67 protein-coding genes and 3 tRNA genes (2 of these 70 cut by a window edge) are annotated in these 52,192 nt (G+C 61.7%); 53 read left to right on the forward strand and 17 right to left on the reverse strand.

The features are described from left to right. Positions 1–163: the final stretch of a malate synthase G gene (locus ACK5JE_RS03715; protein ID WP_416800373.1), read on the forward strand. 2,012 nt of this gene lie to the left of the window's left edge; only the last 163 of its 2,175 coding nucleotides appear in the window; its start codon lies off the left edge, out of view; its stop codon occupies positions 161–163. 149 nt (positions 164–312) lie between these two features. Here ACK5JE_RS03715 and ACK5JE_RS03720 read toward each other — a convergent pair whose 3' ends face one another. Together ACK5JE_RS03720 and ACK5JE_RS03725 are read right to left on the reverse strand one after the other, a co-directional pair. Continuing rightward, the gene (locus tag ACK5JE_RS03720; protein ID WP_416800374.1) at positions 313–1,503 is read right to left on the reverse strand and encodes an acetylornithine transaminase; all 1,191 of its coding nucleotides are present in this window, start codon (positions 1,501–1,503) and stop codon (positions 313–315) included. Positions 1,504–1,568: 65 nt separating this feature from the next. Further along, positions 1,569–2,465, reverse strand: coding sequence for an EamA family transporter (locus ACK5JE_RS03725; RefSeq protein ID WP_416800375.1), 897 nt, complete (start codon positions 2,463–2,465; stop codon positions 1,569–1,571). Positions 2,466–2,636: 171 nt separating this feature from the next. On the opposite strand from ACK5JE_RS03725, the gene ACK5JE_RS03730 reads away from it, so the two are divergent. Further along, entirely contained in the window at positions 2,637–3,509 is an 873-nt protein-coding gene (locus ACK5JE_RS03730; protein ID WP_416800376.1) for an MOSC domain-containing protein, read from the forward strand. A 4-nt stretch (positions 3,510–3,513) separates the two neighbouring features. On the opposite strand, the gene dinB is transcribed toward ACK5JE_RS03730, so the two are convergent. Beyond that, positions 3,514–4,647: a DNA polymerase IV gene (dinB, locus tag ACK5JE_RS03735; RefSeq protein ID WP_416800377.1), complete on the reverse strand. Its 1,134-nt coding sequence runs from the start codon at positions 4,645–4,647 to the stop codon at positions 3,514–3,516. Between the two features lie 108 nt (positions 4,648–4,755). Here dinB and ACK5JE_RS03740 point away from each other — a divergent pair, with 108 nt between their 5' ends. Continuing rightward, complete coding sequence (locus tag ACK5JE_RS03740; protein ID WP_416800378.1) at positions 4,756–5,040, forward strand: heavy-metal-associated domain-containing protein; 285 nt, start codon at positions 4,756–4,758, stop codon at positions 5,038–5,040. 90 nt (positions 5,041–5,130) lie between these two features. Here ACK5JE_RS03740 and ACK5JE_RS03745 read toward each other — a convergent pair whose 3' ends face one another. The 4 genes from ACK5JE_RS03745 to ACK5JE_RS03760 all read right to left on the reverse strand — a co-directional run bounded on the left by ACK5JE_RS03745 (position 5,131) and on the right by ACK5JE_RS03760 (position 8,910). Continuing rightward, positions 5,131–6,396, reverse strand: coding sequence for an MFS transporter (locus ACK5JE_RS03745; protein WP_416800379.1), 1,266 nt, complete (start codon positions 6,394–6,396; stop codon positions 5,131–5,133). Between the two features lie 147 nt (positions 6,397–6,543). Then, positions 6,544–7,848: an MFS transporter gene (locus ACK5JE_RS03750; RefSeq protein WP_416800380.1), complete on the reverse strand. Its 1,305-nt coding sequence runs from the start codon at positions 7,846–7,848 to the stop codon at positions 6,544–6,546. 64 nt (positions 7,849–7,912) lie between these two features. Beyond that, a complete protein-coding gene (locus tag ACK5JE_RS03755; RefSeq protein WP_416800381.1) occupies positions 7,913–8,338 on the reverse strand; it encodes an organic hydroperoxide resistance protein in 426 nt (141 codons plus the stop codon). A gap of 74 nt (positions 8,339–8,412) precedes the next feature. Further along, on the reverse strand, positions 8,413–8,910 hold the full coding sequence (locus ACK5JE_RS03760) for a MarR family winged helix-turn-helix transcriptional regulator (RefSeq protein ID WP_416800382.1): 498 nt from the start codon (positions 8,908–8,910) through the stop codon (positions 8,413–8,415). Between the two features lie 218 nt (positions 8,911–9,128). On the opposite strand from ACK5JE_RS03760, the gene ACK5JE_RS03765 reads away from it, so the two are divergent. The 4 genes from ACK5JE_RS03765 to ACK5JE_RS03780 all read left to right on the forward strand — a co-directional run bounded on the left by ACK5JE_RS03765 (position 9,129) and on the right by ACK5JE_RS03780 (position 13,416). Beyond that, positions 9,129–10,244, forward strand: coding sequence for an NAD(P)/FAD-dependent oxidoreductase (locus tag ACK5JE_RS03765; protein WP_416800383.1), 1,116 nt, complete (start codon positions 9,129–9,131; stop codon positions 10,242–10,244). A gap of 52 nt (positions 10,245–10,296) precedes the next feature. Continuing rightward, positions 10,297–10,590 (forward strand): antibiotic biosynthesis monooxygenase family protein, encoded by a 294-nt coding sequence (locus tag ACK5JE_RS03770; RefSeq protein ID WP_416800384.1) that lies wholly within the window; start codon positions 10,297–10,299, stop codon positions 10,588–10,590. Between the two features lie 594 nt (positions 10,591–11,184). Continuing rightward, positions 11,185–12,234 carry a Fic family protein gene (locus ACK5JE_RS03775; RefSeq protein WP_416800385.1) on the forward strand — a complete coding sequence of 350 codons (1,050 nt, stop codon included), beginning with the start codon at positions 11,185–11,187 and terminating at the stop codon, positions 12,232–12,234. A gap of 33 nt (positions 12,235–12,267) precedes the next feature. Beyond that, positions 12,268–13,416 (forward strand): hypothetical protein, encoded by a 1,149-nt coding sequence (locus ACK5JE_RS03780; RefSeq protein WP_416800386.1) that lies wholly within the window; start codon positions 12,268–12,270, stop codon positions 13,414–13,416. A gap of 344 nt (positions 13,417–13,760) precedes the next feature. Here ACK5JE_RS03780 and mnmE read toward each other — a convergent pair whose 3' ends face one another. From mnmE to rpmH, 5 genes are all read right to left on the reverse strand, one after another. Beyond that, positions 13,761–15,179, reverse strand: a complete 1,419-nt coding sequence (gene mnmE, locus ACK5JE_RS03785; protein ID WP_416800387.1) for a tRNA uridine-5-carboxymethylaminomethyl(34) synthesis GTPase MnmE — start codon at positions 15,177–15,179, stop codon at positions 13,761–13,763. A gap of 191 nt (positions 15,180–15,370) precedes the next feature. Continuing rightward, positions 15,371–17,053, reverse strand: a complete 1,683-nt coding sequence (gene yidC / locus ACK5JE_RS03790) for a membrane protein insertase YidC (protein ID WP_416800388.1) — start codon at positions 17,051–17,053, stop codon at positions 15,371–15,373. 93 nt (positions 17,054–17,146) lie between these two features. Further along, the gene (yidD, locus tag ACK5JE_RS03795; protein WP_416800389.1) at positions 17,147–17,407 is read right to left on the reverse strand and encodes a membrane protein insertion efficiency factor YidD; all 261 of its coding nucleotides are present in this window, start codon (positions 17,405–17,407) and stop codon (positions 17,147–17,149) included. Then, positions 17,404–17,760, reverse strand: coding sequence for a ribonuclease P protein component (locus ACK5JE_RS03800; protein ID WP_416800390.1), 357 nt, complete (start codon positions 17,758–17,760; stop codon positions 17,404–17,406). Before ACK5JE_RS03800 ends, yidD begins: the two co-directional genes overlap by 4 nt. Before the next feature lie 46 nt (positions 17,761–17,806). Then, positions 17,807–17,941: a 50S ribosomal protein L34 gene (rpmH, locus tag ACK5JE_RS03805; protein WP_416800391.1), complete on the reverse strand. Its 135-nt coding sequence runs from the start codon at positions 17,939–17,941 to the stop codon at positions 17,807–17,809. Positions 17,942–18,185: 244 nt separating this feature from the next. Between rpmH and dnaA the strand changes: the two genes are divergently transcribed. The 5 genes from dnaA to ACK5JE_RS03830 all read left to right on the forward strand — a co-directional run bounded on the left by dnaA (position 18,186) and on the right by ACK5JE_RS03830 (position 24,248). Continuing rightward, entirely contained in the window at positions 18,186–19,622 is a 1,437-nt protein-coding gene (gene dnaA, locus ACK5JE_RS03810; RefSeq protein ID WP_416800392.1) for a chromosomal replication initiator protein DnaA, read from the forward strand. 4 nt (positions 19,623–19,626) lie between these two features. After that, entirely contained in the window at positions 19,627–20,739 is a 1,113-nt protein-coding gene (dnaN, locus tag ACK5JE_RS03815) for a DNA polymerase III subunit beta (RefSeq protein ID WP_416800393.1), read from the forward strand. Between the two features lie 48 nt (positions 20,740–20,787). Further along, complete coding sequence (gene gyrB, locus ACK5JE_RS03820) at positions 20,788–23,238, forward strand: DNA topoisomerase (ATP-hydrolyzing) subunit B (protein WP_416800394.1); 2,451 nt, start codon at positions 20,788–20,790, stop codon at positions 23,236–23,238. A 108-nt stretch (positions 23,239–23,346) separates the two neighbouring features. Next, on the forward strand, positions 23,347–23,961 hold the full coding sequence (locus ACK5JE_RS03825) for a PIN domain-containing protein (RefSeq protein ID WP_416800395.1): 615 nt from the start codon (positions 23,347–23,349) through the stop codon (positions 23,959–23,961). A 92-nt stretch (positions 23,962–24,053) separates the two neighbouring features. Continuing rightward, entirely contained in the window at positions 24,054–24,248 is a 195-nt protein-coding gene (locus ACK5JE_RS03830) for a hypothetical protein (protein ID WP_416800396.1), read from the forward strand. Here ACK5JE_RS03830 and ACK5JE_RS03835 read toward each other — a convergent pair whose 3' ends face one another. Next, complete coding sequence (locus tag ACK5JE_RS03835; RefSeq protein ID WP_416800397.1) at positions 24,249–24,869, reverse strand: Fic/DOC family protein; 621 nt, start codon at positions 24,867–24,869, stop codon at positions 24,249–24,251. Positions 24,870–24,949: 80 nt separating this feature from the next. On the opposite strand from ACK5JE_RS03835, the gene ACK5JE_RS03840 reads away from it, so the two are divergent. Beyond that, positions 24,950–26,020, forward strand: a complete 1,071-nt coding sequence (locus ACK5JE_RS03840) for a metallophosphoesterase (protein ID WP_416800398.1) — start codon at positions 24,950–24,952, stop codon at positions 26,018–26,020. Between the two features lie 268 nt (positions 26,021–26,288). Here the strand turns inward: ACK5JE_RS03840 and ACK5JE_RS03845 are convergent, their stop codons facing one another. Next, positions 26,289–27,473 carry a methionine aminotransferase gene (locus tag ACK5JE_RS03845; protein ID WP_416800437.1) on the reverse strand — a complete coding sequence of 395 codons (1,185 nt, stop codon included), beginning with the start codon at positions 27,471–27,473 and terminating at the stop codon, positions 26,289–26,291. Between the two features lie 262 nt (positions 27,474–27,735). On the opposite strand from ACK5JE_RS03845, the gene ACK5JE_RS03850 reads away from it, so the two are divergent. From ACK5JE_RS03850 to rplQ, 38 genes are all read left to right on the forward strand, one after another. Then, entirely contained in the window at positions 27,736–27,942 is a 207-nt protein-coding gene (locus tag ACK5JE_RS03850) for a cold-shock protein (protein WP_043679103.1), read from the forward strand. Between the two features lie 620 nt (positions 27,943–28,562). Continuing rightward, complete coding sequence (mnmG, locus tag ACK5JE_RS03855; RefSeq protein WP_416800399.1) at positions 28,563–30,479, forward strand: tRNA uridine-5-carboxymethylaminomethyl(34) synthesis enzyme MnmG; 1,917 nt, start codon at positions 28,563–28,565, stop codon at positions 30,477–30,479. After that, positions 30,476–31,159 carry a 16S rRNA (guanine(527)-N(7))-methyltransferase RsmG gene (gene rsmG / locus ACK5JE_RS03860; protein WP_416800400.1) on the forward strand — a complete coding sequence of 228 codons (684 nt, stop codon included), beginning with the start codon at positions 30,476–30,478 and terminating at the stop codon, positions 31,157–31,159. Before mnmG ends, rsmG begins: the two co-directional genes overlap by 4 nt. Beyond that, positions 31,156–31,965: a ParA family protein gene (locus ACK5JE_RS03865; RefSeq protein WP_416800401.1), complete on the forward strand. Its 810-nt coding sequence runs from the start codon at positions 31,156–31,158 to the stop codon at positions 31,963–31,965. Before rsmG ends, ACK5JE_RS03865 begins: the two co-directional genes overlap by 4 nt. Positions 31,966–32,001: 36 nt before the next feature. Then, a complete protein-coding gene (locus ACK5JE_RS03870; protein WP_416800402.1) occupies positions 32,002–32,940 on the forward strand; it encodes a ParB/RepB/Spo0J family partition protein in 939 nt (312 codons plus the stop codon). A 39-nt stretch (positions 32,941–32,979) separates the two neighbouring features. After that, positions 32,980–33,066, forward strand: a tRNA-Tyr gene (locus tag ACK5JE_RS03875). Positions 33,067–33,118: 52 nt separating this feature from the next. Continuing rightward, a tRNA-Gly gene (locus ACK5JE_RS03880) sits at positions 33,119–33,192 on the forward strand. Between the two features lie 15 nt (positions 33,193–33,207). Further along, positions 33,208–33,282, forward strand: a tRNA-Thr gene (locus tag ACK5JE_RS03885). Between the two features lie 68 nt (positions 33,283–33,350). Next, the gene (tuf, locus tag ACK5JE_RS03890) at positions 33,351–34,541 is read left to right on the forward strand and encodes an elongation factor Tu (protein WP_323002431.1); all 1,191 of its coding nucleotides are present in this window, start codon (positions 33,351–33,353) and stop codon (positions 34,539–34,541) included. A 55-nt stretch (positions 34,542–34,596) separates the two neighbouring features. After that, a complete protein-coding gene (gene rpsJ / locus ACK5JE_RS03895) occupies positions 34,597–34,908 on the forward strand; it encodes a 30S ribosomal protein S10 (RefSeq protein ID WP_144179113.1) in 312 nt (103 codons plus the stop codon). 109 nt (positions 34,909–35,017) lie between these two features. Continuing rightward, entirely contained in the window at positions 35,018–35,659 is a 642-nt protein-coding gene (rplC, locus tag ACK5JE_RS03900; RefSeq protein ID WP_416800403.1) for a 50S ribosomal protein L3, read from the forward strand. Continuing rightward, the gene (rplD, locus tag ACK5JE_RS03905) at positions 35,659–36,282 is read left to right on the forward strand and encodes a 50S ribosomal protein L4 (protein WP_323002443.1); all 624 of its coding nucleotides are present in this window, start codon (positions 35,659–35,661) and stop codon (positions 36,280–36,282) included. Before rplC ends, rplD begins: the two co-directional genes overlap by 1 nt. Beyond that, positions 36,279–36,584: a 50S ribosomal protein L23 gene (gene rplW / locus ACK5JE_RS03910; RefSeq protein WP_323002444.1), complete on the forward strand. Its 306-nt coding sequence runs from the start codon at positions 36,279–36,281 to the stop codon at positions 36,582–36,584. The genes rplD and rplW overlap by 4 nt, the downstream gene beginning before the upstream one ends. Before the next feature lie 7 nt (positions 36,585–36,591). Next, positions 36,592–37,419 carry a 50S ribosomal protein L2 gene (gene rplB, locus ACK5JE_RS03915; protein WP_416800404.1) on the forward strand — a complete coding sequence of 276 codons (828 nt, stop codon included), beginning with the start codon at positions 36,592–36,594 and terminating at the stop codon, positions 37,417–37,419. 10 nt (positions 37,420–37,429) lie between these two features. Beyond that, positions 37,430–37,705, forward strand: coding sequence for a 30S ribosomal protein S19 (rpsS, locus tag ACK5JE_RS03920; RefSeq protein ID WP_416800405.1), 276 nt, complete (start codon positions 37,430–37,432; stop codon positions 37,703–37,705). Between the two features lie 11 nt (positions 37,706–37,716). Next, on the forward strand, positions 37,717–38,046 hold the full coding sequence (gene rplV, locus ACK5JE_RS03925) for a 50S ribosomal protein L22 (RefSeq protein WP_214360732.1): 330 nt from the start codon (positions 37,717–37,719) through the stop codon (positions 38,044–38,046). 9 nt (positions 38,047–38,055) lie between these two features. Continuing rightward, positions 38,056–38,835 (forward strand): 30S ribosomal protein S3, encoded by a 780-nt coding sequence (gene rpsC, locus ACK5JE_RS03930; protein WP_416800406.1) that lies wholly within the window; start codon positions 38,056–38,058, stop codon positions 38,833–38,835. After that, positions 38,835–39,248 carry a 50S ribosomal protein L16 gene (rplP, locus tag ACK5JE_RS03935; protein ID WP_323002447.1) on the forward strand — a complete coding sequence of 138 codons (414 nt, stop codon included), beginning with the start codon at positions 38,835–38,837 and terminating at the stop codon, positions 39,246–39,248. The genes rpsC and rplP overlap by 1 nt, the downstream gene beginning before the upstream one ends. Positions 39,249–39,250: 2 nt before the next feature. Further along, positions 39,251–39,442, forward strand: a complete 192-nt coding sequence (gene rpmC / locus ACK5JE_RS03940; RefSeq protein WP_323002448.1) for a 50S ribosomal protein L29 — start codon at positions 39,251–39,253, stop codon at positions 39,440–39,442. Continuing rightward, positions 39,442–39,711, forward strand: a complete 270-nt coding sequence (gene rpsQ, locus ACK5JE_RS03945; protein ID WP_323002449.1) for a 30S ribosomal protein S17 — start codon at positions 39,442–39,444, stop codon at positions 39,709–39,711. The genes rpmC and rpsQ overlap by 1 nt, the downstream gene beginning before the upstream one ends. Positions 39,712–39,842: 131 nt before the next feature. Then, positions 39,843–40,211, forward strand: coding sequence for a 50S ribosomal protein L14 (gene rplN / locus ACK5JE_RS03950; protein WP_214360728.1), 369 nt, complete (start codon positions 39,843–39,845; stop codon positions 40,209–40,211). A 9-nt stretch (positions 40,212–40,220) separates the two neighbouring features. Further along, on the forward strand, positions 40,221–40,538 hold the full coding sequence (gene rplX, locus ACK5JE_RS03955) for a 50S ribosomal protein L24 (protein WP_416800407.1): 318 nt from the start codon (positions 40,221–40,223) through the stop codon (positions 40,536–40,538). A 9-nt stretch (positions 40,539–40,547) separates the two neighbouring features. After that, the gene (rplE, locus tag ACK5JE_RS03960) at positions 40,548–41,087 is read left to right on the forward strand and encodes a 50S ribosomal protein L5 (protein WP_416800408.1); all 540 of its coding nucleotides are present in this window, start codon (positions 40,548–40,550) and stop codon (positions 41,085–41,087) included. A gap of 7 nt (positions 41,088–41,094) precedes the next feature. Further along, positions 41,095–41,400: a 30S ribosomal protein S14 gene (gene rpsN / locus ACK5JE_RS03965; protein ID WP_323002452.1), complete on the forward strand. Its 306-nt coding sequence runs from the start codon at positions 41,095–41,097 to the stop codon at positions 41,398–41,400. 12 nt (positions 41,401–41,412) lie between these two features. Continuing rightward, entirely contained in the window at positions 41,413–41,808 is a 396-nt protein-coding gene (rpsH, locus tag ACK5JE_RS03970; RefSeq protein ID WP_416800409.1) for a 30S ribosomal protein S8, read from the forward strand. Between the two features lie 10 nt (positions 41,809–41,818). Then, positions 41,819–42,352, forward strand: a complete 534-nt coding sequence (rplF, locus tag ACK5JE_RS03975; RefSeq protein ID WP_416800410.1) for a 50S ribosomal protein L6 — start codon at positions 41,819–41,821, stop codon at positions 42,350–42,352. A 12-nt stretch (positions 42,353–42,364) separates the two neighbouring features. Then, positions 42,365–42,721: a 50S ribosomal protein L18 gene (gene rplR / locus ACK5JE_RS03980; protein WP_416800411.1), complete on the forward strand. Its 357-nt coding sequence runs from the start codon at positions 42,365–42,367 to the stop codon at positions 42,719–42,721. A 12-nt stretch (positions 42,722–42,733) separates the two neighbouring features. Then, entirely contained in the window at positions 42,734–43,258 is a 525-nt protein-coding gene (gene rpsE, locus ACK5JE_RS03985) for a 30S ribosomal protein S5 (protein WP_323002455.1), read from the forward strand. Positions 43,259–43,262: 4 nt separating this feature from the next. Next, positions 43,263–43,445 (forward strand): 50S ribosomal protein L30, encoded by a 183-nt coding sequence (gene rpmD, locus ACK5JE_RS03990; RefSeq protein ID WP_323002456.1) that lies wholly within the window; start codon positions 43,263–43,265, stop codon positions 43,443–43,445. Then, positions 43,446–43,880 (forward strand): 50S ribosomal protein L15, encoded by a 435-nt coding sequence (gene rplO, locus ACK5JE_RS03995; protein WP_323002457.1) that lies wholly within the window; start codon positions 43,446–43,448, stop codon positions 43,878–43,880. 11 nt (positions 43,881–43,891) lie between these two features. Continuing rightward, positions 43,892–45,217: a preprotein translocase subunit SecY gene (secY, locus tag ACK5JE_RS04000; protein ID WP_416800412.1), complete on the forward strand. Its 1,326-nt coding sequence runs from the start codon at positions 43,892–43,894 to the stop codon at positions 45,215–45,217. Positions 45,218–45,224: 7 nt separating this feature from the next. Then, a complete protein-coding gene (gene infA, locus ACK5JE_RS04005) occupies positions 45,225–45,443 on the forward strand; it encodes a translation initiation factor IF-1 (protein ID WP_214360718.1) in 219 nt (72 codons plus the stop codon). A gap of 21 nt (positions 45,444–45,464) precedes the next feature. Next, complete coding sequence (gene rpmJ / locus ACK5JE_RS04010; RefSeq protein ID WP_004258276.1) at positions 45,465–45,578, forward strand: 50S ribosomal protein L36; 114 nt, start codon at positions 45,465–45,467, stop codon at positions 45,576–45,578. A 53-nt stretch (positions 45,579–45,631) separates the two neighbouring features. Beyond that, a complete protein-coding gene (gene rpsM / locus ACK5JE_RS04015) occupies positions 45,632–45,994 on the forward strand; it encodes a 30S ribosomal protein S13 (protein WP_323002458.1) in 363 nt (120 codons plus the stop codon). A 12-nt stretch (positions 45,995–46,006) separates the two neighbouring features. Continuing rightward, positions 46,007–46,396 (forward strand): 30S ribosomal protein S11, encoded by a 390-nt coding sequence (gene rpsK / locus ACK5JE_RS04020; protein WP_144179136.1) that lies wholly within the window; start codon positions 46,007–46,009, stop codon positions 46,394–46,396. 13 nt (positions 46,397–46,409) lie between these two features. Beyond that, on the forward strand, positions 46,410–47,039 hold the full coding sequence (gene rpsD, locus ACK5JE_RS04025; protein ID WP_323002459.1) for a 30S ribosomal protein S4: 630 nt from the start codon (positions 46,410–46,412) through the stop codon (positions 47,037–47,039). A 39-nt stretch (positions 47,040–47,078) separates the two neighbouring features. Next, positions 47,079–48,059, forward strand: coding sequence for a DNA-directed RNA polymerase subunit alpha (locus ACK5JE_RS04030; protein ID WP_416800413.1), 981 nt, complete (start codon positions 47,079–47,081; stop codon positions 48,057–48,059). Positions 48,060–48,085: 26 nt separating this feature from the next. Next, the gene (gene rplQ / locus ACK5JE_RS04035) at positions 48,086–48,493 is read left to right on the forward strand and encodes a 50S ribosomal protein L17 (RefSeq protein WP_323002461.1); all 408 of its coding nucleotides are present in this window, start codon (positions 48,086–48,088) and stop codon (positions 48,491–48,493) included. Between the two features lie 132 nt (positions 48,494–48,625). Here the strand turns inward: rplQ and ACK5JE_RS04040 are convergent, their stop codons facing one another. From ACK5JE_RS04040 to ACK5JE_RS04050, 3 genes are read right to left on the reverse strand one after another with little or no spacing between them, the layout of a single operon-like run. Then, positions 48,626–49,015 carry an RNA-binding S4 domain-containing protein gene (locus ACK5JE_RS04040; protein WP_416800414.1) on the reverse strand — a complete coding sequence of 130 codons (390 nt, stop codon included), beginning with the start codon at positions 49,013–49,015 and terminating at the stop codon, positions 48,626–48,628. Beyond that, complete coding sequence (locus ACK5JE_RS04045; protein WP_416800415.1) at positions 49,012–49,554, reverse strand: response regulator transcription factor; 543 nt, start codon at positions 49,552–49,554, stop codon at positions 49,012–49,014. The genes ACK5JE_RS04040 and ACK5JE_RS04045 overlap by 4 nt, the downstream gene beginning before the upstream one ends. Then, entirely contained in the window at positions 49,551–50,729 is a 1,179-nt protein-coding gene (locus ACK5JE_RS04050; RefSeq protein WP_416800416.1) for an ATP-binding protein, read from the reverse strand. The genes ACK5JE_RS04045 and ACK5JE_RS04050 overlap by 4 nt, the downstream gene beginning before the upstream one ends. 218 nt (positions 50,730–50,947) lie before the next feature. On the opposite strand from ACK5JE_RS04050, the gene ACK5JE_RS04055 reads away from it, so the two are divergent. Then, a complete protein-coding gene (locus ACK5JE_RS04055; protein WP_416800417.1) occupies positions 50,948–51,412 on the forward strand; it encodes a copper chaperone PCu(A)C in 465 nt (154 codons plus the stop codon). 212 nt (positions 51,413–51,624) lie between these two features. Beyond that, positions 51,625–52,192, forward strand: the 5' portion of a protein-coding gene (gene galE / locus ACK5JE_RS04060; protein ID WP_416800418.1) for a UDP-glucose 4-epimerase GalE. Its footprint extends 452 nt past the window's final position; the window shows 568 of its 1,020 coding nt (coding positions 1–568); its start codon is at positions 51,625–51,627; its stop codon lies off the right edge, out of view.

Genomic DNA, 52,192 nt, shown 5'->3' on the forward strand with positions numbered 1-52,192 from the left:
TGACGCCTACGAGCCGATGGCCGGCCATTTCGAAACCTCCTGCGCCTTCAAGGCCGCCAGCGACCTGATCTTCAAGGGCCTGGAGCAGCCCAATGGCTACACCGAGCCGCTGCTGCACCACTGGCGCCAGGTCAAAAAGGCAGAGCAGGCGGCCAAGACCTGAGACGGCCCGGCTCCATGCAGGCAAACGCCCCGGTGATTCACCGGGGCGTTTGTCTTTTCAGCGGGCTGCGACTGCGGCCGCAGCCCATCAAACCGGCCGCGACGTCTCCCCGGACGCCACGGCAGCGGAGCCGCCGCCGGGCGGCATGCTCACCCGCGCATCTGGACCAGCAAATCGTCCAGCCAGGACAGCATCGTGTCGATTTCCTCGGCCGTCACGTTCAGGGCCGGCATGAAGCGCAGCAAATTGCCGCGCGGCGCATTCAGCAGCAGGCCCTCGGGCGCGCGATCGCGCGCGGCCTGGATCAGGGCGGGACCATCGTCGCGATCCATCACCAGCGCGCGCAACAGGCCCAGACCGCGTTCTCCGTTCATCCCCCACTTGTCCGACAGCGCCACCAGGCCGGCCGACAACTGCCGGGCCCGCGCATTGACCTGGTCCATGAAACCCGGGGCCATCAGCACGTCGAAGACCGCCGCGCCCACCGCCGTCATCAGCGGATTGCCGTTGTAGGTGCCGCCCTGGTCGCCATGCTCGAAGCAGCAGACGGCCTCGCGCGCGCACAGGGCCGCCAGCGGCACGCCCGCGCCGATCCCCTTGCCCAGCGTCATGATGTCGGGCTCGATACCGAAATGCTGATACGCGTACAGCCGCCCCGTGCGGGCCATGCCCGTCTGAACCTCGTCGACGATCAACAGCAGGCCGCGCTCGCGCGTCAGGGCGCGCAATCCCTGCATGAACTCACGCGTCGCGGGAATCACGCCGCCTTCGCCCTGGATAGGCTCCAGCATCACGGCGACCGTCTGATCGTCGATCAGGGCGCGTACCGAATCCAGGTCGTTCAGGTCGGCCTTGGGAAACCCGTCGACCTGCGGCGCGAATTTCGTGTCCCAGCCGGCCTTGCCCGAAGCCGACATGGTCGCCAGGGTGCGGCCGTGGAAGCTGTGATCGAAGGTGATGATCTTGTAGGCGCCCTTGCGGTGCAGCTGTCCCCATTTGCGCGCCAGCTTGATGGCGCCCTCGTTGGCCTCCGCCCCGCTGTTGGCGAAGAACACGCGATCGAAGCAGGACGACTCCACGATGCGGCGCGCCAGATCGATGGACGGCTGGTTGTAGAACGCGGGCGAGGGATTGATCAACAGCCGCGACTGGCGGTCCAGCGCGTCGATCATGGCCTGCGGGTTGTGCCCCAGGCAGTTCACGGCCCAGCCCTGGATGAAATCCAGATAGCGCTTGCCGGTGTGGTCTTCCAGCCAGGAACCCTGGCCCCGGACGAAGACCAGCTCCGGACGAGAAGTGATTTCCATCAGGGCGTTCAGCCCGGCACGATCGATCGACATGTGTGCGAATTCCTGAAAAACGAAGTCCCGACGGCACGCCGCCGCACAAACCGCTATTTTATGACTTAAGGCGTCCGCGGAGCGGCCTTGATGCGCGCGACCCAGCGTCCCCCGAACAGATTCACCGCCAGCCCGAACAGCACCACGAGCCCGCCCAGCCATTGCCACAGGCCCAGCCGCTCTCCCAGGAACCAGTCGGCGCACAGCAGCCCCACCACCGGGATCAGCAGACTGAGCGGCGCAATCCGGGCTACCGGATGGCGGGAAAGCAGCCTGCCCCACAGCACATAGCCGATCAGTGTCGCCACGCCCGACAGGTAGGCCACCGCCCCCACCCCGCGCCAGCTGATGTGCGTCAGGCTGGCGACGATGCGATCCGCCCCCTCGAATCCCGCCGACAGCAACAAAAACGGAATCGGCGGCAGCAGGGCGCCCCACACCACCATCGACAGCATGCGCACCGAACCGGCGCATTTCAGCACCACATTGCCCGAGGCCCAGCTGAACGCCGCCGCCAGCGTCAGCAAGAACCCGACCAGCGGCACGCCCGCCTCGCCGCTGGCGCCCAGATCCAGCAACACCAGTCCCGCCGCCGCCAGACCGATGCCCAGCACGTGATGCGCCCGGATAGCCTCATGCAGCACCAGCGCGGCAATCGCCACCGTGAAAAACGCCTGCGCCTGCAACACCAGGGAAGCCAGGCCGGCCGGCATGCCCAGATAGATCGCCAGAAACAGAAAAATGAATTGCCCCAGGCAGATAGTCGCACCATAGCCCACGACGTAACGCCAGGACACGGCCGGCCGGGGCACGAAGAACACCGCCGGAAACGCTACGAAAAGGAAACGCAAAGCGCCCAGCAACATCGGCGGAATCTCATCCACGCCGACCTTGATGACGACAAAATTGGCCCCCCACACCACAATGACGACCAGCGCCGCCAGGATGTCTTTCAATGACATGGGCCCTCCTGCCACAAATCCTGCATGCTACGGCATTTCAGGTTTTATGATCGAGAGAGGATCGATGGAAGGTCGGGCCCGGGTCAAAATCGCCCGGACGGAAAGGCTGGCCCCATCAGTCCTGCGCATTCGCTTTAGAATGACCCTCATCCCCCTCCACCAGCAGATTCCATGCGCCTGGCCATCCACCGCCTGTACAGCTATCCCGTCAAATCCTGCGCCGGCACGGCGCACACGCGTGTCCGCGTCACTGAATCCGGCCTGGCATTCGATCGGCATTGGGTCATCGTGGACGCCCAGGGCCTTTTCATGACACAGCGCCAGCACCCGCGCATGGTGCTGATCCGCCCCGACACCGCCGAGGACGGCCTGTGGCTGCGCGCTCCCGGCCAAAGCGACTGTTTCGTGCCGCCTCCATCCGCTCAGGCGCCGGCGGTGCCGGTCGCCATCTGGGGCACCCGGACCCTGGGCGCCGACCAGGGCGACGAAGTCGCGACATGGCTGAGCGCCTTCCTGGGCACCTCCTGCCGACTGCTCCACCTGCACCCCCGGGCGAACCGGCTGGCCAGCCTGCCGCACGTCACCCGCTGGATCCAGACACACCCCGACTGGCCGCAATCCTTTCTGCCGGTGGAGCGCCATGCCTTCGCCTTCGCCGACGGTTTTCCTTTCCTGGTCGCCAATCTGCATTCGCTGGAGGAACTGAACGGCCAACTGGCGGCTCAGGACATCCCCCCGGTGGACATGATTCGCTTTCGTCCCAACATCGTGCTTCAGGGGCTCGAGCCCTATGACGAGGACCATCTCTCCGGATTCCGCACGGGCGATGCCGGGTTTGCCTTCGTCAAGGCCTGCGCCCGCTGCCCTATCCCCAACGTCGATCCACAGACCGGCGATACGGCCGCGGAACCCGGCCGCACCCTGGCCCGGTACAGACAATTCGAGCAAGGCGTACTGTTCGGCATGAACGCCATTGTCACCCTGCCGGATGGCGAGACCTGGCTGCAGGTGGGCGACACCATAGAGCCGGAATACGACTTCTGAACGATCAATAGAGATCCAGTTGTACAGGATGCGGCTGGTCGCCGGCGTCTGCCGGCTCCAGCTTGCTGACCCGCACTCCCAGCAGCCGCAGACGCCGCTCCAGCGGCACCCGCTTCAGGCACTGCCCGGCGGCCCGATGAATGGCCTCGGCGTCTCCGACCGCTTCATCCAATGTCAGATCGCGGGTCACAATCTGGAAATCATCGAAACGCAGTTTGATGCCCACTGTCGCCCCGCGCACCCTCTTGCGGGCCAGATCCTCGGCCAGGCGCTCACAGAGGTCCCGGAAGATCCGCGACAACAGCGACCGGTCGCGGCGCACATGCAGATCACGCTCGAATGTGGTTTCCCGGCTCAGGGATTTAGGCTCGGATTGCGTCACCACTGGACGGTCGTCGATGCCATGGGCCACCTCCAGCAGCCATTGCGCCATGCTCAGCCCGAAATTGCGCTGCAGCAGCGCCGGCGAGGCCTGCGCCAGCCGGCCGACGGTCTCGATACCCAGATCCTGCAATTTGCGCGTGGCTTTCGGGCCGATACCATTGACCCTGGATACCGGCAAGGGCCAGATGCGCCGCTCCAGATCGCCGGGACCGATCAGCGTGATGCCATCGGGCTTGTCCAGATCTGAGGCGATCTTCGACAGCAGCTTGTTCGGTGAAATGCCGATCGAACAGCTCAGCCCTGTCGCATCACGCACGGCCTGCTTCAGCAGACGGGCCAGTTCTGCCGACTCCTGAGGCAAATCGGTCAGATCGATATAGATCTCGTCGATTCCGCGATCCTCGATACAGGGGGCAATCTCAGCCACAGCAGCCTTGAACAGCCGTGAATAATGACGATAGGCCGGGAAATCCACCGGCAACAGCACGGCATCCGGCGCCAGCCGCGCGGCCTTCATCATACCCATGGCCGAATGCACGCCCAAGGCGCGGGCCTCGTACGTCGCCGTCGTGATCACCCCACGCCCGATATAGTCCCGCAATCGGGCATATCCGCCTTCGGCAGGCTGCGGCCCCCATCCGCCGATCACCACCGGCTGACCGCGCAAGTCCGGATAGCGCAGCAACTCCACGGACGCGTAGAACGCGTCCATATCCAGATGCGCGATACGGCGGACAAAAGAGGCAACGGGCATGGCACGAAATGACGATAGCCCTGCTATACTAGCCGCCCTAGAAGATGTATTTCAAATGAATCTATAACCCTGCCCTCTCTGAGGGCTTCCCCCGCTTGCGAGGACCCTATGGAAGCAGCAACCCTGAAGCGTTCTTCCCAGAAAACCGCCACCCTGGGCCTGGTCGGCCTGCGCGGCCCGTCATGCGCCGACAAGGTGGACCGCGCCGTGTCCGCCGTGCCCGGCGTCTCGGAGGTTTCCGTCTCTCTGGCCGACGAAAAGGTCACCGTCACCTTCGACACCGCCCAAGTCTCCGTCCAGCGCCTGCAAGTCGCTGTCCAGGACGCCGGCTACGAAGCCCTCAAGCCCGTCCACGGTGAAGACGGCAACTGCTGCGGCGGCTGCGGGGGATAAGACGGGATCTGAGATAGCCCCCTGCGGGCTATCTCATGCCTGTCTTATCCGAGTACCCCGCAAGGCACGAGGCGCAGGGATGTTTCCCCCTCACACCACCCCGGCCCGCTCCGTGCCCGCCCGCGGCGCACGCTGATACGAATAGTGCATGAACACCAGCGACACGCAGACCGTGCCGTAGAGCAGCATGAAAGCGCTGGAATAGACGCCCGTCACATCCAGCAGCACACCGAACAGAATCGGCAGGATGAACCCGCCCAGGCCGCCGGCCAGCCCCACCACGCCGGACACGGCGCCGATATTGTCCGCAAAATCATCACTGATGAACTTGAAGACCGACGCCTTGCCGATCGCCATCGCCACCCCGACCACGAACAGCAGGATCGTGAACAGGGTCGAATTCAAGCCGATATGCAACGACACCGGTCCATCCACCGTCTGGATCGTCATCTGCGTCTGAGGATAGGACAGCAGAAAGAAGCAGACCCAGCAGACCCACATCACCCACCATGTCACCGGATACGCACCATACCGGTCGGCAAACCAGCCCCCCAGCGCCCGCAGCGCGCCGGCGGGCAGTGAGAACACCATGGCCAGGAAGGCCGCCAGTGTCAGATCAAACCCATATTCCGCCACGTAATATTCCGTGATCCAGAGCGCCAGCCCCACATACCCGCCAAACACCACCGAGTAATACTGGCAATAGCGCCAGACACGGGGCGACTTCAGCAAAGCCAGCTGCTCGCGCAACCCTGTCGCCGATGACGCCCGATGCGCCGGATTCGTATGACTGAAAATCAGGAACAACACCGCTGTTCCCAGCATCAGCGCCGCATACACCCGGGGCAGCATCGTCCAGCCGAACGCACCGATGATGAGCGGCGCCACGAACATGTTCAGCGCCGCCCCGGAATCGCCGGCACCGAACACCCCCATGGCGAACCCCCGACGTTCTGGCGCGAACCAGCGCGCCACATATGGGGTACCGACAGAGAAGGCCCCTCCCGCCAGCCCCACGAACAAGGCCAGCACCAGAAACTGACCATAGCTGGTCGCATACGACATCAGGTACAAGGGCAGTACGCAAGCCAGCAACACCGACACAAATACCAGCCGACCGCCAAAACGGTCCGTCAGCATGCCCAATGGCACACGCACCAACGCGCCGGTCAGCACCGGCGTCGCGATCAATAGACCAAACTGCGTTTCACTCAGGTCCAGCTCGGCCTTGAGCGGCACGCCCAGGATCGAGAACATCGTCCAGGCGGCAAAACAAGCAATGAAGGCGAACGTGCTGGCGAACAGCACAGACAGCGCCTTGCGCGACACAGACGCAGGTGCGACGCTCGATGACATGAAGATCTCCCTTGATGGGGGTCAAGCCCCTGGGGCAGGATCATATCCATCTTTGTCAAAAGGTTACCTGATCCAGGTCATATCACGCGCTTGCACACGGCCGGGCAGCGCGCCTCAACACAAATAGCGGTTGGGCGGGCGCACCTCCTAAGCAATCCGTGTTTCCGGGACAGGCCCCGGCGCGGGCCGCCGAATCAGGAAAACCGCCAAAGCAGCGATCAGACAGACCAGCCCGGCGGCATACAGGGCCGGATCGTAGGTCAGCCAGACCGTGCGCGACAGCCCCGCACCATAAGCCGCAATGGCCCCGCCGATCTGGTGGCCGGCGAAGATCCAGCCAAACACCATCCCCGCCTGGATCTTGCCAAAGGCTGCCGTCGTCAGCCGCACTGTCGGCGGCACCGTGGCAATCCAGTCCAGCCCATAGAACATGGCGAACACAGACAGGCCCACCAATGAAAACCCTGAATGCGGCAGCCAGAACAGCGACAGGCCGCGCAACCCGTAATACCAGAACAGCAGCTTGCGATTATCGTAGCGATCCGACAGCCAGCCGGACAGCACCGTACCGACCAGATCGAACACCCCCATCAGCGCCAGCACCGAGGCGGCCGGCACGGGCGACAGGCCGTAATCTCCGCACAAGGTAATGAAATGCGTCTGGATCAGGCCGCTGGTGCTCAGTCCACAGACAAAAAACGTCCCGAACAGCACCCAGAACACTGGACGGCGGGCGGCCTGGAACAACACTGCGATCGGCGTGCCAAAGCCAGGGCGACCGACCAGCACAGGCTCGGGCGGCGTCTGCGGGTCCGCACCGTAAGGCCGCAAGCCCATGTCCTCAGGGCGATCGCACATCAGCAGACCGACCAGGCCTGCCACCGCCAGACAACACACCACCACCGGCAACAGCGCGAGCCTCCATCCCGCCACCTCGATCAGCCATGTCGCCAGCGGTAAAAAGGCCAATAGCCCGGTGGCCGAACTGGCGGTCAACACCCCCAGCACCAGCCCCCGATGACGGTCGAACCAGCGGTTGACCACGATCGCCGTCAGCACCAGCGCCGTCAATCCTGCGCCCGCGCCCAGCACCACACCCCACAGCAACACCAGATGCCAGGATTGCGTCATGAACACGGCCAGGCCCAGGCCGCACGCCGCTAACGACAGCGCCAGACAGATGATGCGACGCAGGCCGTAGCGCTCGATCAGGATCGCAGCAAAAGGCCCCATCAGGCCGAACAGCATGAAACGCACCGCCAGAGCCGAGGAAATCCGGTCGATGTCCCAGCCGAATTCCCGGCTGAGCGGCAACAAAAAAGCGCCCGGCAGCCCAATGGCTGCCGCGGAGCTGAGCATGGTCAGAAAGGCGAGGGCGGCGACCACCCAGCCATAATGCAGCCCCTGGCGCGCCAGGGGGGCGGCCAGCAAATCAAGAAAAGGACGGCGCACCGAAAGGCCCCGGCAGTCTGGATCCGGCCATCACAAAACTAAAGGCGGCCGTTCATTGATGAATTTATTGAACCGTCAACTTTACATCGACATTGTTGCGCGTGGCGTTGGAATAAGGGCACACCACATGCGCCTTTTGCACCAGACCCTCCAGGGTTGCACGATCCACGCCGGGCGCGGAAATCTTCAGTTCCACAGCGATCCCGAACCCGGTGGGGATGGGGCCGATCCCCACGGAACCGGAGATCTCCGTCGTCTCGGGCAGCTTGACGCCTTCCTTGCCGGAGACCAGCTTCAGCGCACCCAGAAAGCACGCCGAATAGCCGGCCGCAAACAACTGTTCCGGATTGGTGCCCTCACCGCCCGCGCCGCCCAGTTCCTTCGGCGTGGACAGCTTGACGGACAGGTGGCCATCGGACGATTTGGCGCTGCCTTCACGGCCGCCAACAGCCGTGGCATGGGCGGTGTAGAGAACATTTTCGACTGTCATGATTGGACTCCTTGTGGTGCGGTTCCAGAGACGCCGCCCGCACCACGATCGGCGACGACTCATCAGCGGGCCGGTCAGTCCGGCGCCGTGCGGTTTTCAGGGAGGGCGGCCGCCGCCAGCAGATTCGCACGCAGTTCCTCCAGTTCGGCCTTGAGGACCCGTGCATGACCAGGCGAGCAACCTGTGGCGCACAGCACGCCTTGCGGGATGTCGCTGGCGCGGCGCCAGAGATCGCGTCCCGCCTGGGTCAACGTCACACAGACCTGGCGCTGGTCTTGGGCCGAACGGTCGCGGCGCAACAGCCCCATGGCCTGCAGCCGCTTGAGCAAGGGCGTCAGCGTGGCCGAATCGAGGTACAGCCGTTCCCCCAGCGCCGAGACGGTCACCCCGTCCGCCTCCCAAAGGACCAGCATCACCAGGTATTGAGGATAGGTCAGCCCCAGATCGGCCAGATGACGGCGATAGATCTTGCCCATCGCCAGTTGCGTCGAATACAGCGCAAAGCAAAGCTGGGCATCCAGCGTCAGACGGGCGGGCGGTGTGGCGGCAAGGGACAGGTTGGAACGGCTCATGGCCTCATTTTATATAGCGCACTATTTAATAGCAAACGATATTTATAATACCATCCGATCCCTGTTCTTATGGCGCGGTCCGACATCTGTCGCTTCATGCCATCAACCTGTCGTGCGCACCGGCCGATCCCATGCTCAGGCTCATCGCGCCAGGGGCCGTCAGCGCAGGCAGAAAAGCGGCGATACACTTTCACCCTGACCTACTCAAGGAAATCACCATGACGGATCGCGTCGACTGCGTCGTGATCGGCGCCGGCGTCATCGGCCTGGCGGTCGCCCGCGCCTGCGCTCAGGCCGGCCTGGAAACCCTGGTACTGGAGGCCGAATCCGCCATCGGCACCGGGACCAGCGCACGCAACAGCGAAGTCATTCACGCCGGCCTCTACTATCCGCGCGGCTCACTCAAAGCACGGCTGTGCGTGCGGGGCCGTCAGTCCCTGTACGACTACTGCGCATCACACGGCGTGGCTCACCAGCGCTGCGGCAAGCTCATCGTCGCCACCCGCGAGGAACAGACTGCTGCGCTGAAAAAAATCCACGATGCGGCGGTCGCCAACGGCGTGAACGACCTGTGCTGGCTGGATGCCGATCAGGCGCGAGCGCAGGAACCCGCACTGCGCTGCGTGGCAGCCCTGGAATCGCCCTCCACCGGCATCATCGACAGCCACGGCCTGATGCTCGCCCTGCAAGGCGACCTGGAATCCGCCGGCGGCCTGCTGGCCCTGCGGTCCCCGGTCCTGTCAGGTCAGATCCTGGCACGCACCGAGGGAATCCTGCTGCGTATCGGAGGCGACGAGCCCATGGAACTCATCGCCAGCCGCGTCATCAACTGCGCCGGTCTGCATGCCCAGACCTTCTCCGCCGCGCTCGATGGCCTGCCTCCCGACAGCATCCCCGCCGGTCGCTATGCCAAAGGCAACTACTACGCACTCTCGGGCAAGGCGCCGTTTTCCCGCCTGATCTATCCCGTGCCGGAACCCGGCGGCCTGGGCGTGCATCTGACGTTCGACCTGGGCGGGCAGGCACGCTTCGGCCCCGACGTCGAATGGATCGACACCATCGACTACCGCGTCGATCCGGCCCGGGCCGAGGGTTTCTACGCCGCCATCCGCCGCTACTGGCCCGCCCTGCGGGACGACGTCCTGCATCCCGACTATGCCGGCATCCGCCCCAAGCTCGTCATGCCCGCCGGCCAGGACGCCGATTTCATCATCCAGGACGTCCGTGCGCACGGCATCCCCGGCCTGATCAACCTGTACGGCATCGAGTCCCCGGGCCTGACCGCCTGCCTGGCTATCACCGACGAGGTCATGCAAAGCCCGGGCATGCCATGACACAATGCATCACCACGCAATCGTCTTCAACCCTTGTTCTCTGGAGTCCGACATGATCCGCGAAATGGCCCACATCACCGTCAATCCCGGCACCCAGGCCGACTTCCAGGCCGGCGTTCAAAAAGCATTGCCGCTCTTTCACCGCGCCCGGGGCTGCAAGCGCGTCGAGCTGCACCACATCATCGAACACCCTGAGCAATACGTGCTGATGGTGTATTGGGAGACCCTGGACGACCACATGGTGCATTTCCGTCAATCGGACGATTTCCAGACCTGGCGCGGCCTGGTCGGCGCGTTTTTTGAAAAGGCGCCGGAAGTGGTGCATTCAGAGGTAGTGATCGAGTAGCGGGATGGGCAGTGGGCTCGATATGTGTTGCGCGGGGCCTGCTGAAATGGGTGTCAGCGGGTAGCCGCCAAGGATCACCTTTTCTTCTTTTCTTGTTTGGCATTACGCCCACGCGATCCGATAGCGGTACTGCCAGGACTTGGCCCCGCCGGGATGGATGACCAGAGACAGGCCGCCCTCATCGGCCAGGTTTTGTCCGCAGGCTCCAGCCCACAGCTTTGCATCTGATAGTGCCATGTCGCCGCCCCCGGTAATGGCTATATGCCCATACTCCGGTCTGAAAACAAGGTATATCATCATGAAGGGCGCACATTTTGCCTGATCTATGCGGAATCTATCGGAAACGTTTCTATTCCCCGATGCAGGGGGATTGATTGAACCATGTCTTATTGATTCATAAAGATTCATTCTGAGCACGGAGTCCCACTTGGACCTATTCTTGGACCCACTGTTTTAGTGTATCCCCCGCTGGACTTCCATGGCGCAAGGTCTTTGCTTTCGGTTACTGCGCCAGCCACGATAGGAATGGGTGTAAATGGGTTCCGAAATGGTTGGGAGTCATGATTGGGTGTAAATGGGTGTACCATTGGTTCCATGATCCGCACAGACACCCTCCAGATCACCACCGACATCCTGAGCCTGATCGCCGGGATCGACGAATTCAAGGGCGCGTGGCGGGCGCTAGGCACGCTGGCACCGGATCGGCTGTCGGCGCTGCGGCGGGTGGCCACGATCGAAAGCATCGGCTCTTCGACCCGTATCGAGGGCAGCAAGCTGTCGGACCGCGAAGTCGAGCGCTTGCTTGCCAACCTGCAGATCAAGTCGTTCGAGACACGCGACGAGCAGGAAGTCGCTGGTTATGCTGAAGTCATGGAACTGGTGTTTGCGTCCTGGCAAGACATCTCGCTGACCGAAAACCATATCCGGCAATTGCACCGCGACCTGCTGACCTACAGCGACAAGGATGCCTGGCATCGTGGCAACTACAAGACCACCAGCAACAGCGTGGCCGCGTTCGATGAAAGCGGCAAGCAGTTGGGCATTGTCTTCGAGACTGCCACGCCTTTTGATACACCGCATCTGATGACCGAACTGGTGACCTGGTTCAACGAGGAGCGTAGTCATGGACGCTTGCATCCGCTGCTACTCATCGGCATCTGGGTGGTGGTGTTCCTGGAGATCCACCCGTTCCAGGACGGCAATGGCCGCCTGAGCCGGGTACTGACCACGTTGCTGCTGCTGCAGGCCGGCTATGCCTACGTGCCATATAGCTCGTTGGAAAGCGTGATCGAGCAGAACAAGGAAGCCTACTACCTGGCGCTGCGGCAGACACAAGGCAGCATCCGCACCGATACGCCGAATTGGCAGCCTTGGCTGGTGTTCTTCCTGCGTGCGCTGTCCCAGCAGGTACGCCGCCTGGAACGCAAGGTCGAGCGCGAGAAGCTGGTGCTGACCAAGCTGCCGGACCTGGCGCTGCAGATTGTCGAATTTACGCGCGAGCATGGCAGGATCACCATGGCCGAAGCCATTCGCCTGACCGGCGGCAACCGGAATACGCTCAAACAACACTTGCGTACGTTGGTGGAACAGGAGCATTTGGTCCAGCGGGGGGGCGGGCGTGGGACGTGGTACGAGTTGCGCTGAGTTGCCCTCCGGACCGAGCAAGACACCAATGCCATGAGTGAATACCAGTACTATGAATTCGCGGCCATCGACCGGCCATTGACCCAGTCCGAGATGGCCAAGCTTCGCGCCATCTCCACCCGCGCTGTCATCACCCCCGGCGGATTCACCAACCACTACGAATGGGGCGACCTCAAGGCTGATCCAGCCGAGTGGATGCGGCACTATTTCGACGCTTTTGTCTATTCGGCTAACTGGTGCAGTTGCCATCTGTCGCTGCGGCTGCCGAAGGCTGCTTTTGACAAGGCCGAGCTGCGTCCCTTCATTGCCCCGACCACGCTTTCGGTCGAGTTCAGCGATACGCACTGGATCCTCGACTGGACCCTGGACGAAAGCGAAGACTACGACCGCTTTGCAGAAGATGATGGCAGCGGCTGGATGCGCCGGCTGATTCCACTGCGTGACGAACTGTTGCGTGGCGACCTGCGACCACTATACCTGGGCTGGCTGGCCGCTGGCGATGCGCTGGACGATGATACGCAGGAGCCGGACGTTCCACCGGGCCTGACGGAACTGTCGCCTGCACAGCAGGCCCTGGTCGAATTCCTGGAGATCGACCCGGACCTGTTCGAAGCCGCCAGTACCGGAAGCGCTGCGTCCATGCCAGCGGGCGATGAAGAAACGACGCGCATGACCCCATGGCTGGATACCTGGCAGGTCTCCGACATGAAGGACATGCTCACGAAGCTCGCACTGGGGCATGGCCAAGAAGCGGAACGTCAGGTGAAATCCCGCTACGCCGCATGGCTGAAAGCCCAGCGCCCGGTGGCACCGGATTCTCCCCGCCGCCGGGTGGCGGAGCTGCGCGGACTGGCCCAATCGGTCGCCGCGATCCGGCGAGTACGCGAAGCCAAGGCACATGCGAAGCGAGAGGCCGAGCGTCGCCGCCAACACAAAGCCAAGCTGCGCCAGTTGATGGCCTCTCCGGATGAATCGTGGAAAGCCGCCGATACCCATGCCGCACGCGGCGGTGCATCGGGCTACGACCAAGCCATGCGGATACTGGCCGAGCTTGCCGAAGGCTATGCCCTGGTTTCCAGCCGTGAAGCCTTCGACCGCGAGCTGCGACGTTTCCTCGTACCGCATGCAAGGCGTGCGGCCCTGCTGCGCCGCCTGGCCGATGCCGGCCTGTGGCCGGGTTAGCCCTGAAGATGGCCGACCGCAACGATGAGCTCGCCCGCCTCCGTGCCGAGAACGCCCGTCTGGTCAGCCTGCTCGAAGCACATGGCATCGCCTGGCAAGAGCCCGTACCGGTTTTGTCCCCGGGCTTGAGTGCCTTGAGCGCGGTATCGGTCAGTGCCATCTCATCCTCCGTATGTCCAAGCAGAGGGATGGAGAGCAAGAATCCCGCTACTTGGTACCAAACTTGGACATATCAGTGAGTGGCTTCGACTGTATCACCGAACTTGTCTGCAGACAAAGATTCCTTTATCTACGCTAATTTAAAGTCATTCTGAAGACGTCAGTGGATGTCCTTGGCCATCGATTCACTTCCCGATGCAGAACCGCGAAAAAATCTCTCCCAGCAAATCATCGCTCGTGAACTGCCCCGTGATCCCGCACAAGGCCTCGTGCGTCAGACGCAGTTCCTCCGCAAACAGATCCAGCACCTGATCGCTGTGCGCCGCATGCATCGCTGCGGCCTCTAAATGCGCACGCGCCGCCTCCAGCGCGCGCACGTGCCGCTCTCGCGCCAGCCAGGGGGACTCCGTTCCCGGCGTCCAGCCCGCGATGGCCAGCAGCCGCGCGCGCAGCGCGTCCAGCCCCGCGCCGGTCTGCGCGGAAATACGCAACGGCATATTGTCGGGCGTGTCCACCTCGCGGCTTGCATGCCGCTCGGATTTGCCTGGGATGGAACCGTCCGCAGGAACGGTTCCATGCCCCAGCAAATCCATCTTGTTCCACACCCTCAACACCGGCACACCGGCCGGCAGTCGCTGCACGATCTGCGCATCCAGCGGATCATCGGGATGCCGGGCATCCTGCAAGTGCAGGATCACCTGGGCGCGAGCGATCTCGGCCCAGCTGCGCTCAATGCCGATGCGTTCGACGGTGTCCTCGGTCTCGCGCAGACCGGCGGTGTCCACGATGTGCAGCGGGATGCCATCGAGGTGGATCTGCTGCACCACCCGGTCACGCGTAGTGCCGGCAATCGGCGTCACGATGGCGACGTCTTCCCCCGCCAGGGCATTGAGCAGGCTGGACTTGCCCACATTGGGCTGGCCCGCCAGGACCACATGCAGCCCCTCGCGCAGCACCAGCCCCTGTCGCGCGGTCGCCAGCACGCAATCCAGTGCCGCCGACACTGCGCCCAGGCGCTCGGCCGCCTGGTATTTTTCCAGAAAATCGATTTCCTCCTCGGGGAAATCCAGCGTCGCCTCGACCAGCATGCGCAACCGGACGATGCGCTCGCTCAAGGCATCGATCTCGGTGGAAAAAGCGCCCGACAGGGATGCCATGGCGCTGCGCGCCGCTGCTGTGGAGCTGGCCTCGATCAGATCAGCCACGGCCTCGGCCTGGGCCAGATCCAGGCGATCGTTCAGGAAGGCGCGCTGGGTAAACTCGCCCGGCTGCGCCAGACGCAGGCCCATGTCCGCGCCACGCGCCAGACAGTCCTCCAGCACGCGCCGCAGCACCGCAGGGCCGCCGTGTCCCTGCAATTCCAGCACATCCTCGCCGGTATACGAATGCGGCCCGGGAAAGAACAGCGCCAGCCCCTCGTCCATGATCTCGCCCCCGCGGTCGCGAAACGGCAGGTAGTGGGCATGACGAGGCGTCAAGGCCTGCCCGCACAGCGCATCGGCCCAGCCTCTCAGGCCGGCACCCGAAATCCGGATCACGCCGATCCCGCCCCGGCCGGGCGCCGTGGCAATGGCAATGATGGGATCGGAGGAAAATTCAGTCATCTCGACAGGTTCGGACCGGTCAATGGGACGGCGCCCACAAAGCAGCCCTATGATAGGACATGGCAAACCGCATCATAAGGGCAAGCCGGGCCGGCCTGCCCCGATACCCAGGAACGCAGCACCGCACGTTCAAAAGAAACGGCGCTCCGTAAAGAGCGCCGTCGTCCCGCATCCGGGAGGGAAAGCCGCCGTCAGCTCGACGCCGCGGCCGCTTTCTCCCGATCAAGCCGTTTCATGATCACCCGCTGCTGGATAATGGAAATCGTGTTGTTCACGCACCAGTACAGCACCAGACCGGCCGGGAACATGAACATCATCCCGCCGAACACCAGCGGCATGATCATCATGATCTTGGCCTGGGTCGGATCAGGCGGCGTGGGGTTCAGCTTGATCTGCAGGAACATCGTCGCCATCATGATCGCCGGCAGGATGAACCAGGGATCGCGCACCGAAAGGTCGTGAACCCACAGAATCCAGGGCGCACCGCGCATTTCCACACTGGCCAGCAGCACCCAGTACAGCGCGATGAACACGGGGATCTGCACCAGCATCGGCAGGCAACCGCCCAGCGGGTTGATCTTTTCCGTGCGGTACATCTCCATCATGGCGGCGTTCAGCTTGGCCTTGTCGTCGCCGAATTTTTCCTTCAGGTGCTGCATGCGCGGCGCGACCAGCTTCATCTTTGCCATCGAGCGGTAGCTGGCCGCCGACAGCGGGTAGAACACCAGCTTGATCAGCAGCGTCAGCACTACGATGGTCCAGCCCCAGTTGCCCAGCAGCGAGTGCAGCCAGGTCATGAACTTGAACATCGGCTTGGCGATGATGGTCACCCAGCCGTAATCGACCACCAGCTCCAGGCCCGGCGCCACCGCGCTCATCGCCTGCTGGTCCTGCGGGCCGACCCACAGATTGGCCTCGACCGAGCGCTGCGCGCCCGGCGCGATGGCGCCGACCTGCTCGATCGTGCGGATCGCGTACAGATTGTCCGCCAGGCGCAATGCCTGGTTGCTGCGCACCGTGCCCTGGGGCGGCACCCAGGCGCTGGCGAAATAATGCTGCACGATACCGATCCAGCCGTTGTCGGCCTGCTGGATGTAGCTGCCCTTGCCCTTGGCGATGTCGTCGAACTTCACCTTCTGGAACTTGTCTTCCGACGAGTACACCGCCGCGCCCGTGAAGGTGCTGTAGAAACCCGAAGTGTTCGGCGGATCGTTGCCGTCGCGCGTCAGCTGCAGATACAGCGAGGGATTGATCGGCTGCTCGCCCTGATTGATGATGTCGTGGCGGACACGGATGTCATAGCCATTGCGCGGCACGATGAAGGTCTTGACCACCTTGACCTGACCGTCCGTCGCCTCAAAGGAAATTTCCGTCGTGTCGCCCTTGACGACGGGCTCCGGCGTCACAAGCGAGAACGGCGTCAGGTGCGTCGGATAGCCGCTGCCCTGCGGAGCGCCGACCACACCGGTCTGGGCCACATAGGTGTCACCCGGTTGATCGTTCAGCAGATACATCGGGCCATCGTCGCCCTTCAGGGACTTGTACTGCAGCAACTGCGCCTGCACCAGCTGGGCGCCGGTGGTGTCGAACGTCAGGTCGTAGACGTCGGTCTTGAGGTGAATCTTCTGCCCCTGGGACTCGACGGCCGAACCGGGCACCGTCGCCGGCGTCCCGGGCTGCGCGGCGGCCGCGGCTGCGGACGCAGGCACGCCGGCAGGCTGGCCATTGTCGGACTTGGCGGTCTTGGACTGCTGGGTCGCGGGCGGCGTCAGGGAGAACAGCGACGGCTGGCCCCGATAGACCTGCCAGTTGTTCCACAACAGCAGCAGCGAAAAGGAAAAGATCATCCAGAGGATGGTGCGTCGAATGTCCATTGGCGCCTGTTTTTCTGTATGAGGACGGGGCAAAATCCCGTCAGTTTAACGTAGCAATCCTGACTGCGGCCCTAAGCATTCCCGATCCGGCCCTCACGGCCGGCCCCTGCCCGTGCCGTGCGTGGGTGGCACCGGACGGGCGGGCGGTACCGGATCATGACCGCCCTGGCACCAGGGATGGCATCGTGCGATCCGCCGCGTGCCCAGCCACACCCCTCGAACCACGCCATGCGTCTCGATGGCCTCGATGGCATAGGCCGAACAGGTCGGGGTAAAACGGCACTGCTGCCCCACCCAGGGACTCAAAAAGTACCGGTAAAAACGGATCGGGGCGATAAACAGCGCGCGCATCATGACACGATCCGCGCCAGCAGGGCGTCGGCCTCGGCCCGGACCTCGCGCTTGAGCGCGGTCAGGCTGGTGGCCGGCGGGCGGTTCACCAGGCGGAACACCAGGTCACCGCCCGGCAATGCGTTCCGGTGCAGGCGAAAGGCCTCCCGCAGAACACGCTTGATGGCATTGCGGGTCACGGCCAGCGGCGCGTGCCGTTTGGGGACCACCAGACCCAATCTGGCTGGCCCCGCCGCCGGACCGCGCGGGCTGGAGACCACGAACAAAGCCCCTCGGGCGATACGCCGCCCTTTCAGGGCCGCCGCGTATTCCGAGGGGCAATGCAGCCGGGCCGCCGGGGGGAAAGCGGTGGGCATGGCAATCATTCCGGGGCCTTGCCGGACGCCGGCCCAGAAAGGAAAATCAGACGGCCAGACGCTTGCGGCCCTTGGCGCGGCGGGCGTTCAGGACGGCGCGGCCGGCACGGGTCTTCATGCGCACGCGAAACCCATGGGTGCGCTTGCGACGGGTAACGGAAGGCTGAAAAGTGCGTTTCATGGTGAATCCAAAAGAGCTCGAGGCCAATGGCCAGGGACGGGCCCGAAGGCAACACGTCCCCCGGGATAAAGCCGACAGCCACTAGGCCTATCAGCATCGAAAAGCCCATTATTTCATCAAATTTCAGAAGTTGTGTCAATCACTTGGCGTGATTGCGCCCGCTGTCGAACGCTTATGTCACAGTCAGGCTGTGGATAACTTTGGGCCAGAAAGGGTAGAATCGAGGTTTAGCACGATGACCTCTATGAATGAATTCTGGCAGGCCTGCGTCCAGAGACTGGAGCAGGAACTCCCCCCCCAACAGATCAATGCCTGGATCCGGCCCCTGGTTCCTCTCGACTACGACGAGGAACTCGCGGTCCTGAGGATCGGCGCGCCCAATCGCTTCAAGCTCGACTGGGTCCGCAAGAACTTCTCCACCCGCCTGGAATCGATGGCCTCCGACTGGTATTCCCAGGCGGTGCAGGTGCAATTCGAGCTGTCTGTTCAGACCGGCCGCACGGCCGCGCCGGTCGCGCCGTCGGCCGCGCCTGCGCAGACGACTTCCAGCGCCGCCTCGACAGTCCCCGCCGCCGCAGTCGAATCCGCCGCGGTGCCTGGCGCCACGGCACCCCGATCCGCTCCGGTTCAGACCGCCACGGATGAATCCATCCAGGATCACTCCCGCCTGAACCGGGAACTGACCTTCGAGAATTTCGTCATCGGCAAGGCCAACCAGCTGGCCCGCGCGGCGGCCATGCAGGTCGCCGAAAACCCCGGCGTCTCCTACAACCCGCTGTTCCTGTACGGCGGCGTCGGCCTGGGCAAGACCCACCTGATCCACGCCATCGGCAATGCGCTGCTCGCCAACGGCGCCAGCACACGGGTTCGCTACGTCCACGCGGATCAGTACATTTCCGACGTGGTCAAGGCCTACCACCGCCGCGCCTTCGACGACTTCAAGCGCTACTACCATTCCCTGGATCTGCTGCTCATCGACGACATCCAGTTCTTCGCCGGCAAGAACCGTACCCAGGAGGAATTCTTCTACGCCTTCGAGGCCATGGTCGCCCAACGCAAGCAGATCATCATCACCTCGGACACCTACCCCAAGGAGTTGTCGAATATCGACAATCGCCTGATCTCACGTTTCGACTGGGGCCTGACGGTGGCCATCGAGCCGCCCGAACTGGAAATGCGCGTCGCCATCCTGCTGCGCAAGGCGCAGGCCGAGCGCATCGTCATGCCTGAAGAAGTCGCCTTCTTCATCGCCAAGCACCTGCGCAGCAACGTGCGCGAACTCGAAGGCGCCCTGCGAAAGGTCTCGGCCTACGCCAATTTTCACGGCCGCGACGTGCTGACCGTCGAAGTCTGCAAAGAGGCCCTCAAAGACCTGCTGTCCGTCTCCAACAGTCAGATCACGGTCGAGAACATCCAGAAGACCGTGGCCGATTTCTATAAAATCAAGGTCGCCGACATGTACTCCAAGCGTCGGCCCGCAAACATCGCCCTGCCCCGTCAGATTGCCATGTACCTGGCCAAGGAACTCACTCAAAAGAGCCTGCCGGAAATCGGCGACCTGTTTGGCGGACGCGACCACACCACCGTGCTGCATGCCGTGCGCAAGATCACTGACCTGCGCGCCAAGCAGACCGAGCTGAATCACGCACTCCACGTACTCGAGCAAACTCTCAAAGGATAAGAAGATGCAACTCATTCAAGCGACCCGCGATGCCGTGCTCAAGCCCCTGACGATGGTGGTGGGGATCGTCGAGCGGCGCAACACGCTGCCGATCCTCGCCAATGTATTGATCCGCAAACAAGACAACCAGCTCGAGTTCGTGGCCAATGACCTGGAAGTCCAGATCACGACCCGCGCCGACTTCGGTGTGGGCGACGAGGCCCAGGCCACCACCGTGGCCGCCCGCAAGCTGCTCGACATCCTGCGCGCCCTGCCCGAATCGGGCGAGGTCCGGCTGTCCCTGGACGAATCCAAGCTAACCGTCCAGGCCGGTCGCAGCCGCTTTGCCCTGCAGACCCTGGACGCGACCGACTATCCCACGGTCACCCAGGCCGAACAATGGTCCGCTTCCTTCTCCATTTCCCAGAAGACCCTGAAGAACCTGTTCAATCAGGTGCATTTCTCCATGGCGCAACAGGACATCCGTTATTACCTGAACGGCCTGCTGCTGGTGCTCGAACCCGGCCGCGTGCGGGCGGTGGCGACCGACGGTCACAGGCTGGCCCACAGCGGCGCCGCCATCGAAGGGCAATCGGCCTCGATGGATGTGATCATTCCGCGCAAGACCATCCACGAGATGCAACGCCTGCTGTCCGATGATGAACAGGCCGCCGTGCAGGTCGATGTAGCCGCCGGCCAGATCCGCTTCCGCTTCGACGACATCGAAGTCGTCTCCAAGCTGGTCGAAGGCAAATTCCCCGACTATCGCCGCGTGATCCCCTCCGGCTATACGCGGCATTTCGATGTGGCCCGCGACGTTCTTCAGGCCGCGCTGCAGCGCACCGCCATCCTGACCACGGACAAACTCAAGGGTGTGCGCCTGCAACTGGGCGACAACCTGCTGCGACTGTCCTCATCCAATGCCGAGCAGGAAGAGGCCCGCGAAGAACTCGAAGTCGACTACGACAAGGAATCTCTGGACGTCGCCTTCAACGTCAGCTATCTGCTCGATGTGCTGTCCAACATCAAGACCGACTCCGTGTGCTGGTCCGTTCAGCCCGACGCCAACGCGTCTGTGCTGATCACGCTGCCCAACGACGAAGAATTCAAATACGTCGTCATGCCGATGCGTATCTGAGCCCCCTGATCCGTCCACGCCGTCGACGCATTCAACCACAGGATTTTCATGTCAGACCTCGCCCCTCAGAACCCCGCCGCCGGCTACGGCGCCGATTCGATCAAGATGCTCAAAGGCCTGGAGGCCGTGCGCAAGCGCCCGGGCATGTACATCGGCGACACCTCCGATGGGACCGGCCTGCACCACATGGTCTTCGAGGTCGTGGACAACGCCATCGACGAGGCGCTGGCGGGGTATTGCGACGACATCGTCGTCACCATCCATTCCGACAACAGCATTTCCGTGACGGACAACGGCCGCGGCATTCCCACGGCCATCCACAAGGACGATGAACAACGTCGCAGCGCGGCCGAAATCGTCATGACCGAACTGCACGCCGGCGGCAAATTCGACCAGAACTCCTACAAGGTCTCCGGCGGTCTGCATGGCGTGGGCGTGTCCTGCGTCAACGCCCTGTCCGAATGGCTGCGTCTGACGATCTGGCGGCACGGCGAGGAACACCAGATGGAATTCCGGCGCGGTGAGCGGGTCGCCCCACTGGCCGTGACGGGCACCGCCGAGCGGACCGGCACCCGGGTCCAGTACCTGGCCGATGCCGAAATCTTCACCAACATCGACTACACCTACGAAATCCTGGCGCGGCGGCTGCGCGAGCTGTCCTTCCTGAACAATGGCGTCAAGATCCGCCTGGTGGACGAACGCACCGGTCAGGACGAGAACCTGGCCTTCCTGGGCGGTGTCAAGGGCTTTGTCCAGTACATCAACCGCACCAAATCTGTCCTGCACGAGAATATCTTTGCCGTGACGACCGAATCCGAGGCCGGCGGTGTGCCCGTGGGTGTCGAAGTCGCCATGCAATGGAACGACAGCTACGCCGAAACCGTGCTGTGCTTCACCAACAACATTCCGCAACGCGACGGCGGCACCCACCTGACCGGCCTGCGCGCCGCCATGACCCGGGTGCTGAACAAATACATCACCGACAACGAACTGGCCAAGAAAGCCAAGGTCGACACCACGGGCGACGACATGCGCGAAGGCCTGGCCTGCGTGCTCTCGGTCAAGGTGCCCGAGCCCAAATTCAGCAGCCAGACCAAGGACAAGCTCGTTTCCAGCGAAGTCCGGCCCGCCGTGGAAGAAGCCGTCAGCCGCACCCTCGAAACCTGGCTGCTCGAAAACCCCAACGACGCGCGCGCACTGTGCTCCAAGATCGTCGAGGCCGCCCGGGCCCGCGAGGCCGCGCGCAAGGCCCGCGAGATGACCCGGCGCAAGAGCGTCCTGGAAGGCGCCGGCCTGCCCGGCAAGCTGGCCGACTGCCAGGAAAAAGACCCCGCCCTGTGCGAACTCTACATCGTCGAGGGCGACTCGGCCGGAGGGTCCGCCAAACAAGGCCGCGACCGCAAATTCCAGGCCATCCTGCCACTGCGCGGCAAGGTCCTGAACGTGGAAAAAGCCCGTTTCGACCGACTGCTGTCCAGCGAACAGATCACCACCCTGATCACCGCCCTGGGCACCAGCATCGGCCCGGACTTCAACATCGAAAAACTACGCTACCACCGCATCATCATCATGACCGATGCGGACGTGGACGGCGCCCACATCCGCACGCTGCTGCTGACGCTGCTCTATCGCCAGATGCCGTCGCTGATCGAACACGGCTACGTCTACATCGCCCAGCCGCCGCTCTACAAGGTCAAGGTCGGCCGCGAGGAACGCTATCTGAAGGACGACGCCGAGGAAGCCCAGTTCATGCTGCAACTGGCGCTCAAGGACACGGAACTGACCCCTGCGGCCAACGCCACGCCGATCACCGGCGACGCCCTGATGGATCTGGCCCGCCAGTACGTCACGGCCGACTCGGTCATCGCCCGCCTGTCGCGCACGCTGGATGCCGAGGCCCTGTCCGCCATGGCCGAAGGCGTGCAGCTCAGCCTGATCGACGAAGAGGCCGCCCGCGCCAGCGCCACCGCGCTGGAACAGGCCCTGCGCAATCCGGCCGATCCCAGCAGCGTTCAGGTCGAAGCTCAATACGACGAGATCGAGGAGGCCTGGCGCCTGGCGGTCATCCGTCCGCACTTCGGCAACCTGCGCGTCAGCGTGTTCGACCGTCATTTCGTGCGCGGCGGCGACTATGCCGTGCTGGCCCGCACCGCCAAGACTTTCCTGGGCCTGATGGGCGAAGGCGCCATTGTGCGCCGGGGCACCGGCGACAAGCTCAAGGAAAAATCCGTGACGGATTTTCGTGAGGTCATGCAATGGCTGCGCGCCGAGGCCGAGCGCGGCATCAGCAAGCAGCGTTACAAGGGCCTGGGCGAAATGAACCCGGAACAGCTCTGGGAAACCACCATGGATCCGACCGTGCGCCGCCTGCTGCGCGTGCAGATCGAGGATGCCATCGCCGCCGACGAGATCTTCGTCACCCTGATGGGCGACAACGTCGAGCCGCGCCGCGCCTTCATCGAGACGCATGCGCTGCAGGCGGGAAATATTGACGTGTGAGCTGGCTCCCGTCGATTCCCATCATTGATGAAAATTCTGTAGCAATGCAGGTTTGTGAACGGGCTCCGCTATCCACAGCCGAGCCTGTTCCATGAGGCAACCACCTCCATGTCCAGCCCGCCCCCTCCTTTCGTCGTCCTCGATGCCTGCGTGCTGATGTCCACGCTGCAACGCCAATTGCTGCTGCGGGTCGCCGGACAGGGCGTATTCCAGCCGATATGGACCGAACGCATCGGTGAGGAATGGCGCCGCAACGCCGCTCTCCTGTGGCAGATTGCGCCTGAAAAACTGGCCGCGCAATGGCACGCCATGAACCAGCGTTTCCCCGACGCCATGGAGACCCATACCGACCCCTACGAAACCGGATTGCGCTACAGCGATCCAAAGGACTTTCACGTGATCGCGGCCGGCCTAGCCCGGCGCGCGCGTTGTGGTTCGCAGCGCCCGCCCGCCGTACAGGTGATGACATGGAATCTGAAGGATTTCGACCAGTCGGAATTGCGGCGTCAGGGACTGGATGCGTATTCCCCCGATCAATTGCTGGCCGACTGGTGGCAGGCGGGATCATCGCGCCTGGACGCTGCCGTGCGGGCCATGGCCGCCGATGCCGTGGCGCTGGGACATCCTCCCGCGCCGCTGGCGGTGACGCTGGAGCGCGAACGGCTGTATCGTCTCAAGCGCCTGCTGACCGAAACCGAAAAACCTCACGTCCACACAGCCTGAAACTGTCTCAAAATCCCTGCATCCAGATGCGAAAAAACAGATTTCCCGCTTTAAATCAGGGACTTCGACACGATGCACAGTATAATGACAGCATGCTTTCCAGCACCCTGCCCTTCGCTCCCGACCTGTTGACCGTGGCCCCCGCCGTGGAACTGCGCCGCATCATCCGGGCCGTCGCCAGTTCAACCGCCATCGAAACCGGGCAGACCGTCCACGAACTCGAACGCCAACTGCAATCCGAGAGCCGTTTTCCGGCACTGGAACTGGCCTCCCCCGCCCTGGCCTGATCAGGCGCCCTCAACTGGCATGATCCGCTCGACACAAGCCCTCATTGGCTGATAATCCCCCATCAATCCCATCTGAATGGCCAGGATGTAATGCGGTCGGTCCGACTCCCAGGGACTGTAGTCCAGCGGCCCCAACCCGGCCTGCACGGCCATCACATCCGCCAGCAGACGCGCAATCCGGCCGTTTCCCTCGCGGAACGGATGTATCAGGATGAATTCCACATGCGTCAGGGAGATGGCTTCGATCAGGTCCGCGCGACGCATATCAAAACACGGGGTATACCGGGCCAGGTAGCGTCGGTCATAGTCGTCCAGCAGCGTGGGGATGCGATCTGCCGCCGCAAAAGGAAAGCCGCCCTTGCTCATATTGACTGAACGCTCATACCCCGCCCAGGCATAGACATTGCCCAACCAGCGACGATGCCACGCCCGGATCAGCCGCACCGTGATGGGGCCCCGAGGAACCTGCCACAGCACCTCGACGTACAGCTTGCGCAGCAACATCAATTCCGCGTGGTTCATGTCGTCACGCGTGACAATGCCCAGCTTGTTCTTCAGCACGTCGCCATCGGACCCTTCCTGGTCGCTGTTCTGCCATCCGCTGATCTGATACCGGTTCATCAGACAGTCTCCTGCGAAACCCGAACACCCTCTGGATTATTCCCATTGTCCTCAATCCCGACAGGCAGGAAAATAGAAACATGAACCCAACACTTGTCCACACCCTGGACGAACAGCCTCTGGCCGTCATCGGCGATATCCACGGCGAGGCCCAGGCGCTGGACGCACTGCTCGAACAATTGCAGCAGCGCTCCGACACGCAAGATCGCCTGCTGGTCTTTATCGGCGATCTGTGCGATCGAGGGCCGGACAGCGTCGGCGTCATTCAACGAGTCAGACAGCTTGTCGAAGAGGGCCGCGCACTCGCCATCCTGGGCAATCACGAAGTCAACCTGCTGGCCAACGAGGCAAAAGACGGCGCAGGTTGGTTTTTCGACAGCCGGGAAGCCTCCGATACGTCCTTCTATTCGCCCTTTTCTCGCGCATCAGCCCAGGAGCGCCCCGAGATTCGCCACTTTTTGAGTGGCCTGCCGCTGGCCATCCGCATGCCGGGACTGCGTATCGTGCATGCGGCCTGGGATGCGGCTGCCATCGAGGCCATCGCGGATTTCCCTTGTGGGCGAATTCTGGAACTGATCCACGAACAGGAACTCAAGCTCATCGAAGCCGCCCGGGTCGATGATCTGTACGCCCGCCACCTGGCCGAACTCGATCGCTGGGGCAAGCAACTCGAAGACCCGGACCACCCGCCTCCCTATCTGGACGCCGTCGCGGATTTCGAGTCACTGGAACAACGCCTCAATCCCATCAAGCGGCTGACTTCGGGCATCGAGGCGCGCAGTCCCCAGCCTTTCTTCTCGGGCAACCGCTGGCGCTACTCTGATCGCACCGCTTGGTGGAACGAAGACAACGATCCCACTCCGGTCCTGATCGGTCACTACTGGCGCCTGTTCGAATCCCCCGATCAGACCACCGCCTGGCGCTATGGTCGCTTGTTCGAGGGTGTCATGCCCACCGCCTGGCATGGCCGACATCAACAGGCATTCTGCATCGACTATTCCGTCGGCGCGCGTTGGCACGCCCGAAAATTCCCCGATAAAAGTCCGGAAAACCGCTATCGGCTGGCGGCCATGCTCTGGCCAGAACGCACGCTGCTGTTCGACGATGGCGCGCGGATCGAGACCCTCCTCGTCAGCGAAAAAACGTCCTGATTCTTGCTTGTGAGAGATGTGGATAAGTCCCGTGCAGCATATGTGTGCCTATCCTGTCGACAAATTGTTCATAAGTCCGTCAATTCACCCCGGCCCGAAAACCGTCCCCAAATCATGCGACAGCCACACACAAAAGAGCTCACAGACAATGATTATATAACCTATTGATTTTGAATGATTTTTTATGTTTTCCAAGTTATCCACAACCTTCCATCATTCTTACCATTTTGATATTCAAAGGAAAAGAAAAGACGCATCTCCCAGCCCCTCAGCAATTTTTCACGCCTTGCAGGCGTTCCAGCGCCTGGTCCAACGTGGCATCCCGTTTGGCAAAGCACAACCGCAGCAGTTGATGGTTGGATGCCGGACTGTCCGGATCCGCATAAAAGGCTGAAACCGGAATGCTGACAACACCCAGTTCACGGGTCAGACTGAGGGCGAGTTCCTTCTCAAGCCCAGCCCCCAGCGCCTGCGTGTCGACCAACAGGAAAAACGTGCCTTCAGAAGTGAGTGGACGCAATACGGTGTTTTTCAACCCGGCAATCAAGCGGTCTCGTTTTCTCTGATAAAAATCAGATAACTCCGACACAATGTTGGGCTCCCGCAGGTACCGCGCAATACCCGCCTGCATGGGAGTACTGACGGAAAACACGGTGAATTGATGGATCTTGCGGATTTCAGTCATGATCTGTGCCGGAGCACAGCAATAACCGATCTTCCAGCCCGTGGCATGAAACGTCTTGCCGAACGATGAGATCAGGACTGTCCGTTCCGCCAGCGTCGGTCGGGCGACAGGACTCAGATGTTTCTTTCCATCAAAGACAATATGCTCATAGACTTCATCGGACAGCAGGAGCAAGGGACGTTTCGAAACCAAGGTCTCCAGCGCATCCAGATCCTCCGGTTTCAGTGTCAGACCGCTTGGATTGTGAGGAAAATTCAGGACCAGCATCCGCGTCCTGGTCGTGATGGCGGATTCGATCCGGTTCCAGTCGATACGAAATGACGGATCGTCCTCTTTTGGTGGACACATGGGGACACGGACAGGTGTAGCGCCTGCCAGACGAAGCGCGGGCGAGTACAAGTCGTACGCCGGATCGATCAACAGAACCTCATCGCCTGGATGCGTCAGCGCCAAAAAACTGCTCATCAGAGCTTCGGTCGCCCCTGATGTGACCGTGATTTCAGTTTCGGTTGAATAGTCCTGGCCGTGCTGTCCCAGAACTTTTGAGGCGATGACTTCGCGTAACTGAGGCAAGCCGGCCATGGGAGCGTATTGATTGTGTCCTTGCCGCATGGCTGCATTGACAGCCTGAATCAGTGGTTCGGGCGGCGGGTAGTTCGGAAAGCCCTGCCCCAGGTTGATGGCTTTGCATTTCAGGGCCAATGCGCTCATTTCAGTGAAGATCGTGCTGCCCACATCGGGCAATTTGGACGGCAATTGATTGAGCATGTGTTGTTTTGATGCTTTATGTGGATTTAAGGACGCTATTTCGAGCATGAATGGATCGGTTGCGGATACAATCGCGCCTAAGGGAAAACTATGATTTGACTTTTCATATTGCGTAGTTATGCTCCCTGTTGCAATGCAATCTAGCAGTACGCACGTTTCGCACAAGGCATGCCTCGTTGCTATCCGCACTCCGGCACGATCTGTTTCGTTTCAGCGTTCTTGATTCATTGTTTTCTTTCATTCATTTAGGACGTTTCAGATCATGGCTCAAACGGGCAAAGTTAAATGGTTCAACGCTGAAAAAGGTTTCGGCTTTATCACTCCCGACGCGGGCGGTACCGACGTGTTCGCGCACTTTTCCGCCATCGAAGGCCGCGGTTACCGCAGCCTGAACGAAGGCCAGGCCGTGCAGTACGAAGTCAAGGACGGCCCCAAGGGTCCTCAAGCTGCTGAGATCCGCCCGCTGTAATACAGTTCGCGATTTCGCTGCAAGGCACTCTTCGGAGTGCCTTTTTTGTTGCCTGCGCTTTCCTGGGCTGAGACACTTGTACCCTCTTGTTCAAACCTTGTCCACAGCTTTATTCACATGATGATTCAAGCTTTTCTTCTGAACGTGTGTTTCACGTGAAACACACGTTCAGCGATGCAAGTCAGCGGCGGCTCTATGCCCGATGCAAGATGAATCGATTGAAGATCCGGCGTGTACAGGGTTGGAGTTTCAAGCGGATGATCCGGATGCAGCAGGTTTTTGTTTTCAGGGTGACGTCTCGATAATTTCACGTGTTGGTATTTGCTTGACACAAAGAGACAGTTCTGATTGATGAATTTCTTTACTTGTCTTTTAGATCACGTTGCAGAGCGTATTGGTGTGTACTGAGTTGATGTCCCGTCGGTATGCTTCAAAATAATTGTTACGGTCACATCTACGTTGTACTACGCAACATTCAAAATTTTATTTCAATCAATTTTGTAGATGTTCCACGTGAAACATGACTATGTTGTTTTACATAAAACACTGATGTGTTGTTTCACGTGGAACATCCGTTCAAGAGGCGCGAAGTATAATTTTCGAAATCTCTCCGTTTTGCTATGAATTACTCAGAAAAATTTGACGTTGCTGTGATTGGTGGTGGTCATGCCGGTGCTGAAGCCGCATTGGCCTCGGCTCGCATGGGCGCGTCCACTCTGTTGTTGACTCAGAATATGGATACGCTGGGTCAGATGTCCTGCAACCCCTCGATCGGGGGCATCGGCAAGGGACATTTGGTCAAAGAGGTGGATGCTTTGGGTGGCGCTATGGCCTGGGCAACCGATCAAGCGGGGATCCAGTTCAGGATTTTGAATCGCTCCAAAGGGCCAGCCGTACGTGCCACGCGCGCGCAGGCAGATCGCTCGTTGTACCGGCGTGCCATGCGGATGATTCTGCAGGGGCAAAAGAATCTCATGATTTTCCAGCAGATGGTGGACGATCTGGTTCTTGAAGGGGATCGTGTTGTGGGAGTCCGGACTCAAATCGGTTTGGTGTTCCGGGCCCGGGCAGTAGTGCTGACAACGGGGACATTCTTGAATGGTCTGATGCATGTGGGGTTGTCGCATCATGTTGCGGGCAGGGCTGGCGATCCTTCGGCGACCAGTTTGGGACACCGGCTCAGAGAGTTGAAACTGCCGCAGGGGCGACTGAAGACCGGGACGCCACCTCGGATCGATGCCAACACCATCGATTTTTCCAAGACAGAGATCCAACCGGGCGATATGGATCCAGTGCCGGCGTTTTCCTTTTTGGGTCATGCGGACATGCATCCCGAGCAGGTGCCATGCTGGATCACGCATACCAATGAGCGATCGCACGAAATCGTGCGATCCGGTCTTGATCGTTCTCCCATGTACAGTGATCAGGGCACGATCGAAGGAGTAGGGCCGCGTTACTGTCCCTCGATCGAGGACAAGATTCATCGCTTTGCGGACAAGTCGAGTCATCAGGTGTTCCTGGAACCCGAAGGAGCCTCATCCAGGGAAATCTACCCGAACGGGATTTCAACCAGTCTCCCGTTCGATATTCAGTTCGAACTGGTGAGAAGCTTGCGCGGTCTGGAAAATGCCCGCATCATGCGTCCGGGCTATGCGATTGAATACGATTATTTCGACCCCAGGCATCTGCATGGCTGGCTGGAGACCCGGTCGATCCAGGGCCTGTTTTTTGCCGGCCAGATCAATGGCACCACCGGTTACGAAGAGGCTGCTGCGCAAGGGTTGCTTGCTGGCGCCAACGCGGCTTTGCAGACTATGAGCCGGGAACCCTGGACATTGGAGCGCAGTCAGGCGTATCTGGGCGTACTGGTGGATGATCTGGTCACCAAAGGCGTAACAGAACCTTACAGAATGTTTACCTCCCGAGCCGAATATCGTCTCAGCCTGCGCGAGGACAATGCCGATCTGCGGCTGACGGAAAAGGGCAGGGCGCTGGGTCTGGTCGATGATGCGCGTTGGGAGGCCTTTTGCCGCAAACGCGACGCGGTGGCTGCGGAGATCGAGCGGCTCAGGGAAACTCGCGTCAATCCGACCGTACTGGATGCTCACACGCGTGAACAGCTCTGCCTCCAGCGTGTGGACCGGCATCCCAGCCTGCTCGATCTGCTGCGCCGTCCGGACGTCGAATACGGCGCGCTGATGGCGCTGCGCGACGGGCAAGGGGCTTTGCTGGCCGGCCCCGGACTCGATGATCCCGTTCAGGCGGAGCAGGTTGGGATCCAGGCCAAATACGCCGGCTATGTTGATCGTCAACGTGATGAGATCGAGCGGCAAAAGAAGCAAGCGGATCAGGTGGTACCGGAAGATTTTGATTATGCCGGGGTAGCCGGCCTGTCGACGGAGGTTCGTCAGCGCCTGGAGGCCTCGCGGCCGACCACTATCGGCCAGGCGGCGCGGATTTCCGGCGTCACACCCGCCGCAGTGTCTTTGCTGCTGGTTCATCTGAAGCGGCATGTCCGCGGGCGACACGCAGCATGATGCATGATGATCAATCCCGACCGTTCGAGACGCGCCTGGCGGCAGCGCTGCGCGCGCTGGACATGACGGATGACCAGGCGCGTATTTCCGTGCTGTTGAGCTACCTGCAACAACTTCAGCACTGGAACAAGGCCTACAATCTGACGGCGATCCGCGACCCGGGTAAGATGCTGGTGCAGCATGTTTTCGACAGTCTGTCCATCGTGCCCGAATTGAGAGCCCGTTGGCCGCGCCGTAATCTGCGGATCGCGGACATGGGGTCGGGGGCCGGTTTGCCGGGTATCATTCTGGCCATCTGCCAGCCGGACTGGTCGGTTGTCTGCGTCGATGCCGTGGGCAAGAAAACCGCATTCGTCCGTCAGGCGGCAGGCGTGCTGGGACTGAAGAACGTGCGCGCCGTGCAGGGGCGCATCGAGTCCATGGACAGCCTGGATGCCGATCTCGTGGTTTCGCGCGCCTTTGCCTCACTGTCGGATTTTGTGCGCGTCGCTGCGCATCATCGTGCGCCAGGTGGCGCGATGCTGGCCATGAAAGGCCAGGACTTCGTTGATGAGCGCGCTGCCCTGCAAGCCGACACAGGCTGGTTCGTGAAATGTGCTGTCGAACTGCACGTTCCAGAGCTGGATGCGCGTCGTTGTCTGCTCGAACTCGATTCACCCGGTCCCCAAGGAACCTCATGACAGTCGATCGTCCGAAATCCGCCCGAGTATTCTGCATCGCCAATCAGAAGGGCGGGGTGGGAAAGACCACCACAGCCATCAATCTGGCCGCTTCGCTGGCAATGCATGGCCAGCGTGTGCTGCTGGTCGATCTGGATCCGCAGGGCAACGCCACCATGGGCAGCGGCATCGACAAGAATGCGGCAGCCGTCAACTTGTACCAGGTGCTCATCGGAGAGGCCGATATCGCGCAGGCCCGCATTCGCTCGGAATCGGGCGGCTATGATGTGCTGCCCTCGAATCGTGAATTGTCTGGGGCGGAAATCGATCTGGTCCAGATGAACGATCGTGAAATGCAGCTCAAGCGCGCCTTGAGCAAGGTGGCCCAGGATTACGATTTCATCCTGATCGACTGTCCGCCGACGCTTTCTTTGCTGACCCTGAACGGACTGGCGGGCGCTCATGGCGTGATCATTCCCATGCAGTGCGAGTATTTCGCGCTCGAAGGCCTGTCCGACCTGGTCAACACGATCAAACGGATCTATCGCAATCTGAATCCCGACCTGGAACTGATCGGTCTGCTGCGCGTCATGTTCGACCCGCGGATGACGTTGCAGCAACAGGTCTCGACGCAACTGGAATTGCATTTCGGAGACAAGGTCTTCAAGACAGTCGTGCCCCGCAATGTCCGCCTGGCCGAAGCCCCCAGCTATGGTCAACCCGGCGTGGTGTATGACAAGTCATCCCGGGGCGCCCGCGCCTACCTCGCTTTTGGCGAGGAACTCATCCGCCGGGTCGGCGGCAAGATCCGTCCGCGCGCGGCCTGAACGCCCGCCCGGTATCACCCATAGGAAACACAGACGATGGCCACTCGCAAAAAAGGACTCGGACGCGGTCTGGACGCCCTGCTGGGCGCCGATAACGGCGCGCTGGACGCCGTGGGGCGCAAGAACGACGACGCACCCAGCCAGTTGCCGGTCAGCGTACTGCGCGCGGGTCGGTACCAGCCGCGTACCCGCATGGATGAAGGCGCGCTGAACGATCTGGCCGAATCCATCCGCGCGCAGGGAATCATGCAGCCCATCCTGGTGCGCCCCCTCGAAAAAGGCAAAGGCCAGTACGAGATCATTGCGGGGGAACGCCGGTTCCGCGCGGCGAAAATCGCCGGTTTGAAAGCGGTACCGGTCCTGGTGCGCGAGGTGGCCGACGAGAACGCCGCCGCCATGGCGCTGATCGAGAACATTCAGCGCGAAGACCTCAATCCCCTCGAAGAAGCCCATGGCGTGCGTCGCCTGCTCGATGAGTTCGGTCTGACGCACGAACAGGCGGCCACGGCCATCGGTCGTTCGCGCTCCGCCACCACCAACCTGCTGCGCCTGCTGAATCTGGCCGATCCGGTGCAGACCATGCTGCTGGCAGGCGATATCGACATGGGACACGCCCGGGCGCTGCTGTCCGCCGATGCCGCGCAGCAGATCCTGCTGGCCAATGAGGTCATCGCCCGGCGATTGTCGGTGCGCGAAACAGAAAAACGGGTCGCGCGCGCGCTGCGTGAGGCCGATGAACCCATCACCACGCCGGCGGGCCGCTCGGCGCGCGGAGGCGGCGCGGTCCGTTCGGGCGATCTGGACCGGCTGGAAAAAGCGCTGTCGGATCATCTGGCGACCCGGGTGAGGATCCGTTCGGGCGCCCGCAAGGGGGGGCAGCTGGTGATCGAATTTTCCAACTGGGAACATCTTGATGCCTTGCTGGATCGCCAGGGACTCGGGGGGGTGCTGGCCGATCGCGACGCGGTTGCTTGACACGAAATTTGGATTTCTGCATAATTCGAAATTCGCTTCGGTGGGGTGCCCGAGTGGTTAAAGGGGGCAGACTGTAAATCTGTTGGCCTTGCGCCTACGTTGGTTCGAATCCAACCCCCACCACCATGCGAACGATTTTCCCTGCCGTGTGACAGGGGAGTCGGCAGGGATCCGAACCGCGGGTGTAGCTCAATGGTAGAGCAGAAGCCTTCCAAGCTTACGACGAGGGTTCGATTCCCTTCACCCGCTCCATGGTTTATGTGGTGCGCCCATGTAGCTCAGTGGCAGAGCACTCCCTTGGTAAGGGAGAGGTCGGCAGTTCAATCCTGCCCATGGGCACCAGGTTTTTCTTGGTGTCGCCAGCGTGAATTGTGTAGCGCGTATTCCTGATTTCGAACAGAGGTATCGATATGGCTAAGGGTAAGTTTGAACGGACGAAGCCGCACGTCAACGTCGGCACGATTGGTCACGTCGACCACGGCAAGACCACGCTGACGGCAGCGATCACGACGATTCTGTCGAAGAAGTTCGGTGGTGAAGCCAAGGACTACGCGTCGATCGACAGCGCGCCGGAAGAAAAGGCTCGCGGTATCACGATCAACACCGCGCACGTCGAGTACGAGACGGAAACCCGTCACTACGCCCATGTGGATTGCCCGGGTCACGCTGACTACGTCAAGAACATGATTACCGGTGCTGCGCAGATGGACGGCGCGATCCTGGTGTGCTCGGCCGCTGACGGCCCGATGCCCCAGACCCGCGAGCACATCCTGCTGGCCCGTCAGGTTGGCGTGCCGTACATCATCGTCTTCCTGAACAAGTGCGACATGGTCGACGACGAAGAGCTGCTCGAGCTGGTCGAGATGGAAGTGCGCGAGCTGCTGTCCAAGTACGACTTCCCGGGTGATGATGTGCCCATCGTCAAGGGTTCGGCCCTGAAAGCCCTCGAAGGCGACCAGAGCCCGATCGGCGAGCCGGCGATCTTCGAACTGGCCGCTGCGCTCGATTCGTACATCCCGACCCCCGAGCGTGCCATCGACAAGCCCTTCCTGCTGCCGATCGAAGACGTGTTCTCGATCTCCGGTCGCGGTACCGTGGTGACCGGTCGTGTCGAGCGCGGCATCGTCAAGGTTGGCGAAGAAATCGAAATCGTCGGCATCAAGGATACCGTCAAGACCATCTGCACCGGCGTCGAGATGTTCCGCAAGCTGCTCGATCAGGGTCAGGCTGGCGACAACGTCGGCGTGCTGCTGCGCGGCACCAAGCGTGAGGACGTCGAGCGTGGCCAGGTGCTGTGCAAGCCGGGTTCGATCAAGCCGCACACCCACTTCACGGGAGAAGTGTATGTGCTGTCGAAGGAAGAAGGCGGCCGTCACACCCCGTTCTTCGCCAACTACCGTCCGCAGTTCTACTTCCGTACCACGGACGTGACCGGTTCGATCTCGCTGCCCGAAGGCACCGAGATGGTCATGCCGGGCGACAACGTGTCGATCACCGTCAAACTGATCGCCCCGATCGCCATGGAAGAAGGTCTGCGCTTCGCCATCCGCGAAGGTGGCCGTACCGTCGGCGCCGGCGTGGTTGCCAAGGTCATCGAGTAATCAACAATGTTCCGGGCGGCGCATGCCGCGTCGCCCTCGCTCTTTGGAATCTACTATGCAAAGCCAAAAAATCCGTATTCGCCTGAAGGCCTTCGACTATCGTCTGATCGACCAGTCGGCGCTCGAGATTGTCGAGACGGCCAAGCGTACCGGCGCTGTGGTTCGTGGCCCCGTGCCGCTGCCCACCCGCATCGAGCGTTATGACGTGCTGCGTTCGCCGCACGTCAACAAGGCCTCGCGTGACCAGTTCGAAATCCGTACGCATCAGCGCCTGATGGACATTGTTGATCCGACGGAAAAGACGGTTGACGCCCTGATGAAACTCGATCTGCCCGCCGGCGTCGACGTGGAAATCAAGTTGCAGTAATTCTTGGCTTGTGTTCTGTGCGCTTGGGCCGGTATAATCCGGCCCTTGCGTTTTTCGCGCAAAATCTTTACGGCCCCGGTCAATCGCAACCGGGATTTGGGAGAATAAAATGAGTCTAGGCCTTGTAGGTCGCAAGGTCGGCATGACTCGCATATTCACCGACGATGGTCAAACCATCCCGGTGACCGTGCTTGACATGTCCGACAATCGCGTTAGCCAGATCAAGACCGCTGAGACCGACGGCTACACCGCCGTCCAGGTTGCCTTCGGCAAGCGTCGTGCTAGTCGTGTGGGCAAACCGCTCGCGGGTCATCTTGCCAAAGCTGGTGTTGAAGCCAGTCGGCTCCTTCAGGAATTCCGTGTTGACGCTTCGGCGCTCGACGGCGTTAAGCCGGGCGATGTGCTGACGGTTGACATGTTCGGTGTCGGTCAGAAGGTCGATGTCATCGGAACCTCTATCGGTAAGGGTTTTGCTGGCGCCATCAAGCGTCACAACTTCTCTTCTAACCGTGCATCCCACGGTAACTCGGTGTCGCACAACTCGGCCGGTTCGATCGGTCAGGCGCAGGATCCTGGTCGCGTGCTGCCGGGTAAGCGCATGGCTGCCCACATGGGTGATGTGCAGCGCACCATGCAGAACCTGGAAGTGGTTCGCGTCGATGCCGAGCGCCAGCTGCTGCTGGTCAAGGGTGCTGTTCCGGGTGCCCGGGGCGGTGATGTGGTGGTCCGGCCGGCGGTCAAGGGGGCGTAATGGAACTCAAGCTTCTTAACGAGCAGGGTCAGGCTGCCGAAACGATTCAAGTGTCGGATGTGCTGTTCGGCCGTGAGTACAACGAGGCGCTGATTCATCAGGTCGTCGTGGCTTACATGGCCAATGCGCGTTCCGGTAATCGTGCCCAGAAAGGGCGCTCCGAGATCGCCAAGTCGACGCGCAAGCCGTGGCGTCAGAAAGGGACGGGTCGTGCTCGTGCCGGTATGGCCTCGAGCCCGCTGTGGCGTGGGGGTGGTCGGATTTTCCCGAACAAGCCCGACGAGAACTTCTCGCAGAAGGTGAACCGCAAGATGTATCGCGCCGGCGTGGCGTCGATCCTCTCGCAGTTGGCGCGCGAAGGCCGCATCTCCGTGGTTGATGATTTCTCGCTGGAGGCGCCGAAGACGCGTCTGGTGGCTGAGAAGCTCAAGGGCATGGGGTTTGTGGATTCGGTGCTGGTGATCACCGATGAGCTGAGCGAGAACCTCTTCCTGGCGTCGCGCAACTTGCGCGATGTGCTGGTGCTCGAGGTGACCGAGGCGGATCCGGTGTCGCTGGTGCGTTTCCCGCAGGTTGTCGTGACCAAGGGTGCGCTGGCGAAGATGCAGGAGGTGTGGCAATGAGTCAGCTCAAGCAAGAGCGTCTGCTGAAGGTGCTGCTCGCACCGCAGATCTCCGAAAAGGCGACCTATATCGCCGACAAGAATGAGCAGGTGGTGTTCCGTGTCGTTTCCGACGCAACCAAGCCGGAAGTGAAGGCAGCCGTCGAGGCGCTCTTCAATGTGAAGGTGAAGTCGGTCCAGACTACGAACGTCAAGGGTAAGGTCAAGCGCTTCGGCAAGATTACCGGTCAGCGCAAGGGTTGGAAGAAGGCATTCGTCTGCTTGCAGCCTGGCCAGGAAATCAACTTCGCGGCTGGGGAGTGACTGAGCTATGGCGTTGGTAAAAGTTAAGCCGACATCCGCTGGTCGTCGCGCGGTTGTCAAGGTTGTCAATAAAGAGCTGTACAAAGGCCGTCCGCACGCCGCACTGGTCGAGAAGCAATCGAAGAATGCCGGCCGCAACAATGCGGGCCGCATCACGGTGCGTCACCAGGGTGGTGGTCACAAGCAGCACTATCGCGTGGTCGATTTCCGTCGCAACAAGGACGGTATCGTGGCGAAGGTCGAGCGTATCGAGTACGACCCGAACCGCTCTGCTCACATCGCGCTGCTGTGCTACGCCGATGGCGAGCGCCGCTACATCATCGCACCGCGCAATGTTGAAGTCGGCCAGGAAGTCGTCAGCGGTTCCGAGGCGCCCATCAAGTCCGGCAACGCGCTTCCGATCCGGAATATCCCGGTCGGTACCGTGATCCACTGCATCGAGATGCAGCCTGGCAAGGGTGCCCAGCTGGCGCGCTCGGCCGGCGCTTCCGTGCAGCTGCTGGCGCGTGAGGGTTCGTACGCTCAGCTGCGTCTGCGTTCCGGTGAAATCCGTCGTGTGCACGTCGAGTGCCGCGCGACTGTCGGCGAAGTGGGCAATGGCGAGCATTCGCTGCGCAAGATCGGCAAGGCCGGTGCCAACCGTTGGCGCGGTATCCGTCCGACGGTTCGTGGCGTGGTCATGAACCCGGTCGATCACCCGCACGGTGGTGGTGAAGGTCGTACGGGTGAGGGCCGTGTGCCGGTCAGCCCGTGGGGCACGCCGGCCAAGGGCTATCGGACGCGTAACAACAAGCGTACCGACTCGATGATTGTTCAGCGCCGCAAAAAGCGTTAAGGGGTAACGGATGACTCGCTCTCTGAAAAAAGGCCCGTTCGTCGACGCTCACCTGATGAAGAAGGTGGACGCGGCGCGGGGTAGCAACGACAAGCGCCCGATCAAGACCTGGTCGCGCCGTTCGACGGTTTTGCCGGATTTCGTCGGTCTGACGATTGCCGTGCATAACGGCCGTCAGCACGTGCCGGTGTATGTGTCGGAAAACATGGTCGGCCACAAACTTGGCGAATTCGCCCTGACGCGTACGTTCAAGGGCCATCTCGCCAGCAAGAAGGCGAAACGTTAAGGAGTATTGGAATGGAAACCAAAGCCATCCTCCGCGGCGTCCGTCTCAGTGCCCAGAAAGGGCGCTTGGTGGCAGACCAGGTCCGCGGCAAACCGGTGGAGCAGGCGCTGAACATTCTGGCGTTTTCCCCGAAGAAAGGCGCACAGATCATCAAGAAGGTGGTCGAGTCCGCGATTGCGAACGCCGAGCACAATGACGGCGCTGACATTGACGAGCTCAAGGTGAAGACGATTCACGTTGAAGAAGGTATGACGCTGAAGCGTTTTACCGCGCGCGCCAAAGGTCGAGGCAATCGTATTCTGAAGCCGACGTGTCACGTGTTCGTGACGGTCGGGAACTGAGGGGAACTCATGGGTCAGAAAATTCATCCTACCGGGTTCCGTCTCGCAGTCACCCGCGACTGGACCGCCCGCTGGTATGCATCCAAGAAGGACTTCGCCAAGACTCTGGCGGACGACCTCGAGGTGCGTGCTTTCCTGAAGAAGCGCCTGGCGCATGCATCGGTTGGCCGCGTGCTGATCGAGCGTCCTGCCAAGAACGCCCGGATTACGCTGTTCAGCGCACGTCCTGGTGTGGTCATCGGCAAGAAAGGCGAGGACATCGAGCGCCTGAAGGCCGACCTGCAGAAAATGATCGGCGTGCCGGTGCACGTGAACATCGAAGAAGTGCGCAAGCCGGAAACCGATGCGCAACTGATCGCCGACTCGATCGCCCAGCAGCTTGAGCGTCGGATCATGTTCCGTCGCGCCATGAAGCGCGCGATCCAGAACGCCATGCGTCTTGGCGTTCAGGGCATCAAGATCATGAGCTCGGGCCGCCTGAACGGTGCAGAAATCGCCCGTACCGAGTGGTATCGCGAAGGTCGCGTGCCGCTGCACACCCTGCGCGCCAACATCGATTACGGTGTTTCGGAAGCCAAGACTACCTACGGCATCTCGGGGATCAAGGTCTGGGTTTACAAGGGCGAAATGCTGGGCCGCAACGAGCAGCCCGCAGCGAGCGAGCCGGAAAATGAACCGCGTCGCGCACGCCGTGGAGGTCGCAATGACGGCGACAACCGTGGTCAGCGTCGCGCGCCGCGTCGCGCCGAGTCCGGTGGCGATGCTGGCACTGAGAGCAGGAGTGAATAATGCTTCAGCCGAAAAGAAGAAAGTACCGCAAAGAACAGAAAGGCCGTAACACCGGCCTGGCCACGCGCGGCGCCAAGGTCAGCTTTGGCGAGTTCGGCCTGAAGGCCACCGGTCGCGGCCGCCTGACGGCACGCCAGATCGAATCTGCACGTCGTGCGATGACCCGTCACATCAAGCGGGGCGGCCGCATCTGGATTCGTGTGTTCCCGGATAAGCCGATCAGCCGCAAGCCCGCCGAAGTGCGGATGGGCTCGGGTAAAGGCAACCCGGAATACTATGTTGCCGAGATTCAGCCGGGCAAGGTGTTGTACGAAATGGACGGTGTTGACGAGTCCCTGGCGCGCGAGGCGTTCCGCCTTGCAGCGGCGAAGCTGCCGTTTGCGACCACGTTCGTCACACGGCATGTGGGGTAATCATGAAAGCAAGTGAACTCCGCGCGAAGAGCGTTGAAGAACTTAACAAGGAAATGCTCGAGTTGCTGAAGGCGCAGTTCAGCCTGCGCATGCAGCTGGCAACTCAGCAACTGACCAATACCAGCCAGCTTGGCAAGGTGCGTCGCGACATCGCGCGCATCCGGACCCTTCTGCGTGAAAAGGCGGCTCAGTAATGACTCAGGAAACGGTAAAGACCTCGCGCACCCTGGTGGGCAAGGTGGTTAGCGACAAGATGCAGAAAACGGTGACGGTGCTGGTTGAGCGTCGCGTCAAGCATCCGTTGTACAGCAAGATCATCATGCGCTCGGCGAAGTACCACGCGCACGATGAAGATAGCGTGGCCGGCGCTGGCGACCTGGTGGAGATTGAAGAATGCCGCCCGATCTCGCGCTCGAAGAACTGGAAAGTCTCGAAAGTCCTCGAAAAGGCGCGCGTCATTTAAAAAATGGCGATAGTGGCTTGTCAACGAATTGACAAGCCACTATAATTCCGCTTCTTTGCTCTTCCGAGCACTAAAACCCGTACGGGTTCCAAGACTGACCGCATGGCGGGCCAAGTTGGAGTGTAAAACTCATGATTCAAATGCAAACGGTGCTGAACGTCGCCGATAACTCCGGCGCGCGTTCGGTGATGTGCATCAAGGTGTTGGGCGGCTCCAAGCGTCGCTACGCCGGGGTGGGTGACATCATCAAGGTCGCGATCAAGGAGGCTGTGCCTCGTGGTCGTGTCAAGAAAGGCGATGTGTATAGCGCGGTGGTCGTGCGTACTGCGAAGGGTGTTCGCCGTTCGGATGGTGCGTTGATCAAATTCGATGGCAATGCGGCGGTCTTGCTGAACTCCAAGCTGGAGCCGATCGGGACGCGTATCTTCGGGCCGGTGACGCGCGAGCTGCGTACCGAGCGCTTCATGAAGATCGTTTCGCTCGCGCCTGAAGTTCTGTAAGGAGCGGTCATGAAGAAGATTCGTACCGGCGACGAAGTCGTCGTTCTGGCTGGCAAGGATCGTGGTCGTCGTGGCGTTGTGCTGCGTCGGGTGGATGCCGAGCTGGTGGTGGTGGAGGGTGTCAATCGTGTCAAGAAGCACGTTCGCCCGAACCCCATGAAAGGTGAGGTGGGTGGCATCGTCGAGAAGGACATGCCGATCCATGTTTCCAATGTTGCGCTGTTTAACCCGGCGGCCCAGAAAGGGGATCGCGTTGGGGTTAAGGTGCTTGAGGACGGTCGCAAAGTGCGCGTGTTCAAGTCCAACGGCGAACTGGTCGACGCTTAAGGAAACGCGATGGCACGCTTGCAAGATTTCTACAAGGAAACCGTCGTTCCTGGCTTGGTCAAGCAGTTTGGCTACAAGTCGGTGATGGAGGTTCCGCGAATCACGAAGATCACCCTGAACATGGGTGTCGGTGAGGCGGTTGGCGACAAGAAGATTCTCGAGTTCGCGGTGGGCGACATGGCCAAGGTGGCCGGTCAGAAGCCGGTGGTGACCCGGGCGCGCAAGTCGATCGCTGGCTTCAAGATTCGTGATGGCTACCCGATCGGCTGCATGGTGACGCTGCGTGGTCCCCGCATGTTCGAATTCCTGGATCGTTTTGTCACCGTGGCGCTGCCGCGAGTGCGCGACTTCCGTGGTGTCGCTGCGAAGGGCTTTGACGGTCGCGGCAACTACAACGTCGGCGTCAAAGAGCAGATTATTTTTCCGGAAATCGAATACGACAAAGTTGATGCCCTGCGTGGCATGAACGTCAGTATAACGACAACCGCGAAGACTGACGCAGAGGCGCGAGCGCTCCTGGCGGCGTTCAAGTTTCCGTTCAAGAATTGAGGGCGATATGGCGAAACTGGCTCTGATCAATCGCGAAGAAAAGCGTCGCAAGCTGGTGGCGAAATACGCCGCCAAGCGTGCCGCGCTGGTAGCGCAAGTCAACGACAGCAGCTTGTCGGACGAAGAGCGTATGACGGCTCGGCTGAAAATTCAGCAGTTGCCGCGTAACGCGAATCCGACGCGCGGTCGTAATCGTTGCAGCCTGACGGGTCGTCCGCGGGGTGTGTTCCGTAAATTCGGTCTGTGTCGCAACAAGCTTCGGGAAGTCGCTTTCCGTGGTGAGGTGCCGGGTATGACCAAGGCGAGTTGGTAAGGAGAGACGAAGATGAGTATGTCTGATCCGATCGCCGATATGTTGACCCGCATCCGTAACGGTCAGCAGGCGCAAAAGGCGACTGTGGTGATGCCCTCTTCCAAGTTGAAGGTGGCGATTGCCAAGGTCTTGCAAGAAGAAGGCTACATCGACGGTTTCGCGGTTCGCGAAGCTGACGGCAAGCCCGAGTTGGATGTGGCCCTGAAGTACTACGCAGGGGCGCCGGTGATCGAGCGCATCGAGCGCATTTCGAAGCCGGGCCTGCGGGTGTACAAAGGCAGCCAGGATCTGCCCCGCGTGATGAACGGCCTGGGCGTTGCGATTGTTTCGACGCCGAAAGGTGTGATGACTGATCGTGCCGCACGCGCCAGCCGCGTCGGTGGTGAAGTCATCTGCATCGTGGCGTAAGGAGGCGGACATGTCGCGAGTAGCAAAGAATCCGGTGTCCGTGCCCCAGGGTGTGGATGTCAAGATCGACGCAAGCAGCATTACCGTCAAGGGTCCGCTGGGGCTGATGACGCGCACGCTCCATCCGGCGGTGTCGGTGTCGCTCAATGACGGCGCTATCCAATGCTCCGCCATTGAGGGCCAGGTTGAGGGTCGTGCGATGTCGGGCACCATGCGTTCGCTGGTGGCCAACATGGTGCAGGGCGTGACGAAGGGCTTCGAGCGCAAGCTGACCTTGGTTGGCGTGGGCTATCGTGCCCAGGCGCAGGGCGACAAGCTGAATCTCAGTCTCGGGTTTTCGCACCCGGTCGTCCATCAGATGCCTGCTGGTGTGAAGGTGGAAACGCCGACCCAGACCGAGGTGCTGATCAAGGGTGTCGACAAGCAACTGGTTGGACAGATCGCCGCTGAAGTGCGTGCCTATCGTGCTCCGGAGCCCTACAAGGGCAAGGGTGTTCGGTATGCCGACGAGGTGGTGGTCATCCGCGAAACCAAGAAGAAGTAAGGGCCGTTTGTCATGATGAACAAGAAAGCGACGCGTGTGCGTCGGGCTCGCAAAACCCGAGCCAAAATCTCCGAGCTGAAAGCTGTTCGACTGACGGTGTTCCGTTCGAACCTGCACATCTATGCGCAGATCATTTCGGGCTGCGGCTCCCGTGTTCTGGCGGCAGCATCCACGGTCGAGGCTGCCGTGCGCGGCGACGCGTCCAACGGGGGCAATGTGGCGGCTGCAGTTGCGGTTGGCAAGACCATTGCTGAGCGCGCGAAGGCCGCGGGGATCGAGACCGTCGCGTTCGATCGTGCCGGCTTCCACTATCACGGCCGCGTCAAGGCGCTGGCAGAGGCGGCTCGCGAAGCCGGCCTCAAGTTCTAAGCGAGGTTAGCAATGGCGAAACAGCAAACCAAACGCGCCCCGGCAGCCGAAGAACGCGATGATTCCTTTCGCGAAAAAATGGTGGCGATCAACCGCGTCACCAAGGTTGTCAAGGGTGGTCGGATCCTCGGCTTTGCCGCGCTGACGGTCGTTGGCGATGGCGATGGCGCAGTCGGCATGGGCAAGGGCAAGTCCCGTGAAGTGCCGGTCGCTGTGCAGAAGGCAATGGATGAGGCTCGTCGCAAGATGGCCAAGGTGTCGCTGAAGAACGGCACCCTGCATCACGCGGTCGTCGGCAAGCATGGCGCAGCCACGGTTCTCATGCAGCCGGCTCCTTCCGGTACCGGGATCATTGCAGGCGGCCCGATGCGTGCCGTTTTCGAAGTGATGGGCGTGACGGACATCATCTGCAAGTGCCTGGGCTCGTCGAACCCGTACAACGTGGTTCGTGCCACGCTGAATGGTCTCTTTGCGGTTCGCACGCCGGCCGAGATTGCTGCCAAGCGCGGCAAGACGGTCGAAGAACTGATTGGGTGAGCGCATGGCTGACAAAAAAGTGAAAGTTACGCTCGTCAAGAGCGTCATCGGAACCAAGCAATCCCATCGCGCCACCGTGCGCGGTCTGGGTCTGCGCCGTCTCAACCACACGGTTGAGCTCCAGGACACCCCCGAGGTGCGCGGCATGGTTAACAAAGTCGCCTATCTGGTGAAGTGCGAGGGCTAAATGCAACTCAATACCATCAAATCGGCCGAAGGCGCCAAGCACGCACGCAAGCGTGTCGGACGCGGCATTGGCAGCGGCCTGGGTAAAACCGGTGGTCGTGGCCACAAGGGTCAGAAATCCCGTTCGGGCGGCTTCCATAAAGTCGGTTTTGAAGGCGGCCAAATGCCGATTCAACGCCGCCTGCCGAAGCGCGGTTTCATCTCGCTGGTGCGTGGTCGCAACGTCGAGGTGCGTTTGTCCGAGCTCGAGCAACTGCCGGTTGATCAGATCGACCTGCTGGTGCTGAAGCAGGCCGGTGTCATTCCGGCGGATGCGCTGTCGGCAAAAGTGATTCTGTCTGGCGCCATCACCCGCAAGGTTGAACTGTCCGGCATTGGCGCGACGAAAGGTGCGCTGGCTGCCATTCAGGCTGCCGGCGGCAGCGTCGCGGCGTAAGGCGGCGGATCGTGGCAAAGCAACCCGCGACCCTCGGCAACCAGGGCAAGTTTGGTGATTTGCGTCGCCGACTGATGTTCCTGTTGGGGGCGCTGGTGGTGTATCGCATCGGCGCGCACATCCCTGTGCCTGGCATTGATCCGCAGCGTTTGGCGGAACTGTTCCAGACCCAGCAGGGCGGCATTCTGGGTGTGTTCAACCTGATTTCCGGTGGTGCGCTGTCGAGATTCACCATCTTCGCGCTCGGGATCATGCCCTACATCTCTGCATCGATCATCATGCAGCTGATGAGCGTGGCCTCGCCGCAACTCGAAGCCTTGAAGAAGGAAGGTGAGGCGGGGCGGCGCAAGATCACGCAATACACGCGCTACGGCACCCTGGGGCTGGCACTGTTTCAGGCGGTTGGTATTTCGGTCGCGCTCGAAGGGCAGCCAGGCCTCGTCCTCGATCCGGGGCTGATGTTCCGCTTCGTGACGGTGGCGACGCTGGTGACCGGGACGATGTTCCTGATGTGGCTTGGCGAGCAGATCACCGAAAGGGGTCTGGGTAACGGCATTTCGCTCATCATCTTTGCGGGCATTGCTTCTGGCCTGCCGAGCGCGATCGGCGGCTTGTTCGAGCTGGTGCGAACCGGCGCGATGCACCCCTTCACCGCTCTGTTCATCTGCATCCTGGTGGTGCTGGTGACCGCGCTGGTGGTGTTCGTCGAGCGGGGGCAGCGCAAGATCCTGGTGAATTACGCCAAACGTCAGGTCGGCAACAAGGTGTACGGTGGGCAAAGCTCCCATCTGCCGCTGAAGCTGAACATGGCGGGTGTGATTCCCCCGATCTTTGCGTCGAGCATCATCCTGTTCCCGGCAACGCTGGGACAGTGGTTCGGCGCATCGGAAGGGATGACCTGGTTGCGGGATATTTCCGCCACCCTGGCGCCGGGACAGCCGATCTACGTCATGTTGTACGCCGCTGCCATCGTGTTTTTCTGCTTCTTCTACACCGCGCTGGTCTTCAATGCGCGGGAGACGGCAGACAACCTGAAGAAGAGCGGTGCGTTCGTGCCGGGCATTCGTCCAGGGGAGCAGACGGCACGATACATCGATCGCATCCTGATGCGATTGACCATGGCCGGTGCGGTGTACATCACGCTGGTGTGTCTGCTTCCTGAGTTTCTGATTCTGAAGTGGAACGTGCCGTTTTATTTCGGGGGGACCTCGCTGCTGATCATCGTTGTCGTGACGATGGATTTCATGGCGCAGGTTCAGGCTTACATCATGTCGCACCAGTACGAGAGCCTGTTGAAGAAGGCGAACTTCAAGGGTGCGGGAATGCCGATGCGGTAAGAGCGCCATGACGAAGGAAGATGGCATCGAGATGCAGGGGGAGGTGCTTGAAACGCTTCCCAATGCGATGTTTAAGGTACGCCTGGAAAATGGCCACACAGTACTTGGCCATATTTCCGGGAAGATGCGCATGCACTACATTCGGATCCTGCCTGGGGACCGCGTCACAGTGCAATTGACGCCATACGATCTGACCAAGGGGCGGATAGTTTTCCGCTCCAAGTAACAGAATCTTCAGGAGAAAGAAATGAGAGTTCAGGCTTCAGTGAAGCGCCTCTGCCGAAACTGCAAGATCATTCGCCGCAAGGGCGTGGTTCGTGTGATTTGCACCGATCCGCGTCACAAGCAGCGCCAGGGTTGATAGCGACAGCTATCACAACTATAATTTAAGGTTTAACTTTCTGGGGTGATCGGATGGCCCGTATTGCTGGGGTAAACATTCCCAATCACAAACACGCGGAAATCGCTTTGACGGCGATCTTCGGGGTTGGCCGGACTCGCGCGCAAAAGATTTGCGACGCAGCCGGTGTTGCACGTTCGACGAAGATCAAGGATTTGACCGAGTCGGATATGGAGCGTCTGCGCGACGAGGTAGGCAAGTTCTCGGTTGAGGGCGATTTGCGTCGTGAAATCACGATGAGCATCAAGCGCCTGATGGACCTGAGTTGCTATCGTGGGCTGCGCCATCGTCGCGGTCTGCCGTGCCGTGGTCAGCGGACCCGCACTAACGCCCGCACCCGCAAGGGACCGCGCAAGGCAATTGCCGGCAAGAAGTGATAGAGACGAGATATGGCTAAGACTGCAACCAAAGTTCGCAAGAAGGTCAAGAAGAACGTTGCCGAAGGCATCGTTCATGTTCATGCGAGCTTCAACAACACGATCATCACCATCACGGACCGCCAGGGCAACGCCTTGTCGTGGGCCACTTCCGGTGGTGCCGGTTTCAAGGGCTCGCGCAAGAGCACTCCGTTCGCAGCGCAGGTGGCCGCAGAAGCCGCCGGCAAGGCCGCGCAGGAATGCGGCGTGAAGAACGTCGAAGTGCGCATCAAGGGCCCGGGTCCGGGGCGTGAGTCGTCGGTGCGTGCGCTGAACGCGCTGGGTATCAAGGTGACCAGCATCACCGATATCACGCCGATCCCGCACAACGGTTGCCGGCCGCCCAAAAAGCGCCGTATCTAACAAGGAGTAAAACGTGGCCCGCAATCTTGATCCCAAGTGCCGCCAGTGCCGCCGTGAAGGCGAGAAGCTGTTCCTGAAAGGCGAGAAGTGCTTTACCGATAAGTGCGCCATCGAGCGCCGCGCCTATGCGCCGGGTCAGCACGGTCAGCGTTCCGGTCAGCGCATGTCCGGGTACGGTGTTCAGCTGCGCGAAAAGCAGAAGATCCGTCGTCTGTACGGCGTGCTCGAGCGTCAGTTCCGCAAAGTGTATTCCGAGGCAGATCGTCGCCGCGGCCAGACCGGTGAAAACCTGCTCCAGCTGCTCGAAGGCCGTCTCGACTCCGTCGCCTACCGCATGGGTTTTGGCGTCTCGCGTGCCGAAGCTCGCCAGATCGTTCGCCACAACGGCGTGCTGGTCAATGGTCAGCGTGTGAACATCCCGTCCTACAACGTGCGTCCGGGTGATGTCGTTGAAGTGACCGAAGGCGTTCGTGGCACCCTGCGTGTCAAGGCCGCTCTGGAAGCCGCCGAGTCGCGTGGTTTCCCCGAGTGGATCGAAGTCGATGTGAAGGCCGGCAAGGGCGTGTTCAAAGCCTACCCGCAGCGCAGCGAACTGCCCGCTACGCTGAACGAAGGTCTGGTCGTCGAACTTTACTCCCGCTAATTGCGGCTTCTGACGTAATTTGCGAAACAAGGACTGCTGATGCAAAGCAATGTACTGCTGAAACCGCGCATCATTGACGTACAAAGCCTGTCGACCGTGCATGCACGTGTCACGATGGAGCCGTTCGAGCGCGGATTCGGACACACGCTCGGTAACGCCCTGCGTCGGATTTTGCTCTCGTCACTTCCGGGGTGTGCACCGACTGAAGTGAGTATTCAGGGCGTGCTGCACGAGTACTCCACGCTGGACGGTGTGCGTGAAGACGTTGTCGATCTGCTGCTGAACCTCAAGGGCGTCGTGCTCAAGATGCACAACCGCACCGAGGCAACGCTGCGCCTGGCCAAGTCCGGTGAAGGCGTCGTGACCGCGGCCGACATCGAAACGACCCATGACGTCGAGGTGATCAACCCCGACTTCGTGATCGCGCACCTGGCGCCGGGCGGCAAGCTCGACATGGAAATCAAGGTCGAGGAAGGCCGGGGCTATCAGCCGGCCAACCAGCGCCCGACCAATGGCGAATCGAAGGCCATCGGCCATGTCGTGCTGGACGCCTCGTTCAGCCCGGTGCGTCGCGTGAGCTACAAGGTCGAGAGCGCCCGGGTTGAACAGCGTACCGACCTCGATCGTCTGGTGATCGACATCGAAACCAACGGTGCGGTCGATCCGGAAGAAGCGATCCGCTTTGCCGCGCGCGTGCTGGTCGATCAGCTGTCCGTGTTCGCAGACCTGGAAGGGACGCCGGTTGAAGTCGAAGCGGCGCAAGCGCCGACGATCGATCCGGTGCTGCTGCGCCCGGTGGATGATCTGGAGCTGACGGTTCGCTCGGCGAACTGCCTCAAGGCAGAGAACATCTACTACATCGGTGACCTGATCCAGCGGACGGAAACCGAACTGCTCAAGACGCCGAATCTCGGACGCAAGTCGCTCAACGAGATCAAGGAAGTGCTCGCCTCGCGCGGCCTGACGCTCGGCATGAAGTTGGAAAATTGGCCGCCGGCCGGGCTCGAGAAGCTCGGTTGATTCGGCAGGGATAAAGGAACGAGATCATGCGTCACCGTAACGGTCTTCGCAAGCTGAACCGCACCAGTGCACACCGCCAGGCAATGTTCCGCAACATGGCGAATGCGCTGCTGCAGCACGAAGTCATCAAGACGACTCTCCCCAAGGCGAAGGAACTGCGCCGGGTGGTGGAGCCCCTCATCACGCTGAGCAAGAAAGCGACCGTGGCTAACCGCCGCCTGGCTTTCGACCGTCTGCGCGATCGCGACATGGTGGTCAAGCTCTTTGACGAGCTGGGCCCGCGCTATGCGACCCGCAACGGCGGCTACCTGCGCATCCTGAAGTTCGGTTTCCGCGACGGCGACAACGCGCCGATGGCGATCGTCGAACTGCTGGACCGCCCGGAAGAGGCGTCGGCCCCGGTCGAAGCGCCTGCTGAAGAGCAAGCTGCTTGAGGCGCTGACCGCTTCGGGCGGTTGCCCGCAGGCTGTGGTCTGGAAAACGCCCCGATTCGATCGGGGCGTTTTTGCTTTCTGAGGCGCTGGTCACGACGCGGTTCGTCCAGCCCGCGCCCGTGGTGCGGCGGGTTATCGGTCGGCGCCTTCGTTGAAACGATGGATGGCCCGGCGATCGCGCTTGGTCGGGCGACCGCCGGTCCGGGCCGGCGCGCCGAGGCGCCGTTCGGCGCGCGCGGCGTCAGCTCGCGCGAGGCTCTCCGGCGTTTCGGCATACAGTTGCTGCGCGACCGGGGCCGGTCCCCGGGTGTCCGACAGGCCGGCAACGACGAGGGTGATCTTGCGCTCGCCGATTGTCAGATCGAGCGTGTCGCCTGTGTGCACGTTACGCGCAGGTTTGGCGCGGGCGCCGTTGATGTGGACATGTCCGCCCTCGATCGCCGCCTTGGCCAGGCCGCGGGTCTTGAAAAAGCGTGCCGCCCAGAGCCATTTGTCGATACGTGTTCCGGTATCGCTGTTCATTCGCGCACTGGCCGCTTTGACAGTTTGCGCTGCAGTGTCCGGCGATGCATCTTGAGTGCCCGTGCGGTGGCCGAGATGTTGCCCTGATGCTCGGCCAACACCCGCTGGATGTGCTCCCATTCGAGCCGGTCGACGGACATCGGTTCGAGCGGAGTGTCCTCTGCCGGCGCGCCGGCAGAGTCGGTGAGTGCGCGCAGAATGCTCTCTGCGTCGGCCGGTTTGGCCAAATACTGGTGCGCGCCAAGCTTGATGGCGTCGACGGCGGTGGTGATGCTGGCATAGCCGGTGAGCACCACAATGCGGGTGTCTGGGCGCACCTCGCGCAGCGGCGCGATCAGGGGGAGCCCCGAGCTGCCGGAAAGATTGAGGTCGAGGATCACCGCGTCGGGGCGGTGTCGCCGCATCTCCTGCAGTGCGCTGGCGCCGTCATGGGCGCCGACGCAGTCGATGCCGTGCAGCGCCAGAGTCCGGCACAGGATGCGGTTGAAGGCCGGGTCGTCGTCGATGACCAGGGCGGTCTGGATGCCGGGTGTCGTCATGGGTTCAGGAGAGGCAGGTTGACGGTGGTGATGGTACCGCCACCGTCGCGGGCGGCGTAGTGCAGCGTGCCGCCGAAGGCTTCGATGGCGCCGAGACTGAGCAGCAGGCCGATGCCCAGGCCGCCACGGCCGGGATCTGGTTTGGCGGGGGGCTGATGCAGTGTGTCGAGGATATCGGCAGGAATGCCCGGGCCACGGTCGAGGATATCCAGCCAGAAGCACTCGCCGTCGCGACGGGCGTCAAGGGTGACGCGGCGGTCAGGCGAGGCGGTGGCGGCGTTGTTGATGAGATTGTGCACCGCCTGGGTCAGTGATTGGTCTGCCACCATCCGCAATCCGCACAGCGGCGATGTGTCCGTGCAGTCGATGTGCACCTCGGGGCGTTGCGATTCGATGGTCATGACCAGCTCGTCCAGCCAGTCAGCGACCTCGAGTGCGCCGCCGGCTTCAACCCGCGCCTGACCACCGGAGGCCGTCAGGCGTGACAGGATCGCGCGGCAATGCCCGATCTGCTGCGCCATGATGGCGAGATCCTCGCGGCACTCGGCGTCGTCGCAGCACTGGGCCTGCAGGTTGTCGACGATCAGGCGCATGGTGCCCAGCGGCGTGCCCATCTCATGGGCCGCGCCGGCAGCCAGGTTGGCCATGGCGACGATTCGCTCGTTGCGCAGCCGGCGTTCGCGTGCCTGTGCCAGCGCCATGTCGCGTGCGCGCACGGTCGAGGTCATCCGCGAGACATACCAGGTGATTACCAGCGCCGATACCGCAAAGGTGCCCCACATGCCCGCCAGGTGCCAGTCGATGGCGCGGGTCGGGTCGGCCAGGCCGAGCGGCCGGTGGTAGATCCACAGCAGGGAATAGACGCCGATCGAGACCAGCGCCAGCAGCCAGGTTTGCATCGCCGGCAGCACGGCGGCGCCGACGGCAATCAGTGGCAGGAAGAGCGAAATGAGCGGATTGGTTGCGCCGCCGCTCAGGTAGAGCACAGCGCTCCAGGCCGCCAGGTCGATCAGCAACTCGAGCAACAGGCTCCATGCGCCGGGATCGTCGCTGGGGCGCACAAACCGTTGGGTGAGCAGATTCCACAGAGCAAGTGCGGCTGCGATCAGCAGGATCGGCACGGCCGGGATGCGGATGTTCAGGGCCGGGGCCGCACCGACGGCGAGTACCAGCATGACCAGCACCGTGTACCAGCGCAAAGAGACGAGCCGTGCCAGCGGGTTTCCGCCGGGACGGGGAGGGCGAAGGCTGAACGGGTGGGGCGGATGGTTGAGCATCGAGTTCCATTATGGCGGAAGCGCCGTGGCGACGGCACGGTGCGGCGAACTGCCGCAGCCCGGTTTGCACACATTGGAGTACGCTTTTGCGCGACAAATCGACCGGAGAAAACCGCATGAAGAACGCCAAACATCTGATCGCCGCCGCCGTGCTGGCCTGTAGCGCGACCGCGGCCATGGCAGGCGAGGTGACCGTCAGCGAACCGTGGGTGCGTGGGACGGTCGCAGCGCAGCAAGCCACAGGTGCGTTCATGGGCCTGACCGCGGCCAAGCCGATGCGCCTGATCGGTGCCAGCAGCCCGGTCACCCCCACCGTGGAGGTGCACGAGATGCGCATGGACAACGATGTCAGGAAGATGCGCCAGGTCGAGGGCATCGACCTGCCGGCGGGGCAGCAGGTTGCCCTCAAGCCGGGTGGTTATCACATCATGTTGATGGGGCTGACGGCGCCGCTGACGCCGGGCATGAAAGTGCCGATGACGCTCACCTTCGAAGGCGCTGACGGCACGCGCGAGACTGTCGAGGTCGACGCGCCGGTACGTGCCCTGGCATCGCCAGCGATGAAGCACGGCGCGCACTGAGCGCGCCCCCCCGGGCGCGGCGTCTGCCGTCGGTGCCTTGAGGGCTGGCGGCGGCGCCATCAACGTCGTTTCGACACGCTGTTGCCGCCGGGCAACCGGCCACGGCTGCTCGACGGCATGGCCGCCTGCGGGCGGTTTTTTCACGCCATTCACATGTCCTGTCACGCGGACGGGGTATCATCCGGCCGACACTTCATAGCGGAGATTTTGGCATGGCATGCATTCTCGTCACTGGCGGCGCCGGTTACATCGGCTCGCACACGTGCGTGGCGCTGCTGGCCGCCGGGCATCAGGTGGTGGTGGTCGACAACTACAGCAACAGCAAACCGCAGGCGCTGGCGCGCGTGGCGCAGATCGCCGGTCGGACCGTCGACGCGGTCCACGCCGTCGATATCCGCAATCGCGATGCGCTGGCGGCGGTGTTTGCCACCCATCGGATCGATGCGGTGATTCACTTCGCGGGGCTGAAGGCGGTGGGCGAGTCGGTTCAGCAGCCCCATGCCTACTATGACAACAATGTGGCCGGCACCCTGGTGCTGCTCGACGTCATGGCGGCCCACGGCGTCAAGCGCATGGTTTTCAGCTCGTCGGCCACCGTGTACGGCGACCCGGCCAGCGTGCCGATCCGCGAAGACTTCCCCACCGGCCCGACCAATCCCTATGGGCGCACCAAGTGGATGCTCGAGTTCATCCTGCAAGATGTGGCCGCCGCCGATGCTGATTGGGATATTGCCCTGCTGCGCTATTTCAATCCCGTCGGTGCCCACCCGTCCGGCCTGA

It is taken from the genome of Castellaniella sp., from assembly GCF_047971665.1.
Lineage (GTDB): Bacteria > Pseudomonadota > Gammaproteobacteria > Burkholderiales > Burkholderiaceae_B > Castellaniella.

Bases quoted from the DNA above. Each gene is read 5' to 3' on its own strand.
- rplE (WP_416800408.1), top strand. From the start codon at position 40,548: ATGGCACGCTTGCAAGATTTCTACAAGGAAACCGTCGTTCCTGGCTTG.
- rpsH (WP_416800409.1), top strand. From the start codon at position 41,413: ATGAGTATGTCTGATCCGATCGCCGATATGTTGACCCGCATCCGTAAC.
- ACK5JE_RS03755 (WP_416800381.1), bottom strand. From the start codon at position 8,338: ATGACAGTCGAAAATGTTCTCTACACCGCCCATGCCACGGCTGTTGGC.
- rplO (WP_323002457.1), top strand. From the start codon at position 43,446: ATGCAACTCAATACCATCAAATCGGCCGAAGGCGCCAAGCACGCACGC.
- ACK5JE_RS03830 (WP_416800396.1), top strand. From the start codon at position 24,054: ATGCTTTCCAGCACCCTGCCCTTCGCTCCCGACCTGTTGACCGTGGCC.
- ACK5JE_RS04045 (WP_416800415.1), bottom strand. From the start codon at position 49,554: ATGACGACACCCGGCATCCAGACCGCCCTGGTCATCGACGACGACCCG.
- ACK5JE_RS03775 (WP_416800385.1), top strand. From the start codon at position 11,185: ATGATCCGCACAGACACCCTCCAGATCACCACCGACATCCTGAGCCTG.
- rpsK (WP_144179136.1), top strand. From the start codon at position 46,007: ATGGCTAAGACTGCAACCAAAGTTCGCAAGAAGGTCAAGAAGAACGTT.
- yidC (WP_416800388.1), bottom strand. From the start codon at position 17,053: ATGGACATTCGACGCACCATCCTCTGGATGATCTTTTCCTTTTCGCTG.
- rpsS (WP_416800405.1), top strand. From the start codon at position 37,430: ATGACTCGCTCTCTGAAAAAAGGCCCGTTCGTCGACGCTCACCTGATG.
- ACK5JE_RS03780 (WP_416800386.1), top strand. From the start codon at position 12,268: ATGAGTGAATACCAGTACTATGAATTCGCGGCCATCGACCGGCCATTG.
- rplN (WP_214360728.1), top strand. From the start codon at position 39,843: ATGATTCAAATGCAAACGGTGCTGAACGTCGCCGATAACTCCGGCGCG.
- rpsQ (WP_323002449.1), top strand. From the start codon at position 39,442: ATGACTCAGGAAACGGTAAAGACCTCGCGCACCCTGGTGGGCAAGGTG.
- ACK5JE_RS03740 (WP_416800378.1), top strand. From the start codon at position 4,756: ATGGAAGCAGCAACCCTGAAGCGTTCTTCCCAGAAAACCGCCACCCTG.
- ACK5JE_RS03865 (WP_416800401.1), top strand. From the start codon at position 31,156: ATGACAGTCGATCGTCCGAAATCCGCCCGAGTATTCTGCATCGCCAAT.
- dnaA (WP_416800392.1), top strand. From the start codon at position 18,186: ATGAATGAATTCTGGCAGGCCTGCGTCCAGAGACTGGAGCAGGAACTC.
- ACK5JE_RS03760 (WP_416800382.1), bottom strand. From the start codon at position 8,910: ATGAGCCGTTCCAACCTGTCCCTTGCCGCCACACCGCCCGCCCGTCTG.
- infA (WP_214360718.1), top strand. From the start codon at position 45,225: ATGACGAAGGAAGATGGCATCGAGATGCAGGGGGAGGTGCTTGAAACG.
- ACK5JE_RS03770 (WP_416800384.1), top strand. From the start codon at position 10,297: ATGATCCGCGAAATGGCCCACATCACCGTCAATCCCGGCACCCAGGCC.
- ACK5JE_RS04050 (WP_416800416.1), bottom strand. From the start codon at position 50,729: ATGCTGGTACTCGCCGTCGGTGCGGCCCCGGCCCTGAACATCCGCATC.
- ACK5JE_RS03800 (WP_416800390.1), bottom strand. From the start codon at position 17,760: ATGCCCACCGCTTTCCCCCCGGCGGCCCGGCTGCATTGCCCCTCGGAA.
- rpsJ (WP_144179113.1), top strand. From the start codon at position 34,597: ATGCAAAGCCAAAAAATCCGTATTCGCCTGAAGGCCTTCGACTATCGT.
- rpmJ (WP_004258276.1), top strand. From the start codon at position 45,465: ATGAGAGTTCAGGCTTCAGTGAAGCGCCTCTGCCGAAACTGCAAGATC.
- rplF (WP_416800410.1), top strand. From the start codon at position 41,819: ATGTCGCGAGTAGCAAAGAATCCGGTGTCCGTGCCCCAGGGTGTGGAT.
- rplV (WP_214360732.1), top strand. From the start codon at position 37,717: ATGGAAACCAAAGCCATCCTCCGCGGCGTCCGTCTCAGTGCCCAGAAA.
- gyrB (WP_416800394.1), top strand. From the start codon at position 20,788: ATGTCAGACCTCGCCCCTCAGAACCCCGCCGCCGGCTACGGCGCCGAT.
- rpmC (WP_323002448.1), top strand. From the start codon at position 39,251: ATGAAAGCAAGTGAACTCCGCGCGAAGAGCGTTGAAGAACTTAACAAG.
- rplC (WP_416800403.1), top strand. From the start codon at position 35,018: ATGAGTCTAGGCCTTGTAGGTCGCAAGGTCGGCATGACTCGCATATTC.
- ACK5JE_RS03835 (WP_416800397.1), bottom strand. From the start codon at position 24,869: ATGAACCGGTATCAGATCAGCGGATGGCAGAACAGCGACCAGGAAGGG.
- ACK5JE_RS04030 (WP_416800413.1), top strand. From the start codon at position 47,079: ATGCAAAGCAATGTACTGCTGAAACCGCGCATCATTGACGTACAAAGC.
- mnmE (WP_416800387.1), bottom strand. From the start codon at position 15,179: ATGACTGAATTTTCCTCCGATCCCATCATTGCCATTGCCACGGCGCCC.
- rplB (WP_416800404.1), top strand. From the start codon at position 36,592: ATGGCGTTGGTAAAAGTTAAGCCGACATCCGCTGGTCGTCGCGCGGTT.
- yidD (WP_416800389.1), bottom strand. From the start codon at position 17,407: ATGATGCGCGCGCTGTTTATCGCCCCGATCCGTTTTTACCGGTACTTT.
- ACK5JE_RS03730 (WP_416800376.1), top strand. From the start codon at position 2,637: ATGCGCCTGGCCATCCACCGCCTGTACAGCTATCCCGTCAAATCCTGC.
- mnmG (WP_416800399.1), top strand. From the start codon at position 28,563: ATGAATTACTCAGAAAAATTTGACGTTGCTGTGATTGGTGGTGGTCAT.
- rpsM (WP_323002458.1), top strand. From the start codon at position 45,632: ATGGCCCGTATTGCTGGGGTAAACATTCCCAATCACAAACACGCGGAA.
- rpmD (WP_323002456.1), top strand. From the start codon at position 43,263: ATGGCTGACAAAAAAGTGAAAGTTACGCTCGTCAAGAGCGTCATCGGA.
- ACK5JE_RS03840 (WP_416800398.1), top strand. From the start codon at position 24,950: ATGAACCCAACACTTGTCCACACCCTGGACGAACAGCCTCTGGCCGTC.
- rplD (WP_323002443.1), top strand. From the start codon at position 35,659: ATGGAACTCAAGCTTCTTAACGAGCAGGGTCAGGCTGCCGAAACGATT.
- rpmH (WP_416800391.1), bottom strand. From the start codon at position 17,941: ATGAAACGCACTTTTCAGCCTTCCGTTACCCGTCGCAAGCGCACCCAT.
- rsmG (WP_416800400.1), top strand. From the start codon at position 30,476: ATGATGCATGATGATCAATCCCGACCGTTCGAGACGCGCCTGGCGGCA.
- rplX (WP_416800407.1), top strand. From the start codon at position 40,221: ATGAAGAAGATTCGTACCGGCGACGAAGTCGTCGTTCTGGCTGGCAAG.
- ACK5JE_RS03850 (WP_043679103.1), top strand. From the start codon at position 27,736: ATGGCTCAAACGGGCAAAGTTAAATGGTTCAACGCTGAAAAAGGTTTC.
- ACK5JE_RS03765 (WP_416800383.1), top strand. From the start codon at position 9,129: ATGACGGATCGCGTCGACTGCGTCGTGATCGGCGCCGGCGTCATCGGC.
- rplQ (WP_323002461.1), top strand. From the start codon at position 48,086: ATGCGTCACCGTAACGGTCTTCGCAAGCTGAACCGCACCAGTGCACAC.
- rplW (WP_323002444.1), top strand. From the start codon at position 36,279: ATGAGTCAGCTCAAGCAAGAGCGTCTGCTGAAGGTGCTGCTCGCACCG.
- ACK5JE_RS03845 (WP_416800437.1), bottom strand. From the start codon at position 27,473: ATGCTCAATCAATTGCCGTCCAAATTGCCCGATGTGGGCAGCACGATC.
- ACK5JE_RS04055 (WP_416800417.1), top strand. From the start codon at position 50,948: ATGAAGAACGCCAAACATCTGATCGCCGCCGCCGTGCTGGCCTGTAGC.
- rplR (WP_416800411.1), top strand. From the start codon at position 42,365: ATGATGAACAAGAAAGCGACGCGTGTGCGTCGGGCTCGCAAAACCCGA.
- rpsE (WP_323002455.1), top strand. From the start codon at position 42,734: ATGGCGAAACAGCAAACCAAACGCGCCCCGGCAGCCGAAGAACGCGAT.
- dinB (WP_416800377.1), bottom strand. From the start codon at position 4,647: ATGCCCGTTGCCTCTTTTGTCCGCCGTATCGCGCATCTGGATATGGAC.
- ACK5JE_RS03825 (WP_416800395.1), top strand. From the start codon at position 23,347: ATGTCCAGCCCGCCCCCTCCTTTCGTCGTCCTCGATGCCTGCGTGCTG.
- ACK5JE_RS03720 (WP_416800374.1), bottom strand. From the start codon at position 1,503: ATGTCGATCGATCGTGCCGGGCTGAACGCCCTGATGGAAATCACTTCT.
- rpsC (WP_416800406.1), top strand. From the start codon at position 38,056: ATGGGTCAGAAAATTCATCCTACCGGGTTCCGTCTCGCAGTCACCCGC.
- ACK5JE_RS03725 (WP_416800375.1), bottom strand. From the start codon at position 2,465: ATGTCATTGAAAGACATCCTGGCGGCGCTGGTCGTCATTGTGGTGTGG.
- tuf (WP_323002431.1), top strand. From the start codon at position 33,351: ATGGCTAAGGGTAAGTTTGAACGGACGAAGCCGCACGTCAACGTCGGC.
- dnaN (WP_416800393.1), top strand. From the start codon at position 19,627: ATGCAACTCATTCAAGCGACCCGCGATGCCGTGCTCAAGCCCCTGACG.
- rpsN (WP_323002452.1), top strand. From the start codon at position 41,095: ATGGCGAAACTGGCTCTGATCAATCGCGAAGAAAAGCGTCGCAAGCTG.
- rplP (WP_323002447.1), top strand. From the start codon at position 38,835: ATGCTTCAGCCGAAAAGAAGAAAGTACCGCAAAGAACAGAAAGGCCGT.
- ACK5JE_RS03870 (WP_416800402.1), top strand. From the start codon at position 32,002: ATGGCCACTCGCAAAAAAGGACTCGGACGCGGTCTGGACGCCCTGCTG.
- ACK5JE_RS03745 (WP_416800379.1), bottom strand. From the start codon at position 6,396: ATGTCATCGAGCGTCGCACCTGCGTCTGTGTCGCGCAAGGCGCTGTCT.
- ACK5JE_RS04040 (WP_416800414.1), bottom strand. From the start codon at position 49,015: ATGAACAGCGATACCGGAACACGTATCGACAAATGGCTCTGGGCGGCA.